Origin of the sequence: Ruegeria sp. 6PALISEP08 (genome assembly GCF_001238295.1) — a bacterium.
GTDB lineage: Bacteria > Pseudomonadota > Alphaproteobacteria > Rhodobacterales > Rhodobacteraceae > Ruegeria.
The window spans coordinates 1-44,568 of sequence record NZ_LGXZ01000020.1 but is presented as its reverse complement, the minus strand read 5'-3'; the positions used below and the strand labels follow the sequence as shown (position 1 = coordinate 44,568).

Here is a 44,568-nt window from a genome sequence, read left to right as displayed (position 1 = left end):
ATCAAAGAAACCGATCTCCCATCTCAGACCGTAGTTCACACACTAAATGACCGCTTCTGATCAAGACGGACATCCGATGAAATTGAGCCTATGACCGGCTAGCGGACAAAGCCGGCATTCAACCGTTTAGTTTTCACTAAGAGCTGTATTCCGGAAGTTTGGACAAGGCAGATTTCAATGCGTCGCCCCACCCTTCGGAAATAATGCGAAAGTACTGGTCGTCGGTTTCGAATCTGGACCGTGTACCACTTTCAAAGCTGTCTTCATCGTACAGAAGCAGGTCAAGCGGAGCTCCGACAGATAGGTTCGCCTTAATTGTGGAATCGAAACTTACAAGCAGGAGTTTTACGGTTTCCGGAAAACTCATTTCCGGATCATAGGCGCGTACCAGAATTGGGCGACCGTATTTCGTCTCTCCAATCTGAAAGAACGGGGTGTCGTCGCCAGCCTCGATAAAGTTGCCTTCTGGGTAAATCAGAAACAGGCGTGACGGGCCGCCCCTTATCTGCCCACCTAAAATGAGTGTCGCGTGAAAGGCACTGTCGGCTTGCTGACCGGACCGGGCATGCTCCTCGATGACGTCGTTCAGAGTAGCGGCGACCAATTGCGCAACCTGAAACATTGTCGGCGCTTCCAGTATGGACGGCGAGCGTTCTTCCGGCACTTTCGTCCGCTCTTCCAGAAGACTTATTGTGGACTGAGTAGTCGCCAGGTTTCCGGCCGCTAGGATGGTTATCGACCGGTCACCTTCGACTGTCCAGTTGAACATTTTGTTGAAGGTCGAAACATTGTCCACGCCTGCATTTGTGCGTGTATCGGACATGAAAACTAGTCCGCGATTCAGCCGCATGCCCACAGCATAGGTCATCAGATTCTCCGTTACTGCTGTGCGACCTGCAACTGCACTGTCAATTGCTCGCCCGCTGTCCCTATTCTGTTCCCTATTACTGGTGCAGATTGGGAATAGTCCAGACCGGTCGCGACACGTACATATCGATCATCAGGTGAAATACCGTTTGAAACGTCAAACCCGACCCACCCCAAACCATCCAAATGCACTTCGGCCCAGGCATGGGTCGCGTCCTGTAGTTCCGTTTCGTTCATCATAAGGTAACCGGATACATAGCGTGCCGGCACTCCGATCTGCCGCGCGCAGGTAATGAAAATATGCGCGTGGTCCTGACACACGCCACACCCTGCTGTGAGAGCGTCTTCTGCGCTCCACCCCGGGTGCGAACTTCCAACCTCATACGCGACCTGTGTTCGAATTCTTTCAGAAAGGGCATGCATCTGCTCAAGTGGTTTGCCTGTTGGCAACGCGCCTACCACATCGGCGACCCCTTTCTCCGGCATTGTCTGAGGTGTGCTTCTTTTGAATAGCCACAATGGTGTCGACCCTTCGTGACGCCCCAGTACGCCATGTGTGTCCTGCACCTCAACAACCCCTTCGGAGATCAACGAGATGCTTTGGGTATTAGGTTCGAAACTGATCAATTCCACCGTATTGCGGTGGTAGTCTTCAAATGTAAGTTCTTTGCGCCCGCCGGAGATCTCGGTACTCCAGCTTACTATGTTCTGATTGCGAAATGACTTTGGCGTTTTCCTCAGCTGCTGCAGCCCGAAGGGAACCGGCGCGTCGAAATCGTATCGTGTCTCGTGTCGAATGTGCAGTTTCATTGGCTACTCATAGAATCGGTAATCAATTTCGATCTGGCGGCTTAAGTTGCCGAGATCGGTCAGAAAATCCTGAATGTACTCATGGAGTCCGGCTTCAAAAACATCGGAAATTCGCAGATCCAGATATTTCTCGAAAAGGGTATTGGACGCCTCACATGAAGGCCCGGCAAAGCCATAGTCTTTCTTCAAATAAGACAGGTTTTCCTGAATCTTTCTGCAGCAAAAATGCAGGCTGCGTGGCATGCGTTGATCAAGGATCAAAAACTGCGCGATGTCAGATGGTCTTGTCTTTTGACCATGTGTCATCCGATACCCGCCACCCGCACCAACCGATCGCAGGATGCTCTCCCACTGGATATTGTCCAGCGACGAACCGACCGAGAAGGCGGTGGGCAGAAGGACGTAATACTTCACGTCCAGAATGCGCCCGGTGTTGTCGGCTCGCTCAACAAAAGTGCCAATACGCGTGAAATCAAAAATGTCATTGCGAAGCATAGTACCCAGAGTGGCACCTCGAACCAAGGCAGCCTGCTGGCGAATGAGCTCCAGCGTGCCCGGCAAATCCCGCTCGTTTACCCTTCGTTTCATGCCCTCGTCGATCTGCATCCACGTGGAGTTAACCGCGCTCCAGACATCGTGGGTCAGTGCGGTTCGGACAAGGCGCGCGTTGTCTCTTGCCAGCTTGATGACTGACCTGATTGAGGATGGGTTATCGGCATCGCGTAGCATCCAGTCTATTGCGTTGTCCTTTGCAACCTCATCATATTTGGCGAGGTATCCGTCCAGAACGCCGGCCGTTTTCAGAACAGAACCCCATTCCTCTGCCGAATTATTGGTCCGGGTCAGCGCCATTCTCTGACCCGTTTCCAGTAGCCTGGCGGCGTTTTCCGCTCGCTCCAAATATCTGGACATCCAGAACAACCCACCAGCAGTTTTCCCCAGCATGGTTAGTCCTCCAGAACCCAAGTGTCTTTGGTTCCGCCGCCCTGGCTTGAGTTCACAACCAACGACCCTTTCTTCAGCGCCACCCGCGTCAAACCACCGGGTGTGATATTGATGCCTTCGGAAGACACCAAAACAAATGGCCGCAGATCAACATGTCTGGGGGCGAGACCCGAGCGCGAGAAAATCGGAACCGTTGACAGTGACAATGTCGGCTGAGCGATATAATTCGCGGGCCTTAATTTGAGTTTAGCGCGGAAAGCCGAAATCTCTTTCTTGCTTGCGGTTGGGCCGATCAACATCCCGTAACCGCCGGATCCATGCACTTCTTTGACCACAAGGTCGGACAGGTTATCCAGCACAAAGGACAGAGATTCGGGATCGCTACAACGCCAAGTAGGAACGTTCTGAAGTAGTGGCTTTTCGCCTGTATAGAATTCAACGATTTCAGGCATGTAGGAGTAGATTGCCTTGTCATCAGCAATACCCGTTCCCGGCGCGTTAGCGATCGTAATGCCTCCTGCGCGGTAGACGTCCAGAATACCCGGCACGCCCAATGCGCTGTCGGGGTCGAAATTCAGCGGATCCAGAAAGTCGTCATCCACCCTGCGATAAAGTACGTCGATGGGCTTATAGCCTCTGGTGGTGCGCATGCAAACGCGCCCATCGACAACGCGTAGGTCGTGGCCTTCGACCAATTCCACAGCCATCTGATCTGCGAGGAACGCATGTTCGTAATAGGCCGAGTTATAGATGCCTGGGGTTAACACCGCGACGGTTGGTTCCCCGTCGGCGCAAGCCGGCGCGCAGGCAGCAAGAGATCGTCTCAGATTGCGGGGGTAGTCTGAAACATTACGAACATTCGTCGCGCTGAAGAGCTCGGGGAACATCTTTAGCATGGTTTCCCGGTTCTCCAGCATATAGCTGACCCCGGATGGCGTACGGGCGTTGTCCTCCAGAACGAAAAAGTCGTCCGGTCCGGTTCGCACCAGATCGACCCCGACTATGTGCGTATAGACCTGACCGGGAGGTGAGACACCAAGCATCTGCGGCAGGAAGGCCTCGTTTCCAGCAATCATCTCTGCCGGCACGCGCCCGGCCCGGACAATTTCTTGACGGTGGTAAATGTCATGTAGGAATGCGTTGATTGCCCGCACCCGCTGTTCGATACCGCGTTCCAGCCGCTGCCATTCCCGCGCTGAAATAACTCGTGGTACGATATCAAACGGTATCAGACGTTCCTCGGCCTCGGCTTTGCCGTATACGTTAAAAGTGATGCCCGTCAGCCTAAAGACTTCTTCGGCTTCGCGCTGTTTCGCCCTCAGTCGTGATGCGTCTTCCGCATTGAACCAGCGGCCGATCTCTTCGTATGGACCTCTAAGTGATCCATCGCCGTTGAACATTTCATCAAAATACTCACTCATGCTCTTAGTTTTACGCATAGATCAGATTTTTCAAGTCATTCAGGCTTGGTTGGATGCTGCCTAGGGAAGGAGCGTCTAATTTTCAGGCTTATTGACGATTGTGATGGTCTAAACAACGCGGTGCTATTCGTGTTTTCAGTTGATGTCACATTCATTGAGATGCACTGAGCATTACATGGCTTTTCGCTGCATCGGAACGTCCGCTTTGGTCTCAACGCGGACATCTGACTGTTTCTGTCAGATGTCCGTTCGCCAGCGCGAAGCGGACGGTCGAGCTTCAGCAAACAAGCCTGAACATATGACACGCGCCTCAGCAGAACCTGAACAAGTATCTCAATTACGCCTATGCTGAACTAAAGAGTAGATATTGCAAACATCGTTGGTATCCTGCTCCCGCAACAAAAAATACTATAATAAATCAATACGTTACACGCCGCCTAAGAGCGGTGTTTTGCGTTGTCGCGATGGCGATGGAAGCACTACGGAAGCAAACGGGGCGGGAAGCGTCCTGTGATGAACGCGCAACCCGAGGCGGGAGCACAAGTCCCCGAAAAGGCGCGATGAGCCCTAACCGGTCATTGCGGTATGAAAACTGGCTACTGTGGTTGCATTCGGCAGATCGTGGCCCATAACAGACATTCCATCCTTTTTCTGATGCAATACTAGGGGTTCTAAAGCTTTGTTCTGTATGGCAACTCTCGACCAAACGATGTTTCGACAAGTAAAAGCTTGGGAAAATATGGCCAGAATCCAATGCGCGCCGAACACCGGCAAAACCTTCGCTACTTTGACCTCAAGCTGAAGCCCAAAAGGACAGGTGCTGGCCTGCGGCCAGCGCACCCTGGCTCGCGTCAGCTATATGACAAGCACACGTGCCACGGCGCGGCCAACTTCCAATCAAACTGACGAGCTTTACACCTGGAAACTGACCCTTTTTGAACCGGGATTGACAGTTAAAGCACGATGCGACGATCGGTCATATTTCAGGTCTAATTAGGCATACGAGAGCGATGAGCCGCCGCTAGTTATACGAATAGGCTCCAATTTTCGAAGTACTGAGTTTATTACTCACCAACGCCTCAGCAAATGTGATACCTGCGGCCACCCCATCGATAACAGGTAAGCCAAACTCTTCGCTGAGCTGGGCCATTAGGTCAGCCATTCCTGCGCATCCAAGAACGATTGCTTCTGCATTGTCCTGTTCAATTGCCACACGGATTTCTGACCGGATTTTGTTCAGGGTGGCTGGGTCGCCCTCTTCAAGCTTAAGAACAGGAATTTCAGTCGCTCGAACGCCCCCGCACTTTTGGGCAAGCCCATAGCGCATCAGATTGTTTTCCAGCCCCGGCACCGAACGGGACAGAGTAGTGATAACGCTGAACTTGTTCGCAATCATACTGGCCGCGTGATACGCGGCCTCACCAATGCCAAGGACAGGAACGGATACAAGCGTGCGCACAGCGTCGAGCCCTGTATCGTCAAAACAGGCAATGACGATTGCGTCTACGTCCATGTGCTGTGCGACCTCCTTCAACAACCCTGGCACACAAGTTGCGACGTCCAGAAAGCCCTGAATACTGGCTGGGCCGTCAAGCGAACTGGCGGCCACAATCTCTGTGTCTGGACGGGCAACGGCGCGCGCCGCCGAAGCGACTTTGTCGGTCATGGAAGTGGTTGTATTGGGGTTGATAACAAGAATTTTCATGTCAACTCACACCTCGCCGCCAAGATAGGCGGCTTTGATCCGGTCATCGTGCAACAGTTCTTTTGAGTTGCCTTCGATGACAACATTCCCGGTCGCCATCGCGTAGGCGCGGTGCGAGATGCTGAGCGCCATGCGCGAGTTTTGTTCGACCAGCAGTACCGACACACCTTCGTCGCGGTTGATCGCCACGATAGAGCGGGCGATGTCCTGTACCAGCTTTGGCGCAATGCCAAGACTTGGCTCATCCAGCAACAAAAGCTTGGGCTTCGCCATTAACGCACGGCCAATCACCATCATCTGCTGCTCGCCACCAGACAGCGTGCCAGCCGCCTGAGAATAACGCTCCTTTAGGCGCGGAAAGCGGGTGAGGATACTGTCCAGTGTGACTTGTATTTCGGACTTATCGCTGCGGGTGAAGGCCCCCATCATCAGGTTGTCTTTAACAGACATGAATGGGAACACGCGCCGCCCCTCAGGCACCATCGCGATGCCGCGTTTGACGATTGCAGACGGGTCGGTGCCGTCGACACGTTCCCCGTCGAAGGTGACGGACCCTTTCACAGGCTTTGCCAGGCCCGTAATAGCGCGCAAGATGGACGACTTGCCCGCACCATTGGCCCCGATCAGGGCAACCGTTTCGCCTTGATTAACGTTGAGCGAGACACCTTTCAGCGCATAGACATGGTCATAGTAAAGTTCGACGTCTTTGAAATCCAACATGGCTGTCATGGCTTACATCCCGATTTCGTCGTCGGCGCTGCCCAGATAGGCCTCGATGACTTTTTCATTGTTCTGGATTTCGGATGGCGTGCCTTCGGCGATCTTTTCACCAAAATTTAACACGACGATCCGATCCGAGATGTTCATGACGGCGGGCATATCGTGTTCCACCAGCATCACCGTCACGCCACGTTCGTCGCGTACAGAGCGCACGAGATTGACCATGTTCATTGTCTCATCGTGGTTCATGCCTGCAAAGGGCTCATCCAACAGCAGCACCTTGGGGTCAGTGGCCAGACCAATAGCGATACCTAACGCGCGCAAGTTGCCTTGTGGTAGGTTACTGGCCAACTCATTCGCAATCTCAGACATGCCGAGGAACTCCAACAACTCATCCGCGTACTCTCCAAAGGCTGTCACATCTTCTTTGGCGGTTTTGGAACCCCAGAAATACCCGGCCAGAGACGCCTTGGCCCGCAGGTGCTGCGCGACCACAACGCTTTCTCGCACGGTCATGCTTTTGAAAATCGTCGTCTCTTGAAACGTGCGCACGATACCTTTGCGAGCCACGACATGCGGCTTCAGGTTGGAAATACGCTCTCCGCGATAGAGCACTTCACCTGATGTGGTCGGAGTGAAGGATGAAATCATCTTGAACAGCGTGGATTTCCCCGCACCGTTCGGGCCGATCACAGACAAGATTTCATTCTCTGACACATCAAAACTGATGTCATTGTTTGCGATTAGGCCACCGTACTTCTTGGTGACATTGTTGACCTGAATGAGGGCGCTCATTTGTTGTTCCCCTTACCGAAACGGATGCTGAGAAGCCCATTGGGTAGGAAGCGGATAACAGCGATCAGGATCATCGAGTAAACAAGCATCTGGTATTTGCCGAGTTCGAACAAAAGGTCCCACCCGAAGTACAATACAAGCGTTCCAAGAATTGGGCCAAAGACATAGCCAAGCCCCCCAAGGAAGCAATTCAGCATAAAGTTGACCGAGTCCGCGACAACAAAGGTGGAGGGGTAGACTGACTGCGCGATTGAGCCGAACATAGCCCCACCGATGCCGCCAAAGAAACTTGAGATCGCGAAGATCACAACGCGGATGTAGGCAATGTTCACCCCGATAGAACTGGCGAGCTCTTCGTTTTGCTGCATTGAACGGCAAAGGTGTCCGAGGCGCGAATTCACCAGCCTATAAAGCGCCGCATATGTCACGACCATCAGGATGCAGGCCGTCAGGTAGAAGGCCAGTTTGGTATTTTCCATGGCGCCGAAATCGGGGATCAATGGAATGCCGAAAATGGACACACCGGATGGCAAGGGGATATTCGAGATGCCTTTGGCACCGTTTGTGATGGGCAGAGCCAACGCTGTCAGCGTAACAACCTGGGTCAGTACCAGTGTAATCATCGCAAAATAGACGCCACGCAGACGTAAGATCGGCAAGCCAATTAGCACGGCGATCAACCCTGCGAACAACCCTGCAGCAGGTAATGATATCCAGAAGGACAACCCGGATTTGACAACTAGAATGGCTGAAACATAAGCACCAATCAGCGCGAACGCCCCTTGGCCGATGTTGATCCGCCCAATGTAAAATGTCAGCCAGACACCCGCACTAGCGATGGCCAAAAGCGCGACAGAAGTCAGGGTAAAGTAGAAATCCCAACGTCCCGTCGCGTTGATCAATAGCGGCACGCCAACAAAGATGGCCAAAAGGAAGACGCCGACGGCAACCAGTTGTTGTATTGAAAATCCCATCATCGTCCTAACCCCACGGCTTGCCCATCAGGCCTTGAGGCCGGATGGCGAGGAAGATCATCAGCGAGATGAAAATCAGTAGGTATGTGATGTCACCATATTGGGACAGAACTGCGAGACCGATGGCCTCCATAAATCCCAGGATGATACCACCCCAGATCGCGCCAGAGATCACTCCGGCACCGCCGATCATCACCATCATGAAGGCTTTGATTGATGTGGGCCCACCCATACCGAGGTTAACACCGGTGATGGTCACCAGAAGGCCCCCGACCAAACCGGCCAACATCGCGCCAAGCGCGAAGCCGATCATCGAGTAGCGGTCAACATTAACGCCCATCAACTGAGCAGCGGTTCGGTCTTGGGCTAGCGCCCGCAACGCACGACCGGTCTTCGTGTATTGCATCAGGCCGATAAACGCGACGATCGACAGGATCGCCAATATGCAGATCAGAATGCGGTCATAAGGCATAATCAGGCGGAAATCGTAGTTGAACACACCATCGACAATCTTAGGAACGCCGCGCTGTTTTTCCCCAAAGATGATCAGGATCAGCGCATCCAATAAGAATGCAATCCCTGCCGCTAAGAGCATCGTACTTTCTTCGCGGGCAGACCCCTTGATCACGGGCGCAAACAGGTATCGTTCAATCAGCGCCCCGAGGATTGCCAGTGTCACGCAGGACATAACAAGAGCCAAAACGAACGGTACGCCCCACTGACCGTAGAATGTGTAGGTGACGAAACCACCGATCACATACATCTGTCCGTGGGCAAAATTGAGGACGTTCATCAACGCAAAGATCAGGGTCAAACCAAGCGCGATCATCGCGTATTGAGACCCCAGATAAACGCCATTGGCCAGTATCTGTTCCATGTCGGTTTTCTTTCGTGGAAAAGTCTTGGGCCAATACGGCCCAAGAAAGTTCTGCTCAGGAGAGGTTAAAAACAGAAATGGACGCTTAGTCGACTTCAGCGACGAACAGCGTTTCGAACTTGCCGTCCTGATAGACGTTTACCACCAATGGCACTGCAACCTGGCGCTTTTGGCCGAAAGAAGACATACCGACATAGCGCAGCTTTGCATCGCCGTTCATGTATGGATTCGGGGCTTCAAACGTGTCCATCGTCGCTTGAAATGTATCCACATTGTCGATCGCTGACGGATCAGCTTTCAATGTTTCAAGGATATACTCCAAGGCATATACTTTGGTGTTCGACTCGTCGTTGTATTCGCCGAACATATCAGTGTAGCGCTGCACAAACTCTTTCATCATTGGTGACGCGAGCTCGGGCGTGGATGCACCACCAACCGAGATGAAGCCATTCGCGAGATCGCCGGCGCCCTCGGCCAGAACACCTGCATCCTGCGCAGTCTCGGTTGAAATCACACCTTCAAAACCCAGTTCCCGAGCGGAACGGATCAACTGTGGCGCGTTTGCAGGCGACACGCCGGACAACACCAACAGGTCAGGGCGCGTGCGCATGATTGGCGTTAGAACGGGTGTGAAGTCTGTCGTATCCACCTGATATGTGACGTTGGATGAAACAACTTCCATGCCAAGCGATGTGGCTGCTTCAACCCCACCGTCACGCTGGCTCAGAGGATCAGATTCGTTGGCCGCTATAAAAGCGACCGTCTTAACGCCTTTTTCTTCCATCAAATATTTGTAGATCGCAGGGCCAGATTGGTAGTTGGCAACCATACCCAAAACAGCATTGGAGGCTGGCGCCTGATAGAGCGACTTTGGAAACGCGTATGGGAAATACATGATCCCGTTGGCTTCAGCCACGGGGCGCACAGCTGCTGCGCCGTCGTCAACGTTCGGACCTACGACATAATGGATACCTTCCTGGGCCATTTTCTCCATGCCCGCAATTGCGCGTTTGGGATCTTTCTGGTCATCAAAGGAAACGATTTCAATGTCATAGGTTGTGTCGCCGATGGTGTAACCGCCGGTCTCATTGATCCAGGCGGCACGCGCTTCCATTGAGCGTTGGTTGGATATGCCCCAAGCAGCAGCGGGGCCGCTGGTCACGCCAACAAAGCCAATTTTTAGAACCGGGTTCTCTGCGAAGGCAGCTGTTGCCGCAAGCGCTGTCAGTGTTGCCGCCGTCAGGGCCGACTTCATGAGTGATCTTCGTTGCATATCTTAACTCCCGTTGAATTCAATTTTGACGCATTTCGCGCAATTCTTGGCCGGCAGTTTGATGGAATCCCCATGCTTGCCGCGGGGTCAGTTCACGATTGTTAACAATCTTTGTCAACACATTTGGCATTTTGGTCGACAAATTCTAATGCTTGGCCTTAGACTAATTGGAGATTATGCCTTTACAGCCAGCGAATCCGCAAAAGAAATCAACCCTGAAAGTAGTCTCGTGTCCTCCATTCCTCAGCAAAGCAGCGTAGGCAAAACGGACCCCAACCCGGGATCGAATGAGAATTTTATTGTTGAGCGCATCTACAAGGCGGTCATGGAGCAGCGTTTGGCACCAAACACCAAACTGAGTGAAGCACGTTTGTGCGAAACCTTTGGCGTTGGTCGAATGCGGGTTCGACGGGCGCTTCTATTACTCTCAAGTCAGGGGCTCATTGAGTTACAGTCAAATCGCGGCGCTTATGTTGCCTGTCCCGACAAGTCTGAGGCGAATGACGTATTTGCGGCTCGGATGCTGATTGAGCCGCCCCTTGTTCGGCAGTTGGCTCAAAGCTCTGGTGATATTGATCTGACGGTTCTCATTGATCACATCGCCCTTGAGGACGCGGCCCGTGAAAAGGACGAAAGAACCGAGATCATTCGGCTGTCTGGCGAATTCCATACAAAACTTGCCCAAGCAACGGGCAACAAGTTCATCTTCCGTATGATGCGCGAATTGGTCACGCGAACATCCCTCATCGTGGGCCTTTTTGGATCGTCGCAAAACGCGAGCTGCCCGGATGACGAGCACAGTAAGATCCTGCACGCGATCCAGTCACAGAATCCGGAACTGGCCGAGAAACTGCTCATATCTCACCTGAACCACATTCAAAGCGGCCTTGATATGGAATCGCGGCAGCAACCTCAGGACGATCTGGCAACTATTCTTGGTTCGGATTGATCAGAATATCAGCTTTTTTGAAATGAAGGACCGTGGGAAACAGTTCAAAATTGGTGGGTTGTCAGCTAAAAATTCAATAAATTGACCAACTCTCCATAAATTCCCAAGGCAGAGTTTTAGATGGCGCAGCAGTCCTTCATGCAGTTCGCAGCATCTTGTAAAATGGGGCTCGTTGCCGACGTCCGATCATTTCACTCAGACAATTGATGGGCACTTAGGGACCAAGGTCGGCAAAGTGCTGTATGCTGCCCAATGCACCGGCAGCAACCAGATCACTGGGAAATGACCGAATAGGGTTCTCAGCGGAAGTTGCAGAAGCAGTAGTTTACCGTTGCTGGCAAGCAAAGGGCATTATGCAGCTACCGTCTTGATTGGAACGGTCTCAGTTTCGTTTGGACGGGCGATGGTCGCCCCGACGAGTTGTCTCTCGAATCCGGCAGGGGTGCGGATGTCTTCGTGACCGAGATGTCGGGACAGGACATCGGCCAGCTAATGACGTACAATTACGGCATCCCGCAGCAGCTCTTCAACTTCACGATAGACACACATCACACGTCACACTACGCGATTGGAAAGATGTTCGCCGAAGCAAAACCGCAGCTTGGCATGGTGATCCCAGGCAGGATTGAGCGTTGGTACCAAACACTCAAGACCCGCATCCTATTGAAAATGACTATCTGCCCGGAGATCAAGAAGCATGCTCCACACTCAGAGCCAGATTTTACTCTAACTTGACCCAAGCCGCATTCCTTGAAGAGCTTTGCACGCATGCGGCCACAAACTTAACACCATTGAGCCCGTCATGGACCGTTGGATAGATAACCGACGCCTCAGGCGAAATCCCATTTCGGAAAGCTTGAATGGCCTCTGCTGCCTCTCCATAGACATTTGCGAACCCCTCAAGATACCCCTCGGGATGTCCGGGGGGAACTCGACTTAACCGGTTGGCAGCATCTCCAGCCCCTGCACCATTTCGGGTGATCAAACGCTTAGGCTCGTTGTAGGGTGTAAACCACAGGTAGTTAGGATCTTCCTGAGCCCACTCCAACCCACCTTTTTCACCATAGACCCGCAATCGGAGCGCGTTTTCATTGCCAGGAGCCACCTGAGAAGACCACAGCATACCACGCGCTCCGCCTTCGAAGCGAAGCAGGACGTGCGCATTGTCATCGACTTTGCGGCCCGGCACAAAGGCCTGCAAATCCGCCGCAAGGCTTTCCGCCTTCAACCCGGTCACAAAGCAGGCGATGTTGTACGCGTGGGTGCCGATGTCACCGGTTGATCCACCTGCGCCAGAGCGTTCAGGATCGGTCCGCCATTCAGCCTGTTTAAAGTCCTGCTGTTCGGTCAGCCAGTCCTGTGGGTATTCAACCTGAACGACGCGGATTTTTCCAATATCGCCGTTGGCAACCATTTCACGCGCCTGCCGAACCATCGGATAGCCTGTGTAGTTGTGGGTCAATATGAACAGCGCGTCTGCGTTTTCCGCTGCTTTGACCAGCTTTTTGGCGTCGGCAAGGGTCGAGGTGAGTGGCTTGTCACAAATAACGTGAATGCCACGCTTCAGGAACTCGCGTGCGGCGGCATAATGAACGTGATTTGGTGTGACAATTGAAACTGCCTCGATCCCAGATTTCAGCCGGGCTTCCCTTATCGCCATTTGCTTGAAGTCTTCATAAACCCGCTCGAGCCCCAATGCCTGCCCACTTTCAAGAGATTTCTCAGGCGTAGAAGACAAAGCACCGGCAACCAATTCAAACTTGTCGTCCAATCGCGTCGCAATTCGATGAACGCCACCTATAAAGGCGTCGTTTCCACCGCCAACCATGCCAAGGCGAATGCGACCTGAGGTTTCTTCACTGCGTCCTGTAACCATCACTCAATCCCCAGCATCTTACGGTTAGCCGCTTCGTCTGCGCCACTGTCAGCGAAGTCATCGAACGCCTTCTCGGTTACGCGGATAATGTGATCGGAAACAAACTGAGCGCCCTCACGCGCTCCATCCTCAGGGTGTTTGAGGCAACATTCCCATTCGACCACTGCCCAACCATCAAAGTCATTCGCGGCCATTTTTGAGAAGACGGCCCCGAAATCCACCTGGCCATCGCCAAGTGACCGGAACCGTCCAGCCCGATCAACCCAGCTTTGATACCCAGAATAAACACCCTGCCGCCCAGTTGGATTAAACTCGGCATCTTTCACATGGAACATCCGGATCCGATCCTTGTAGATGTCGATGTTGTCCAAGTAGTCGAGGCATTGCAGGACGTAATGCGACGGGTCGTACAACATGCAGGCCCGAGGGTGATTGCCTGTCCGCTCGAGAAACATTTCGTATGTCACGCCGTCGTGGAGGTCTTCTCCGGGGTGAATTTCATAGCAGACATCAACGCCGCATTCGTCCGCGTGATTCAGGATCGGCATCCAACGGCGCGCGAGCTCATCAAATGCTGTTTCAATCAATCCGGCAGGGCGCTGCGGCCAAGGATAAACGTAGGGCCAGGCCAACGCGCCTGAGAACGTCGCGTGAGCAGAAATACCCAAGTTTTTCGATGCTGATAGTGCCTTTTTTACCTGATCCACCGCCCATTCTTGTCGGGCCGTCGGGTTCCCTCGGACACTCTCGGCTGCGAAACCATCAAATGCAGTGTCATAGGCCGGGTGAACGGCCACAAGCTGACCTTGAAGATGCGTGGACAGTTCAGTGACTTCGACACCATTCTCGCTGGCTTTGCCTTTGAAGTCATCACAATAACCGATGCTGGACGCGGCCTGTTCTAGGTCGAACAACCGGCCATCCCAACTGGGAACCTGAACGCCTTTGTATCCGCAATCAGCCGCCCATTTGGTGATCGCATCCCATGAATTGAACGGTGCTTCGTCCCCTGCAAATTGTGCAAGAAACAGAGCCGGCCCTTTGATCGTCTTCATTAGATTTTCTCCCCAAAACCTGTGCCTTTATGGCGGTAAATTTTCCTTCAGATAGATGTCGATACGGATACGTTCCTGCGCCTTGTTGAATGGAACCTTATCAGAAGTCGCGCGCAGCAGACGGATGGCTGAACGAACAATGTGCCCCGAGTCTTGCGAGATTAGAGCGTCAAACGTTCCAAGCCTAAGCGCTTCACGACTAAGTGGAGTGAGCTCATGCGCTATGATCACCAGATCTTTGCTGAACGTGTTCTCTGAAAGAAACTGAATCAGACCAGCATTGCCTGCAGCTGACGAGTATATTCCAACCAGATCCGGGTAGGTTTCAAAAATCTCGGGCATCATCGTGTAGATCAGATCCGGATCATCCCGACCCTCTACGGACGCCACAACTTCGAGATGAGGAAAATCCTCAGCCACAACAAGATCAAAACCCTGGCGTCGTTCCAGATGATCGCGTGCCAAGCGAGATCCTGTCAGGACCAATACCTTGCCCTCGCGATGCACAAATCGTCCCATCAGCTGAGCAGCTGTCCGTCCTGCCGAAATATTATCGATGCCTACAAAGTGATCTCTATCAGAACTAGGCAAGTCAGACACCAGGGCAACAACCGGAACGCCCTTGTCCCTGACCCTCTTTACAGCGTCGCGGACAGAAGGCGTTTCAGGTCCGAAAACGGCCACTCCATCAACCTCTAAACTGTCGACAGTATCCAGGATGTTGACGATGTCTTGCGGCTCAAACGGAGCTACCTTCTCGATTGCAATGCGAGTCCGTTCGATAAACTGGTCACGTGATTGTTCTGCGATCTGACTGCTAATCGCCTCTACAAACTCGTTGTCGGTGTTTGGCAAAACAAACAGGAAATTGTAGACGCGGTTACGCGCGAGGTTGGCCGCGGCCGTGTCGCGCACATACCCCAGCTCATCAATCGCCTTTTGTACTTTCTGCACGGTTACGGCCCGCACGCCGGGGCGCCTGTTCAAGACCCGGTCAACAGTCGCCAGGCTGACACCCGCTACGCGCGCGATGTCATTGACGGTTGGCTTTTTCACCAATTCTAACTTTTGTTTTTGGTCTTCCACGTGTTCTTCAGCCCTCAATCTCCCGCGCTAAGCCTTCAAACAACAAAGCAACAGCCTCAGCGCCGGGATCGTTATGTCCAACTAGGTTTTCTTCGGGAACATAGGCCGCGCGGCCCGCCTTCGCACGACGAATTTTAGCCGTGTTGTCCGCGCCTTGGCGGGCAGCCTTTGCCGCATGGCTCAGGCCAGACGGGAGTGCAGCAAGTGCAGGCGCCAGGGCGTCAATCATTGTCCTGTCACCGACCTTGGCGCCCCCAACCTGGCTTACTCGATTCAGACCTTCGACCAAGGATTTCGGTGCAGAAGCTCCGCTCGCGCAGGCATCTCCAGCCGCGTTGAAAAAGATTGCGAGTATCACGCCGGAAGAACCGCCCATTGTCTGGCTCAATTCATTGCCCAGGGCGGGAAACAACTGTGTCAAATCAGCGAGCGGCATTCGGTCAAGACTGCCTTGCAACGCTCGTGCAGCAGTCGCCAATGTGCTCCCTGTGTCGCCATCACCAGATTTCGCGTCCAACTCGTTCAGGGTCTTCTCAGCGTTGATGAGCAGTTCAGACAACCGGACGATCGTTTCCCGTGTCACAGGATTGTTCGAAGGAATTGGATCAATCGGAGTCAACCCGTCAGGCAAAGGCGCTACTTTTATTGGATCGATGGAATTGACGCCGGGCCAAGCCGCCAGATCAACAGGCGCTTCAAGCGCCGACAAATCGTTCTGATTTACGGGCAGAACGGAAACAGAGAACCCGTGCATATCCAGCGATGTCATCATTGGTGCCGGGCCAATGATATGGCGGGCGATACCAGTCTCGAACAATGCATGTGTGAGGACAGCCATTTCTAGCGGAGTTGTGGACCCGAGGTTGTTGACCAAGGCCACACAATCCCCAGATTCCACGCGTTGCTTTAGCTTCTCTACCACTGTGGCCATGGCCGATACAGCGTTTGAAAATTCCACCTGCTGTACACCGGGCTCACCATGGATGCCCAAGCCGAGTTCCGCTTTGCCGGGTGCAATCCTGTCCTCTTTCGGAGAACCCGGAACGGTGCAGGTGTCCAGGCTCATACCGATGCTCACCACCTTGGCTATGGTGCTTCTTGCTGCATTGGTGACAGTGTCTAGGTCAGCACCTGTTTCAGCAAGCGCGCCAGCAATTTTGTGCACGAACAAAGTTCCTGCCACGCCGCGCGGTTGCGGAAGGTCGGGCAGGGCGATGTCATCGTCGACAACGACCATCTCTACCCTGCGGCCCAATGCACGGGCGCGTTCAGCTGCCAGCCCAAAGTTCAACCGATCGCCGGTGTAATTCTTGACAATAAGCAAGCACCCAGCCTCACCGGTAACCGCAAGAATGCCAGCCAGAACCGCCTCAACTGACGGGGACGCAAAAACTTCCCCGCATACGGCTGCTGTCAGCATACCGGCGCCAACAAAACCTGCATGTGCGGGTTCGTGACCAGACCCTCCGCCGGAAACCAAGGCGACTTTCGACTTGTCCCAATCCGACCTGTAAACAACCTTGATGTGTGGGTATCCGTCCAACCTGGTAAGTCGTCCTCCAGAGGACGCCAGAAGACCGTCTATTGCCTCTGTGACCAAGGTTTCTTTCGTGTTGAGGAACTGGGCCATGCTTTTGCTCCTTAATTCACTCGCGCGCCAGACGCGTCAAAATACAATGGATTGTGAGGGCGGATTTTTATAAGTTTTCCAGCGGGATAGTCCTGATGGATGCCAATCAGTGTCACAACCGGGTGGCCATTCAAGTCCAAGTGCAGTCGCGTTTGATCCCCCAGATGCTCAGCACGTACTACACGCGCATCACGGCCTTCGCCTTCAATGATGTTTTCCGGGCGAAGACCAATCTGCGGGCCCTTGTGATCGCCTCCGAACAACTCGGATGGCAGGATGTTTATCCGTGGCAGGCCCAACCGGCTGGCAACGTAAACACTGCCTGGGTTTTCATAGATATCCCGGGGTGTCCCGTACTGAACCAACCTTCCATTTTCCAGAACGCCGATATGCGTCGCCATTGTCATGGCTTCGACCTGATCATGGGTCACGTACAGTAAGGTTGACCCCAAATCCGCCTGAATTCTCTTCAGTTCCACGCGCAAATCTGCCCGAAGCTTGGCGTCCAAAGAACTGAGTGGTTCGTCCATTAGGAAAATCTGGGGGTCACGCACCAGCGCCCGTCCGATTGACACGCGCTGCATCTCGCCGCCAGAAAGTTCGGTAGCTTTGTTGTCCAGTTTTTGCGGGATCTGGAGGATTTCCGCGACTTCGTTAACCTTTCTCGCGATCTCATCCTCTGGCGTCTTCAGGATCGGCGACCGCAGAGGAAACGACAGGTTCTCCTGCACTGTCATATGGGGGTATAGCGAATATTGCTGGAAGACCATCGCCACATCGCGCTGGGCTGGCGTTTCCATTCCAACGTCTCGCCCGGCAATTCGCACCGTTCCCGAATCCAATTTATCGAGTCCGGAGATCAACCTCAGCGTCGTTGTTTTTCCGGCACCAGTCGGACCCAACAACACCACGAAGGCGCCGTTGGGGATCGTCATAGAAATATCGTCCACCGCTTTGACTTTACCGTATGACTTCGAAATATTCTCCAAAACGACTTCAGCCATTGTTTAGCACCTCGCCGTTCAGAGCGGACCGTAACGCTCGGCCCGTAGACATTTCAAATAAGGTCACTGCAGGTGAGCGAAACTCCAATCCCACTGTCTGGCCGGGATTGACGACTTCGCGTGCATCAATTCGGGCTTTCAGCTCTCCATTTGGACTTTGCAGCGTCACGATCTGTGTGGTTCCCAGGTATTCTGCGGCCAGGACCTTGGCCCGGTAAGCGCTGGTGTCCGATAGAAAAACATGCTCGGGGCGGACACCAAAGACCAAGTCTCCCTCTGCCCCTTCCATCAGTTTGGGCACGGCTTCGTCATGGCCATTCAGTCGGACCATTTCCGAGCCAGGTTCGACCTTCCCCTGAAACCGCAGGAAATTCATTGAAGGAGACCCGATAAAGTCAGCCACAAACATCGTAGCTGGTTTGTCGTAAATCTCCTGAGGCGTGCCGAATTGCTCGATCACGGCGTTGTTCATTACGACGATCTTGTCGCCCATTTGCATGGCTTCCAACTGGTCGTGTGTAACATAAACAGTGGTCGCGCCCATGCGATCATGAAGCGCGCGTAATTCTTCAGCCATGTGCTCACGAAACTCTGCATCCAAAGCACCAAGAGGTTCGTCCATCATGAACGCCTTGGGCTCGCGAACAATCGCGCGACCAAGCGCCACGCGCTGCCTGTCGCCGCCTGAAAGCCCGCCTACCGGGCTATCGAGTATGTCCGTTATTCCCAGAATCCCAGCGACTTCCTCCACTTTGGCTTTTACTGCAGCACGCGGCATACCCTGCGATATCAGTGGATAGCTGATATTTTTGCGCACGTTCATGTGTGGATACAGCGCGAACATCTGAAAAACGAAGGCAATGTCTCGCTCTGAGGGCGGTCGTTGGCTGATTTCTTCACCGTCTAGGTAAATCTCGCCAGATGTGGGAAGTTCCAAGCCCGCGATCATCCGCAGAGTTGTTGTCTTCCCGCAACCGGATGGCCCCAGCAGCATGAAAAACTCACCGTCCTCAATCGTGAACGAGCTTTCGCGGACAGCGGTGAAATCGCCGAACATCTTTTTTACGTTTTTGACTACGATCTGGGCCATTTCTACTCCGGGAAATGGCTGACGATGATGAACATGACGGTTCCGATCAGCGTGACGATGAAAGAATAGGTGAAGGCCCAAAGGACAAAGGGCTGCATCAACATGAAGACACCCAGTGCGATGAGGATGGTCGCGACCATCTCCCATGGGCCGCGGCGCAGCCGCATCAATCCGGTAAAAAACTCGCTCATTTGCGCACGGCTCCGAATGTGATCCCACGCAGCAGGTGTTTGCGCATCAGGATGGTGAAAATCATGACCGGGATCAGGAAGATCGTCGCGCCTGCTGCCACGGCAGGCCAATCCAGGCCGCCGATACCGATGATGGTTGGAATGAAGGGCGGCGCAGTTTGCGCATTCGCGGATGTCAGCAGCACCGCAAACGCGTACTCATTCCATGCGAAGATCAGGCAGAAGATAGCAGTTGAAGCTATGCCGGTGGCGGCTTGCGGCAGCACCACTTTGTAGAATGCCTGAAACCGTGTGTAGCCATCTATGAGAGCGGCTTCTTCGTACTCTCTCGGTATTTCGTCGATAAAACCCTTCAGCAACCAAACCGCCAGAGAGATATTCACGCCCGTATACAACAGGATCATTCCAAGATGCGTGTCGCTGAGACCAAGGTTTCTGAACATCAGGAAAATCGGGATTGCGACGGCAACCGGAGGCATCATCCTTGTACTGAGGATGAAGAACAGAAGGTCGTCCTTCAGCGGAACTTTAAACCTGCTGAACGCATAGGCAGCCAGCGTACCAAGAAAAATGCTCAAGAACGTCGAGCCAAATCCGATGATAACCGAGTTCATAAAGCGTTCACCGAACTTGGATGGCCCAACGATCACCATGTCGTATTGGCGCACGATCTCATCGGCCCAATTCTGCGGCGGGTTGGCTTCCAGAAATTCCTGCGTTTGCCGCGTGCGCGTGGTGAAAAGGTTGACATAGCCTTCAAGCGTTGGGTCAAAGACCATTTTGGGCGGATAACTGATCGCATCGGCTGGGGATTTGAAGCCAGTCAGCAAAATCCACACCAGTGGGATCATCGTGATCAGTGCATAGGCGATGACCAGAAAACCGGCGATCCACTTGGACCGGTTCGAAGGTTCGGTGACGGAAAAACTGCTCATCTCTGTTTCACCTTGTTCAGGGCTTTGACGTAGATCGACGCAAGGCCGAACACGGTGACGAAAAGGATGATCGCATAGGCCGAGGCATAGCCCGTACGCCACTTCTCAAACGCCTCTCGCTTGAGATTGATCGAAGTGAGTTCGGTAACAGAACCCGGCCCACCGCCGGTCAGCTGAACCACGAGGTCGAACATCTTGAAGTTCTCGATCCCTCGAAACAGCACCGCGAGCATCAGGAACGGCAGCACCATCGGGATGGTGATCGTGAAGAACTGCCGCAGCTTGCTGGCCCGGTCGATCTCGGCCGCTTCGTAGATATAGTCGGGAATACTGCGCAGTCCGGCCAGACAGATCAGCATCACAAAAGGCGTCCACATCCAGGTGTCAACGATCACGATCGCCCATGGGGCCAAAGTCACAGAGCCCAACATCTCAAAACTTGACGGGTCCTTGCCGCTGAACCACGACACGATGTAGTTAAACAGACCGATCTGCGGCTGGTAGAGGAACTTCCAGAAGTTCCCGACGACTGCCGGGGACAACATCATCGGCAGCACGATAATCGTGGTCCAAAGATCGTTGCCTTTGAATTTCTTGTTGATCAACCACGCCAGCGTGAAACCGATCAGCACCTGAAAAAAGATCGTCCAGAACAGGAAGTGCGCCGTCGCCTGCATATTCAACCAGGTGTCGGAGTCCGTCAGGATACGCTCGTAATTCCTGAACCCGACATCTTTGACTTCACGCGCGATCCGGTTGGCTTTGTAGTTGGTAAAGCTCAGTTTGATGGTCCAGATCAACGGAAAGATATTGATCGCCAGCAGCAGAAATATCGTCGGGGAGATGAATATCCAGGCGATCGCGCGGTCGGATAACCCCCGAATTTTTCGCGCAACTCGCACGGGCGTTGCCTGCGCAACGCGATCTACAGTCCTGTCAGACATCTCTTTGCCAGTTCTTGTTGGTTTTGGACTTACGGGTGAAGGTGAAGCGGGTTCGCACCCGCTCCCGCCCTACTTCCGGATTACAACTTTCCTTCGTCTTCGAAGGTTTCGGTCCAATCTTCGATCAGAAGATCAAGCGCTTCCTGAGCCGTGCCCTGGTCGGCTACGACGTAGTCGTGGATGCGTTTCTGCATTGCCAACAGCAGTTCTGCATAAGCAGGCTCCTGCCAGAAATCCTGCACCCCAGCCATTGCCTCCAGGAAATCACCGGCGAACGGTTGGCTATCCACAAAACCAGGATCTTCCAGCACTGAGTTATGCGCCGAATAGCCGCCTAGCTCCCACCATTTCGCCTGAACTTCTGGCTGCGCGAACCACTTAATGTACTCAAGTGCGGCGTCTTGTTTGTCAGAGTAACTGACAACAGAAATTCCTTGTCCGCCGAGTGTTGAGCCGGCCTGATTTTGTGGTGGATTCACGAAGAAGTCGATCTTGTCACCGCCGGTATTGGGATCGGCATAAAGACCAGGGAAGAACGCAAACCAGTTCATAGCCATTGCGACCTGACCTGACTTAAAGGCGTCCAGGCTCTCACCCATGTACGAATTGGTGTATCCCGGAGGTGTAGCTGTTTTGTAGAATTCCTTGTAGAACTCCAAAGCCTCAACTGCTTCCGGTGAGTTTACGGCGCCTTCCATGTCATATGAGCCAGGAGTGTTTTCGTATTTGAAACCCCAGGGGTAAAGCGCCCCGGTCACACCCATCGTGATCCCTTCCGAGCCGCGCTCGGTAAAAATGGCCGCTCCATACACGGTTTTTCCATCGATCTCACGACCCTGGAAGAATTGGGCGATCTGTAGCAACTCTTTCTGAGATTGAGGCTCGCGCAAGTCCTGCCCTGTGGCTTCTTTGTATGCTGCTTGGATTTCAGGGTTTTCGAACCAATCCTTACGATAGAACCAGCCATTGGCATCACCCATCGCGGGCAGCGCGTAGTAGTTTGGTGTGCCCTTGGGCCAGGTCGAATAGGCGTAAACGGTGGCTGGCGCAAAATCGTCCATGCTGATGCTTTCAGCATCGAAGAAGTCGTTCAGTTGGACATAGTGACCGTTTTCCGCGCCACCGCCGATCCATTGACTGTCACCAATCAGCAGGTCGCAGAGCTTACCACCGGAGTTCAGCTCATTCAGCATTCTGTCCGCAAAATTTGGCCAAGGAACAAATTCGAAATTCATCGTGTGGCCGGATTCTGCTTCGAATTCCTTTGATAGCTCGACAAGCGCGTTGGCCGGGTCCCATGCAGCCCAACATAGCGTCAGATCTTCAGCATTTGCCTTGGTAGAAAGAGTAGTAGCGGCAAGGACTATTGCGCTGGCCGAGGCCAGTTTTGAGTAAGTCATCCATTCCTCCCTTTTTTGCGCCGTCAACCGAGGATGTGCGAATCGCGGCATACCCCCAAGGCTATTTGAGGTACGCACCTCAAGTCCAGAAAAACTTGAGGTTCGTACCTCAAAACTCTAAAGGCACCCTCGAGCAGAGTCGCTTATGAATTGATTTTAAGAGGAATTTCAGAGATGCTGATGCGCATGTGTTCTCGGTTGCGGGATGTCAAATAGCCCTATCGATCGAAATGGCACAGCCAACTTTGGCGACATCAGACCATCAACTGGTCTCGGGAATTCGCTTCGGTGGCCACTTGCAGTTTATTCAGTCGATACACTTACGAATTGGAGATAGCGTCAAATAGCGCGAACCACGCTGGATCGTGCCTAACTCGTTTGGTCAGGTGCAGACGTATGAAAAATCTTTCTATCGTTCGAATGAACCGCTACCCAATTAAAGGCTTGGATTCCGAGCCTATGCAAACCGTGACGCTGCAAGCAGGAGAGGGCATTCCCGGTGATCGCCTCTTCGGATTTGCCCGTTACAACTCCGGTTTCGACATGCAGAACCCTAAGCCACTTCCGAAAGACCGTTTTGTCGTTTTGATGAACGAGGCTGCACTGGCAGGCATTCAGACCCGTTTTGATATTGAGACCCAAGATCTTGAGGTCAATGCGAACGGCAAGACGCGATGTTTTAATATGCAAGTTCCTGAGGGTCGGATGGATGCGGCAAGGTTCCTGAGCTCGGAGATAGGCTTAAGAGATCCCGAACCGCCAAAGTTCGTCTCTTCCGCTCCTCATCGGTTTACGGATGTGTCTGTCGTGTCGCCGAAAATGATGAACGCGATATCTGTTTTGAATCTGGCCTCTGTGGAAAAGTTGGGCAGACAACTGAACACAGATATCCACCCAGCGCGGTTCCGAGCGAATATCGAGATAGACGGGCTACCTTCGTTTTCTGAGCTGGATGCCGTTGGATCGATTCTAAGGTTCGGCGATGTTGAGTTAAAGATACTCTCACGTACGAAAAGGTGCGCAGCAACTGAAGTGAACCCGAAAACGGCCGAGCGGGACTTGAAGATACCCTACCTTATTCAAAAGTTGATGGGTCATATGGATATGGGCGTCTATGTCGAGGTAACCAATGGCGGAACGCTAACGGTCGGGCAAACTGGGGAAATACTCACGTGACCTTTGAGCCGCCAGCACTGCAGTAAACTAATCAGGTTTCATTCTGTTGATGCGCAGCGCGTGAACTGCACCGAAGCGCATCTGGCACATTACCGATCTGAGCTGTGCACTCAACGCTCAGTTATTTAGGACAGTCCAGACACCAGTTGTTTCAATCCAAGGGCTGCGCCGGCAAAGATTGCAGCAGATGTTACAGGCGCGCTGTAAGCCAGAAGTGAGAAGGCAGATATGCCTTGGTCTAGTGTGGGGTTTTGGTCGTGTGACGGGCAGTGGCCAACGGAAGTAGTAGATGCCGTGTCTGGACAGTGAGAGATACGCATGCAGCTTCATTTTGTGTCACACCTGTGTGTCACACCGCTCTAATGCTTGCTATCTAGTTGTATTGTTAGGTTTTGGTGGAGCCTAGGGCCACCATACCCTCATTGAAAACGCTGCGTTTTCCGCCAGCTGGGACATCTCGCCCCCACATAAAACCCCACATATTACTGAATTCTCCTGACTTCAACTGCTGTCAATTGGGCTAATGAAACCAATTTGGCAGTCCAAAACCTTGATGTCGCGCGGTGCTATCACCTTCATCCAGACAACTTGGCCAACGTGCGTTCAACATTGAGGAATGGAAATTGAGAATTGAGTGGGAGCATCCTAGGTGGTTTGCATGTCTTTTAACTAAGGAATTGAGCGTTGAGCATGTGATGCCAGATGGCCTTGGAGGCATCCTCACGTCTTGATTTCTTTGTGAGAATGCAACAGCCGATTTGGTTTTTCACTTGAAGGAGCGGAACACCTCGCTCTCGAACTCCGTAACCCACGGGTCAATCCCAAGACAGTGACAAGAACGCAAAGTTAAGCTATTATGTCAGTATTATTGACGTATAAATGACGAGATTGACGGTTCTATGCCCCATGACGAGCAACAAGCTAAACGCGGCCCGGATGGCAAGTTCCTGCCCGGGCACAAACCGCCAAAGTCAACCGGCCGACCGCGGGGCGCAAATGGCATTAAAGCACGCGCAGCACGGCTTGCGGGCGAACGGCTTGAAGAGATGCTCGGGCGCGCCACTGATGTAATTTCCGACGAGCTTGATAACGGCAATCCAACCGTAGCCCAATGGCTCGTTGATCGGGTTCGGCCTCCTACACGCTCTGACTTCGTTCAATTGGCTGACAGGAACAAATTGAGCTCAATTGAAGATATCCTCGTCGCTTCAGAGCGGACCACAACTGCAGCATCGCGGGGCGAAATCAGCTTGCAACAGGCAAGGCTTCTTCAGGATGTTCTGGGTCGTCACGCCCAGCTCAAAGGGCTTGAAGAATTGTCCGCACTCCGTGCGGAGGTCGAGGAAATGCGACGTACGGATAGAACGACCGCCGCAATTGATAAGTCACTGCTACCAAAATGGGGCCGCCTGAGCCAGGAACAAAAATGAAGAGAGGGTCATGGACAGACAACGGAGGAATGGCTGGAACTCGCCTGCCCATTTCTGATAGCACCGCCATCAAGGCTGCACTAAAAGCCGCAATCGAAGCGGCTGATAGGTTAGAGATATCAATTCGGCATTCTGAAAAGATAGGTGCTCTGCCTCCAAACCTAATGTCTGGTCAGCGTGAACTCTACGAGGCAAGACGACTACTGGCTTCGGGTATCGCGCACCTAGGAGAAAAGCGTTATTAGCAACACTTGTACGAACTGAAGCAAGAAGACGCATTTCCCGCTTCAGTAAAATTTTCAGCGAAGGAGACGTTCAAGCAAGTTGCAGCGAATGTCTGCTTCGAGCCCAAACCAGCAGATTGCTGCACCTGCTTCGAATGTCAGCTTCCGGATTGTTGCCCAGGGTGAAGAGACAGGCTATCTCGAAGGTGCAGCGGGCTTCATCAAAGTCCGCCCGACAAAGTTGCAGCGCTATTGAAGTGCGTTAGTCAATGCAGAGACCAGCGCGTTCGGATCTTCCTCCATGCGGGGGAGGAGTACTGTTCTCACGGCGTCATTCAATGCCCTATCCGCTTGGGCAGCGGCTGGGTCATCGTGATCAACGAAGACTTCGAATGCTTCAGTGGCGGTTAAGACTGCGCCTGGCACATGCGCCACGCCCTGCAGCAATGCGCTAATGCCCAAATGTTCCACTTGGTTGCTATTGGTAGGGGGGCCGACGAATGCGGGATTGAACCCGTCAACTCCCCAAACCTGGCTCGCGGTAAGGCCTTCGCCGGTTGCGTATTGATGGATGTGCGGCACGCTAAAGTGGCCGATGTAGCCGTGGCTCCACAGGGGGCGGTGCGTTAAGGGATTGTGTCTGCTTGTGCCTGATAACAGAGCTTGCCAGATCAACAGAGTGGCCTGCCCCTCCGTCTGGGCATGGCGTTCGCGCTCTGCCCGCGCACTCTCTGGCAGCGTTTCGACATAGTTACGCGAAAGCGGCAGTAGCGCCAATGCGCCTTCCAATGCATTAGGCCTGCGCTCAAGAAAAGCCGCGTAAGCATCAGATAGAAGTGCGACGTGAATTGCTCCGGCATCCGATGCCATTGCTTCGGTGAGTGTGTATACAGTCCAGCCCGCCTCACGAAGCGCTGGCGTGCTCACATCCCAAAGCGTCGGCGGCAAGGCTTGACCGCGATCCGCGCTGAATGCCGACAATACCTCTATGGCATCGGCATACGCGCTCAGTGTAGCCGCGTCGACCTTGTCTGCTTCCAGCCGAGCCAGGTGGTCATTGACACCAAGATCGCTTAGCTGACCGGTCGGGTGAAGGCCGACCGCCAGAAGGCGTTGCTCCAACTCTGATGCGTTCAGGAGCGCCGGTTCAGGCGGTGCTGTCCCCGCCGAATCCCTGAGTGTTTCAATCCTTAACAGAGGGCGAGATACAAGCCACGTCATACCCGCCACGATAAGAAGCGCAGCCGCTAGACAAAGAAACGCTGACCGCTTCATGAAGTCTCCGACCTGCACCACGTTTTTGCAAAAGACGGCACGCGTCTTGTCCTATTCCTGCGCCAGATAATCTTCAAAACCCTTCACCGCGCCGTCAATGATCGTACAGTTTCCTGCTGCGCGTATTGTTGGGTCGTCCCAATACACATTCCAGAAAACGACGATACTTTGATCGTTCAAAATGCCCGGAAACACGGAAATCGCGGCGTTTGGCAGGTCAGCATATTCGGGTACCTCCCACAAATAGTCGTGGCACAGTTGGAGCGCGTCAGTCGTTTGACGATCAAATGCGTGGGCAGACGATACAAAGCCAATCGCCAAAATCGTTGCTGTGATCAGGGCCTTCATTGGACTCTCCATTTGCTTAAGCGGTCTTCAATTCTCGACACTATGCAAGCTGCCGTCCGGCATCAAATACGGTAGCCTTAGATCCGAGACGCACGAGCCATCGATGCCTGCCCCGGGGTTTTCCAGAAACGCTTCGCCAATATCGCGGGCGCATTGGCTGAACACAAGAGCCCCGTGCCCGGTTTCCGGGAACAGGAACAATTGACTGTTGGGCAAAGTATCTGCCGCTAGCCTACCCCAGGAAGATGCAGTCTGTGTGTCAATCTCGCCAGACAGGACCAATACCGCGATGTCGGAAAATACGGGTTCAAGGTAGTTGTCTCGAGATACCGGTGTGAACTCGCTGCAATCTGCAAATAGGCTCGGTATTTCAGCTAGAGCCGCCGTCATCAAAGGACCGTAGCCCAACTCTGCTACTAAAGCGCCAAACCCCGCCGCTGAGTTGAAACCGTCCACAAAATCTTCCTGACATGCGTAAAGCAAGAGCTCGAACTCACCCTCCATAATGGTTTGCAAAGCTGCGTTATCTGTTGCGATCAAGCTGAAAACGCGTTTGACATCTTCGGGGCCGAGCAAAGCGATCAATGAGGCCAACCGTCCTGCTGTCGCTTCATTGAAATGGGCGCGGACTAGGTCCAGCAACGCTCCAGCACGCGGCGTTTCAAACCGGAGGTTTAGATAGTCTTGCGCAAACGCCAAGCGATCCGCCCGATCAGGCAACCCGGCCAGAGCATCTTCAAGAGCATCGTCAAAGAACTCTCCCAAGGAAGCCGGTTCTAGATCACTGTCGCGATCCGCTTCAAGTTGCTCCAAAGCCGAGGACGCAGTGTCGGAAGCAATTTCCATTTGCGACATGGCGTTAGTTGCAGCTTGCGCCAGAACCTTTTGATCGGCGCTCAGGTCCAACGAACCCGCCAACAACGCTTCTGCGGAGGGCTGGGGTGGAAGGTCACCGTTGATGATTTGCGTGATGAGGTCGACCGTTCCGTCCTCAAGCTCACTGACCAGTGCGGGTGCGTAAGTTGTGAAGCCGCGGATCGTTGGGTCGGACCAATCGTTTCTGCCGGAAAAAATGCTGAAAAGCACTTGCCCGGAAATCTCGATCCCCGCAGCCTCCAATGGACGTGCCTCTAACTCTTCAAGGAGGTCAAAATACCGCTGCGTTATATCGGGATACGCCTCCGCACAGATAAGATCGTCTTCACAAGGTGCGAACGTATTGAAGATGGCCTCGGTGTGTGGGGCGAACAGAGTGTCATAAAGCGCGATTTGGGGTGGCGCGACACTGTCCAAAACGACCGAACGCACGCCTTCGGGCACAGAGCGCATGACTTCTAGCGCGAGCTTAGTGCCATATGAAACGCCATAAATATTGTACTCAGGGTAACCAAGAGCCGACATTACGGCTCGCACATCTAAAGCATTTTGGGTTGTGTTGAACTGCGGAAGATCGAAGCCTCGTTCGGTCAATTCAGAAATGCAGTCGCGAACAAGCGTCGCCTCCAGTTGAGGTAGGTCAGCACCGCCCAACTGATCGACGATTGGCTCCAGATTTTCCGCCAGAGTCCCGAAGCAATCCATATCCGGGGCGCTTGCATCGACGCCGCGTTGATCGAACGCCACGACGTCCCTTCGCCCCCGCAGATGGTCAAAAAAGAGGCTGAGCGAGCGCACAGATTCAACTGAACCGCCTCCCGGTCCCCCGTGAAGATAGACAACCGGGTCTGCCAGGGGTGCCAGCGAATGAGCCTTGAAAACGATGAAGCTGAGGTCCAGGGTCTTGCTTTCAGCATCTCTGTGATCCTCAGGTACTGCCACAATACCGCAGATTACAGTTTCTCCGTCAATCTCATCGGGGACGACGGGGCGCGTGCATGGCGTGACTTCGACCGGATAGCGCGTATCTGCTCCACCCGCGAATTGAGCTTCCAAAGCCGTCGGATCAGAAGGTTCTCCAAGCAAAGCAGATAGGACGGCAAGTATTTGTTCGGGAGTCATGGTTACACCGCATAAAGCTGTTGATTTTTCTATAACCCTAGATCAGTGGACCGCATTTGCGAACCGATTGAAAGTTGTCATTCCGTAGCTTCAAATCCAAACACTACGGATTGAGAGGTTTTGTCAGAGCATCTTCGCAAAGGGCACCACCTGTAGAATCCGGACATCGAAAACTAAACAACCAACGACAGCTTTGTCCGCAACTCGGACAGTAGGCCAAAGAAAACGAATGACTGCAAACGCCCAAAGCCGACGCTCATGCACCTCGCAGCGAATGGCTGCTCTGAGCCCAATGCGGTCATTGAATACTCAAGAAATCGGGACAACTGAGGAATATTATACCGCAAGAAACATGGCAATTTCCCACGACCTTCGGCGGTCAAAATTTGGTGCCAACAGATGGCTATGGTCTTTGGCGCTCATGGGCGTTCTATGGGCTCAAGACTTTGAAGACGGCTTGTTTGTCCAGAAATCAAGCAACATCTTCGCTATCTCGGTCTGGTGGTGGGCATAGACCACCACGTCGAGCTTTTCCTGGCCCAATTGGTTGCGTAGGGAGATTAGCTCGCCGCTTTCAATTTCCTTGTGCACCATGCTGAACGGCAGCCAACCAACACCGAGACCGTTCAGGATCATTTCCTTTGCTCCACTTGAAAAGGCCGTCTGGCAAACGGGGTTTTTGCTAAAATCGGCGGTTCCGAACGGGAGTTTGCTCTTGTTCAATGCTTCGCCGAAGTAGCTATTTTCGGGATAGACGACGGCCGGCATATCCAAAGGCACGTCAACGTTTCCACGCACTGCATACCGCAATCCGCCACCGATGACCGGAATGAGGTAGTCGTGACCCCAAGTTCCGCGACGAATGCCTGCTCCGAACGGCATTGGGGCGACGGTTTGCGCCTCATAGCATAGCAGTATGTTGGTATCGCCGCGCAAGAACAGTGTGACACAATCGTTCAGATTGGCAGTTCTGAGACGAAAACGGAGCCCCTTGAACGTGGCACGTGCACGCAGTGCCATATCAGGGAAGGTGGAGACGACCGATGCGTGTGTCGCGGCGATAGTCACGATCGAAACGGTTGGACAATGTTGCGCAATTTTTGTGCGCAGGTCATTTAGCCTTGCGATCAAAGAGCGTATTTCGGCTTCGTTCGAGGCCAGTGCCGGACTGATCTCGACCCGGTTCGATTTGCGATCGAGAACTTCAATCCCTAGCCACTCCTCAAAACTGCGAATACGCCTTGAGAATGCTGGTTGTGTTATGTTTCTGCGGGCCGCGGCCCGCGTCATGTTCCGCTCTTCTAGAAGGGCCAGAACATCATCAAACCACAGCATATTCATCCGCACCTCCCTTGCACCCAAAGAAAATGTATTAGCAGCCTGCAAAAAATGCACTGTTTTTCCTCTTTTCCTTTTGAAAGTGTTTGTCTGTAGGCAAAAGCAGGGAGAGTGTGGTGGCTGAGACAATTCAGATGACCGGTGGTGACGCGATGGTCGCGCCGGAGTTGGTTTTGAGCTTGTGCAAGGAGCTATCGCTGACGCTGGCGAAATTTCCCCGGGTATCGCTTGGCCATCTTCCTACGCCTTTGGAGCCGATGGATCGCCTGAGCAAGGTTTTAGGTGGTCCGCGTTTATGGGTCAAACGAGATGATTGCACCGGCCTTTCGTCGGGTGGGAACAAGACCCGTAAGCTGGAATTTCTGATGGCTGACGCAGTCCAGAAAGGCGCGGATACAATCATCACGCAGGGGGCGACGCAATCCAATCACGCGCGTCAAACAGCAGCGGCGGCCGCAAAACTTGGCATCTCGTGCCACATCCTGCTTGAGGATCGCACGGGTTCCAATGACCCGAACTATATTCTGAATGGAAATGTCCTGTTGGATCGACTGCATGGCGCCAGTGTGTCCAAGCGTCCCGGTGGGGCGGATATGAACGCCGAGATGGAAGCCTGCGCCGCGCAGATGAAGACAGAAGGGCAAAAACCCTACATCATCCCGGGCGGTGGATCGAACCCAATCGGGGCCTTGGGCTACGTAAATTGCGCGCGCGAGTTATGCGAACAGGCCGCCAATGCCGGATTGAAAATTGACGCGCTGGTACATGCGACCGGCAGCTCGGGTACGCAAGCTGGATTGGTCGCCGGGCTTGCCGCCCTAGAAAGTGACATTCACCTTTTGGGCATCGGTGTGCGTGCCCCGCAAGACAAACAGGAAAGTATGGTTCATGATCTGGCAGTGCGAACTGTCGAGTATATGGAGACGGGTACGCCCATTGCGCGCGAAAAAGTGCGCGCAAATTGCGACTACGTTGGTGCAGGATATGGTCTTCCCACTGAAGGGATGATTGACGCGCTTAAGTTACTGGCCCGCACCGAAGGGCTTCTGTTCGACCCGGTCTATTCGGGTAAAGGGTTGGATGGTCTCATCGACCAAATCCGCAAGGGCTATTTCGACGGCATGGACAATGTCGTCTTTCTGCATACGGGCGGAAGTGCAGCCCTGTTTGGGTATCCCGAAACTCTTGAACTTCCCGGCTACGTGGCCTGAAACCTACAACAAACCAACAAGGAGATATCAAATGAAACTAAAAAAATACTTGATCAGCGCGGCTTTGGTTTCAGCTCTCGGTGCGCCACTCGCCGCTGAAGAGGTTAAGATCGGCGTTCCTACTTGGACTGGAGCACAGGCCATTGCCCATGTCTTGGGTGAGATCGTGACCAACCGCATTGGCGGCACGGTGGAGTATGTACCCGGTAACAATGCCACGATTTTTCAAGCGATGGATCAGGGGAAGGGTGATATCGATGTTCACCCAGATGTATGGTTGCCAAATCAGGAAGCGTTCACCAAGCAATATGTTGATGGTGCCGGCACAGTGACGTTGTCATCGAACCCCTATCAGGGCAATCAGGGTTTCTGCGTCTCCAAGGACTTTGCCGCAGAGATGAATATCACCGACATCGCGGATCTCGGACGCCCCGATGTGGCGGCAGCGATGGACAGCGATGGCAATGGTAAGGGTGAGATGTGGATCGGTGCACCCGGCTGGGCCTCAGCCAATGTGAACGAGGTGAAGGTGCGCGACTATGGCCTGTTGGACTTTATAGATCCGATCCGGGCTGAAGAAGCGGTAAAGACCGCGCGCATTAAGGACAGCATCGCCAAAAACGAAGGATACGCCTTCTACTGCTATGAGCCGCATGCTGTCTGGTACATGTTCGACGTGGTGATGCTAACCGAACCGACTTATGACCCTGAAAAATACGTCATGGTGCAGCCTTCCGACGATCCTGATTGGTATAACAAGTCGATGGTTGCCAGCAAGGACGCCCTGAAGGAAGTGCAGATCGCCTGGTCAAACTCGCTTGGGGATCGCTCGCCGGCGATTACGGAGTTCTTCGCAAACTTCTCCCTTACCGCCGATGACGTGAGTTCGCTGGCCTTCGAGATCAGTGCCAATGGGCGCGATGCTGAGGAAGTTGCGGCCGAATGGGTTAACGCAAATTCCGAGCGCGTGGATTCAATGCTGGGTCTCTGAGTCAGAAAAAAACAACGGGCAGCGCCTAGCGGTGCCGCCCCATTTGAATGCACGCGCGGGTAGGCGGATGAGCGACGAGACTGTAATCGAAATTTCCAACATCTGGAAAATCTTCGGGGCAAAACCTGAAACTGCTCTGGAAGCCATTCGTGCGCGAGGCCTGAGCAAGGCTGAAGTGCTTGCTGAGTTCAATGCCGTGGTGGGCGTGGCCGATGTCAGCCTCAGCGTCAAACGCGGTGAGATCTTCTGTATCATGGGGCTCTCAGGAAGCGGCAAATCCACACTCGTGCGCCACTTCAATCGTCTGCTCGAACCAACGGCCGGCAAGATCGAGATCGAGGGCACGGACGTCATGGCGCTCGGCACAAAGGAACTTCAGGTTTTCCGCAACCGGAAAATCGGGATGGTGTTCCAGAATTTTGCGCTGATGCCCCACCGTTCGGTCCTTGATAACGTGGCAATGCCCCTGGAAATCCGCCAGGTGGCCAAGAACGAGCGTATGCGGCAGGCGGCCGCGATTCTCGACATTGTCGAATTGGGGGCGTGGGGCGCGAAATTCGCTCACGAACTCTCTGGCGGTATGCAGCAACGTGTAGGGCTTGCCCGTGCGCTCGCGGCCAACCCCGATGTTCTATTAATGGATGAACCATTCTCCGCACTTGATCCCCTAATACGGCGGCAGTTGCAGGATGAGTTCATCCGGCTGTCTAAAATCCTCAAAAAGACCACGATCTTCATCACCCATGACCTGGATGAGGCCGTCCGCATCGGAGACCGAATTGCGATCATGCGTGACGGCAAGATGGTGCAGATCGGCTCGGCTGAGGACATTGTCATGCATCCCGCAGATGACTACGTTTCTGACTTCGTGGCCGGGATATCGCGCCTGAAAGTGGTGCATGCTCATGCGGCGATGCAGTCCTTGGACAGCTACCTCGCCACGCACGGCCCACTGCCGGCTGACATTGATCGGGTAGACCACAATGAGACACTTTCCGCTTTAATTACGCGAGCCATCGACGATGAACGGCCGGTTCTGGTGTCCGATGGCGGCGAGGACAGAGGTGTCATCACACGCGCAGATTTGTTGCGCACCGTGATTGAAGGGACGGAAATGTCATGAACGAAGATCTTGGTGTGAACCCCCTTGAAGATACAGAAAGCGAAGCTGCACAGGCCTATGCCGAGGAGCGCCGGGAGAATATCCGCACCTTTGTACGTACGAGCCCCGACTACTACATCCGCAACTTCGACAAGATCGGGGCGTCCGCGCGCTTTACGGCAACCTTCAACGCAATGGCCGGGCTTTTTGGTCCGATCTGGTTCGGCGCACGCGGGCTTTGGTCATGGGCGTTGGCCTTTCTTGTCGTCGAGGCAATCGGCTTTGTGCAGATCGCGCGGGGCCTATTCGGAGATCTGGGAGCGGACGCGCTGGCCCGTGTGACCTCGATCGAAGGTACGCTCGATTTGCGCTACCGGCAGCTCGCGGCAGCGCAGGAGAGCGGCTCGGATCGAGCCGCGGCCATCCAGCGCCAGATCGAAGGACTGGAGGCCAATATTGAAGGCTTCCGCGCCGAGGCAGAGATGCTCGCCGCGCAAGGCCCGTCGATTGCACTCACCGGTGTTGTCATCTTGCTTGTGGCTAAGCTCATACAGGCCGTAGCCGCCAACTGGGCACTGGAGGCCCGGTTTTCTGACTGGCTCTCAGATCGCACAATTCGCTCTGGCATGCCGGTCAGTCAGATTGTCTTCAGCGCGGGTTTCATGGTCTTGCTGGTCGCGACCGCAATGATTCACTACAGCTTCCCGGGCCGTTTTTCATTTCTTAGCGAATTTCCGACGGATAATTCAATCCGCCTGGCCAGTATTGACACCGTAGAGGGTTTTATCGCCTGGTGCGTCGCCAACAGTGTGGCCTTCTTTGACGGGCTGACCGCGGCAATTCGCTGGTTGCTGGATGCCATGGAGGTTGCGTTGGTTCAGACCCCTTGGATAGTGGTGGCCGCGCTGATCGTTCTGTTGACCTGGCTCACGGCTGGGTTGCGTATGGCAATTTGGTCTGGTGCCTTTCTGGCCTACATGGGACTTCTCGGCTTCTGGGAAAAAGCTATGACCACTTTGGCGCTTCTCGGCACCGCGGCGCTACTTTCCATCGTGATTGGCATTCCTCTGGGCATGTTCTCTGCGCGCCGACCGCGCTTCTACGCTGTCATCCAGCCGATTATGGATTTCATGCAGACCATGCCTGCATTTGTCTTCATGGTGCCTGTGATTGCCTTTTTCGGGGTTGGCAAGCCAGCGGCAGTTATTGTCACTATGATCTTCGGTGGGACACCCGTGGTACGCCTTACCGTTTTGGGTCTGCGTGGTGTTCCTGAAAGCGTGCGCGAAGCCGCGATCAGTTTTGGCGCCAACAAATGGTACCTTCTCACCAAGGTCGATCTGCCGCTCGCCAGCCCCTCTATTCGCGCCGGTATCAACCAGACAATCATGCTGTCACTGGCTATGGTCGTGGTGGCCTCGCTTATTGGCGCGAAGGGACTGGGCGAAGACGTCCTCGAGGCGCTGCAATACGCCAATGTGGGCCAGGGTATCCTCGCAGGCTTTGCCATTCTCTTCTGCGCGATGATTCTTGACCGGATCGTTCAAGGTCAGCGAAAGTGACTCCCCTTGTACTTGTTCATGGTTTCATGGGTGGTAGCGCACAATGGGATGGGTGTCGCGATACCCTGCACCAGCATGCTGATGTGATTGCAATCGACCTGCCCGGGTTCGGAGTAAATGCCCATCTGCCACCAATTGACAGTATTGGCGGATATGCGGATTGGGTCGTCCGGCACCTCCGTGGCCTTGGAGTGGAGGAGTATCATCTGCTCGGTCACTCCATGGGTGGCATGATCGCTCAGGAAATTGCCGTTCGCGAAGGTGAAAGGATTGACCGTCTTGTGCTTTACGCAACTGGCGCGGCCGGTGTCTTGCCGGGGCGGTTCGAGACAATTGAGCACAGTAAAAAGCGCGCTGCGGAAAGCGGCCCGGCGGCCACCGCACGTCGGATCGCAGCGACTTGGTTTCTGGATTGCGAAGCTGCGCCAGGATATGAACACTGCGCCGGGATCGCCACTCAAGCTAAGCTGGCCGCCATAAATGCTGGGCTTGAAGCGATGCAATCCTGGTCAGGAGAGCAGAACCTTAGCCGAATCCGGCGGGAAACACTTGTGCTTTGGGGCGATCGAGATCGGACCTATCCGTGGAGCCAAATTCAAATGCTATGGGAGGCGATCCCCAATACATCGTTAGGAGTTGTTCCGGGCTGCGCTCACGCGCTACATGCCGAGAAACCTGACTTATTCCTACGTTTAATCTCCGACTTTTTGGACCGCTGAGCAATGCAAACAACTTGGACTTTTGCTGGGCGGCAGCCGATGTCAGCTTTGTCCGCGCAGCAGACATCGGGCTGAAATCACTGAACGTCTGCACCGAGCCCAAAGACGACATAGATACAGATTTTGAGAGCTGCGTTCTTCGCTCAGGGCGAAAACCTGACTTTAGCAGCAATCGCAAAAACTTGCGTTGACTTTGACTGGTTTTGGGTTCCGAGTGAAATTAGAAACAGCTTACAGGACTATGGGAAGCTCAAGCGTAATGCTCGCTCCTCTTTCGACTTGGTTGATTTCGATCATTCCTCCGTGGCGCTCTGCCACTGCAGAGACGATGGACAACCCCAATCCGCTGCCACCGGAATGTTCCAATTGAGAAAATCGATTGAATGCCGCTTCGCTTTGGTTTGGCGAAAGGCCAGCACCATCATCGGTCACAGTTAGGTTGACGTATTTGCCGTCACACCGCAGCGCCACTGAAATTTGGCTCAACATTGTGCCACCGTGTTTGCCTGCGTTGTCCAACAGGTTCTTTATAGCCTCAATCAGAAAGACCCGATCACCGATTACCGGGACTGCCGTCTCAGGTATCGTGACATCGAACTCGATACCCTTTGCTAGGATTTGAACTCCCATCTCCGCGCAGGCCTCTTCCACGACCGAGCGGAAGTCAATTTTTTCCATTTGGTCTTGGTGCGTCGGCTGCCTGAGCCTTTCAAGTGATAACAGCTGTTCCGCCACAGTCGCTGAGTTTTTTGCAGCCGCCACAAGCTCTGAGATACGTTTTTCTCGGTCGTCATCCGTTTTCGCGTCCTGCAGAGCTTCGGCCATCGACTGAACAGCCGCCGCCGGGTTTCGCAGCTGATGTGCTGCTTCGGAAATAAACACTTGATGGGCGTTGATGCTTTTTTCCACCTGACCAAAAAGCCGGTTCAGGGTTCTAACAACACCCTGAACTTCGATCGGGACAGGGCGCTTAATCTCACTCAGGTCATCTGGTGAACGCAGGTCAATTGCGTCCTGCAAATCCAGCAAAGGTCTCAGCCCACGAGCGACGCCGAACCACACCACAATGGCGAGGGTGGCCAGCAGAATTCCCATTAGAATTCCTGCGCGGATTGACAATTCATTCGCGAAAGCGTTGCGATCCGCCATACGTTGCCAGACTGTAACCGTCGCATCTCCGATTAGATTTTCAATGGTCACGCGTTCCGTCATCTTAAGAACGCGCACTGGTTCTTGGCGGTAGAGCGCTTCGAAAAACTGCGGCTTGTACACGTCTTGATCAGACGGGTTGGTGGCGGCCGGAGGGTAGGCATAGCCTGTCACATAGATGCCGCCGGGGCCCGTTACGTGGTAAAAAATCTCTCCACCTGATGCGTCACGGATCATGCTGCGTGTCGTTGGTGACAGCGCATCACCTCCCGAAATCGCAACATCTCGCGATATTGCGAGACCAGCAGATAACAGGCTGTCATCGAACAATTCCTGAGCCGTTTTCTGCGCAATCATAAAACGCCAAAGACCAAGCAGAGCAGCAATTAGCACCAAAGGGGTTAGGATAAGAATGAAAAGTCTTAACCTGAGCGAGCTGTGATTGATCACTTCTGCACCTCAAGCAGATACCCCAGACCACGGGCTGTCTTAATCCTAATACCGAGATCTTGAAGACGTTTTCTCAGCCGCGATACATGAGGCTCGACGGCTGAGGCCTCGACATCGGCACCCACGCCGTAGACGTAATCCGTTAGTTGGCTTTTGGGAACAATTCTGCCCCTGCGTTCCAACAGGCACTCAAGCACCGCTATTTCCCGCCGCGGAATATCCATAACCTTGCCCTGTACACTTACCTGACGGGCAGCGCGGTCGAAATCCAGGGCGCCGATGCTCTCTTTTGCTCCGTAGTCGAGTTCCTTGCGTCGAGAAAGCGCCCGGATACGTGCTTCCAACTCGTCCATTTCGAATGGCTTAACCAGATAGTCATCGGCGCCCATGTCCAACCCCGAAACCCGGTCGCTTGTTTCGGCACGTGCCGTAAGCAAGATCACCGGTACGCCGTCACCACGATTGCGAAGAGATTTCAGGATCTCCAGTCCCGACTGTCCAGGCAAATTGATGTCCAGAACAACTAAGTCTGCGCCCTCTTGCGCAAGATACAAGTCAGCCTCATCGCCATCCAAAAGCACTTCTGCTGCATGACCCCGGTCACGTAGGCGATAGGCAATAGCTTTGGCGAGGGTCTCGTTGTCTTCGACGATGACGATCCGCATCGGGTCTCCTGCAAGTTTCGCGCAAGGTTGGCACTCCATGATTGCCAGATGGGAGGGGGAATCAACCCCACAGTTCTATTTGCGATCACGGTAGCGCGGAGGGCGTTGACGTGGTTGTCTGGTCAACAGGGAGGAACCAATGACCATTTCCAACTTCACCCGCCGCGCCGTCGTGGGGCTGATCGCCGCCGCCGGTATCGCCGCACCTGCCGCAGCCGAGGTTGATTTCTCGGGTAAGACTGTGGAATGGGTCATCCCGTTCTCGGAAACCGGCGGGTCTGCCAAATGGGCCAACTTCTTTGCACCGCTTCTGTCCGAAGCGCTGCCGGGTCAACCGACCGTAGTGGTGAAATTCATGCCGGGCGCTGGTTCGACCAAGGGCGCAAACTGGTTCCAGGAGCAGAGCCATGACGACGGTACGCTGCTGTTTGGCACCTCCGGTTCAACTCAATTCCCATATCTGCTGAGCGATCCGCGGGTACGCTATGAATACAACGACTGGATTCCAGTTATGGCGTCGGGAACCGGTGGTGTTGCCTATCTGAACGCCGAAGATGGAGCAAAGTTTGATGGCTCCGCGAACGCTCTGAAAGACACCAACTTCATTTATGGTTCGCAGGGCGCGACACGCCTCGACCTTGTGCCGCTGCTGGCCTGGCAAATGCTGGGTATGAATGTTGAGCCTGTCTTTGGTATTAAAGGCCGTGGCGATGGTCGTCTGATGTTCGAGCGCGGCGAAGCAAACATCGATTATCAGACCTCGTCCGGCTATCTGGGTGGATCGGCGCCTCTGGTTGAATCCGGTCAGGCTGTGCCGATGATGACCTGGGGCGCTCTGGATGCGGACGGCAATATCGTCCGTGATCCGACCTTCCCGGACATTCCGACATTCAAGGAAGTATGTGAAGCCACCGATGGTTGTGAAACCAGCGGTGAGGCATGGGATGCGTGGAAAGCGTTCTTTGTAGCCGGGTTCCCGGTTCAGAAGCTGGCCTTCCTGCCGGGTGATACACCTCAGGAAGTGGTCGACGCATACACAGTTGCGTTCCAGGCTGTGACCGAGCGCGGCGACTTTGCCGACATCTCCTCGAAGCGCGTGGGCAAATACCCAGTGTTCGTAGGTGACGGCTCTAAAGCGGCACTGCAAACCGCGACAAACGTGGACGACAACGCCAAAGCCTACGTTCTGAACTGGCTCAAAGAAGCCTATGGTGTCGAGCTGAACTAAGCCCAAACACCACCGCGCGTGCCCCAATGTCGGGCGCGCGCTTTTCCAAACACAAGACAATTTATGAAAGGCGGCCGCTATGGAGGTTTTCGCCACAGCTGTTCCTGCGCTCAGTGACGCGTGGGGTCTGATCCTGCAACCTATCGTTCTGGGGTACCTTGTTCTTGGTGTCGTTATGGGACTGGCCGTAGGTGTTTTCCCGGGGCTTGGCGGTATTGCTGGTCTGTCCCTGTTGCTGCCTTTCATGTTCGGCATGGACCCGATCCTTGGATTGGCGTTGATGATCGGAATGGTTGCCGTTGTTCCGACCTCTGACACCTTCGCATCAGTTCTTATGGGCATCCCCGGTAGCTCTGCCTCGCAGGCTACGGTGCTGGACGGCTTCCCGATGGCGAAAAAGGGCGAGGCCGCGCGGGCATTGTCAGCGGCCTTTGCTTCATCGCTGTTTGGCGGTTTGGTCGGCGCAACTTTTCTGACCATGTTCATCTTGGTCGCGCGGCCCATCGTTCTGGCATTCGGTCTGCCCGAGATGCTGATGATCACCATTCTTGGCTTGTCGATGGTCGCCATTCTAGCCGGACGTATCCCGCTTAAGGGTGTCGCCGCCGCTGGGCTGGGCCTGATGGTCGGCACCATTGGCGAGGCGGACGCAGGCGGTTCGCTGCGTATGGCGACTTATGACATTCCTTACCTGACCGATGGTCTGAAGTTGGTCATCGTTGGCTTGGGTATCTTTGCGGTGCCCGAAATCGTCTCGCTGTTGCGACAAGACCGATCCATTGCCAAGGGCGCTTCGCTAGGGGCTGGATGGCTTGATGGCGTCAAAGACTGGGCTGCGAACATCTGGTTGTCGGTCCGCTGTTCGATCATTGGCGTGGTTGTCGGTGTTATTCCCGGCCTTGGTGGCTCGGTTGTTGACTGGATCGCTTATGGCCATTCGGTTCAATCAACCAAAGACAAAAGCAACTTCGGCAAAGGCGAAGTGCGTGGCGTCATCGGGCCGGAAAGCTCGAACAACGCCAAGGAGGGCGGGGGGCTCGTCCCAACGCTGCTGTTTGGTATCCCCGGCTCGGGTTCCATGGCGATCTTTATCGGCGCTGTTGCACTGTTGGGATCCGGCGATATCGAGGTCGGTCCTAGCATGCTCAAGGATAATCTCGACATCACCTATTCAATTGTCTGGTTGCTGGCTCTCGCCAACGTGGTGGGGACTATCCTGTGTATTGCTGCCTCGGGTGGGATCGCCAAGCTGACGACAATCCGCTTCACCTATCTGGCGCCGTTTCTGTTCATGCTGATCAGCTTTGCGGCTTTCCAGTCCGGCCAAAACTTCGAAGACCTGCTGGCCCTGTTCGTCATCGGCCTGATCGGCATCTTCCTGCGTCGTTTCGACTGGTCGCGTCCGGCCTTTCTGATCGGGTTCGTTTTGTCGAACCCGGTTGAAAAGTTCACCAACCAGGCGTTTCAGATCGCCTCTTTCCGCTTCCGCAAAAGCTTTGGCGAAGGCATGGAGTACGTCTTCAGCCCAATCGTTATCGTACTGATCGTGGTCACCGTGGTTTCGGTCATTCTAGGCATTCGTCAAGCCAAGATGATCATGGCCGAAGGTGAGGTCAAATCCGGCAGCAAGCGCGCGCCGCTGATCTTTTTGCTGGTGATCATGGCCTATCTGATCGTGGCTTTGGTCAATGCCAACATGATCCCTGACTACAACATGACCGACAAGATCATCCCGCTGGTGATCGGCAGCGTGTCGCTGTTCTGCTGCGTCATTCTGTTGATCCAGATGATGCGGCGACCCGAGGGGGATGCAATCTTTGCCGACAAGGAAATTGCCGGCGAGGATGCAAGCGCGCCACATGGACTTTGGTCAACGCTCGCGTGGTTCGCAAGTCTGATCGCGGCCACCTGGGTTGTGGGGTTCATCCTCGCCCTGATCGGGTTCCTGATCGCCTTTCTCCGTATTCGCGCCGGGTCCAGCTGGCAGATGACTCTGATCCTGACCGCCTGCGGCATCGGGTTCATGTGCCTGATGGCGGGCGCTCTGAACCGAGATTTCCCGCCGGGTCTGCTGCAAGACATGGTGAACCTGCCATGGCCACTCAAGTAGGCGCTCCACGGATGCCCGGCCTGCCAATCTGGCGGGTCGGGCAGCGCTGAATTCAGAAATTTCAACGGTTTGTAAAGGAGGGTTCGCAATGACCCAGACAGCAATCCCATATGTTTTCATGCGCGGCGGCACTTCCCGAGGTCCTTATTTTCGACGCTCTGATCTGCCTGAAGATAGGGACAAGCTGGCTGATGTGCTGGTTGCTGCCCTCGGGGCCGGACAAGCGCTTAACATCGACGGGATCGGTGGTGGTAACGCAGTGACGACCAAAGTGGCGATGCTTTCGGTCAGCGAGGACGACTGGGCAGATATCGACTATTTCTTCGCGCAGGTTTCTGTTGATGAGAAGCTGGTCGATTTTAAACCCACTTGCGGAAACATCCTCTCAGGAGTTGGTCCAGCTGCGATTGAAATGGGATTGCTTCAGCCCAACGGCGATGAGACCGAAATCCGCATTCGCGCCGTCAATACAGGCGCTCGTGTCGTTGCCAAAGTGCAGACCCCGGGCGGTGAGTTGGTCTACGAGGGCGATGCGGAAATCGCGGGGGTTCCCGGTCATTCTGCACCCGTGCAACTGAGCTTTATGGGCGTTGTGGGCTCGGCAACAGGTTCATTTCTACCCACAGGAAATTTGCGCGATGCAGTGCAGGGGATCGAGCTGACTTGCATGGACGTCGCTATGCCGATGGCCATAGCCCGGGCTTCAGATTTCGGACTGACAGGATATGAAAGCGCTGAAGAGCTGAATGCCAACCGGGCTTTCTTTGACCGGATGGAGGCAGTACGGATCGAAGCCGGGGAACTGATGGGTATGGGGGACGTATCGAAATCGGTGACTCCCAAATTCGGCCTGATGGCACCCGCCAGAGAGGGTGGAACACTTGCGGTTCGGTATTTCATGCCATGGAAAACTCACCCGACAATGGCCGTTACGGGTGCGCAATGCATAGCATCTTGCGCTTTGACGCCAGGAACCGTCGCAGACGAGTTGCTTGATCGCCCGGATTTAAGCCCGGCTGAAGTTGTTTTGGAGCACGCCTCGGGCAAGATCGACGTTCTGGTGGACTTCTCGAACGACCAGGAGTTCAACGTGAATTCCGCAGGTCTGGTGCGAACCGCGCGCAAACTGGCAGATGGGCATGTTTATGTACCGGAATCTGTGTGGAACGATAGTTGAAAAGGCTGATCTCAAAAGGTATACTGTGGTATACATAGTGAGGATGTCCCGATGGACGACTATTCTGAATGCCTTGATATCGCGCTTCAGGAACTCAGGCTGGCGCAGTCGGCTTTGCGGAGGGACATTGCGGAATACCCGACACCGATTGCGGGGTGTGACGAGCAATTCAACCATTTGCTGGATCAACGCGAACGGGTTCGCAATGCGCTAGAAGCACTCGACACACGTCATTTTGTGCCTACGCCAAGAAAACTTAGCACCGAGTAGGGTATAGAAAGTCGATGAAAATACACATTCTGGATGACTGGTTTGACACACTGCAGGGCCTGCCCTGTTTTGAAAATCTATCTGGCCATGACGTGAAGGTCTGGACAGATCATGTCGATGATACCAGCGAATTGGCTGAACGCTTGCAGGAGGCTGTGGCGCTGGTGTTGTTTCGCGAACGCACCAAGATCACCCGCGATTTGGTTGAAAAGCTCCCAAACCTGAAGTTGATAAGTCAGCGCAGCGTATACCCGCATGTCGACGTGCAGGCATGCTCGGATAACGGAGTACTGCTGTGCTCGAACATGCACGGCGGGACGCCTTCATATGCCGCAGCTGAACTGACATGGGCGCTGATCATGGCGGGGATGCGCGATTTGCCTGCGCAGATGGCCTCGGTCAAAACCGGGCATTGGCAGGCCGGAGTTGGCAAGACCTTGAGGGGGAGGAAACTGGGGCTGTACGGATATGGCCGTATCGCCCGCGCTGTCGCTGGCTACGCCGAGGCGTTCGGGATGAATGTGGTCTGGTGGTCCTCGGACGAAGGTCGGGCGAGAGCGCATGCAGATGGCGTTCAGGTCGCCGCAAACCGCGAAGCGTTCTTTGCTCAAAGTGATGTTGTCTCAGTCCATGTTCGCCTGAAGCCAAACACACACGGCATCATCACCGCGTCAGATTTCGCGCAGATGCAACCTGGAGCACTGTTTGTGAATACATCACGTGCAGGCCTTATCGCAAAGGGTGCATTGCTTGAGGGGCTAAATGCCGGTCGCCCGGGCAAGGCCGCAATTGATGTCTTCGATACTGAGCCGCTCACCGACCCGAATGACCCTTTGCTATCGCACCCAAACCTGATTGCGACACCACATATAGGTTTTGTGACCGAGGACGAATTCGACCTGCAATTCTCAGACATTTTCGATCAGGTGAACGCTTATGCTGAAGGCGCTCCCATTCACATGATTAACCCCGAGGTTTTGACCAGCGCAGGATAAGGTTGGCTGCTATCGGCGCACCAATGATCACCAGCACAATCCTTGTTAGGTGGTGCGTAATCACAAAGCCCAGGTCCGCGCCCGAAACGATAGCCAGCACTGTCATCTCGGCCTGTCCGCCGGGGGCAAAGGCCAAGAAAGCCTCGACCGGCTGGCCGAGCCCCAACGTGGTGACAACGGCGGTGAAAGCGGCGGCCAAGATGGCAAGGACGATGACATAGGCGAAGCCCGCTGCAACCACCCGGCGGAGTTCGACCCAAGTGACGCCCACGAATTTCACACCGATCCCGCAGCCAATAAAGAATTGCGCTGCAAGTATGGCGGTCATTTAACGCAAATAATCCAAAGTCTGGTATCCGAAGGAGCGGCCGTTCGCGCCTAAACTTCCGAACCCATTTTGAGATGACGAACGGCTGCTGCCGTCCGTCAAACCGTCAGATGTCGATCTTCTCCGAGATGCTCAACGCGTCGTCGAGTTCGACCCCAAGGTACCTGACCGTGCTGTCAACCTTGGTGTGTCCAAGCAGGAGCTGGACGGCCCGAAGGTTGCCAGTCTTCCGATAGATCAGCGCAGCTTTTGTCCGCCGAAGAGAATGCGTTCCG

General features: G+C 54.1%; 42 protein-coding genes and 2 pseudogenes. 15 read left to right on the top strand and 29 right to left on the bottom strand.

Translation table 11 applies throughout. The features are described 5' to 3' along the window. Positions 1-136: 136 nt before the first annotated feature. The 10 genes from ALB80_RS20615 to ALB80_RS20570 all read right to left on the bottom strand — a co-directional run bounded on the left by ALB80_RS20615 (position 137) and on the right by ALB80_RS20570 (position 10,387). Positions 137-868 carry a proteasome-type protease gene (locus ALB80_RS20615; protein WP_050605983.1) on the bottom strand — a complete coding sequence of 244 codons (732 nt, stop codon included), beginning with the start codon at positions 866-868 and terminating at the stop codon, positions 137-139. Positions 869-879: 11 nt separating this feature from the next. Further along, a complete protein-coding gene (locus tag ALB80_RS20610) occupies positions 880-1,677 on the bottom strand; it encodes a transglutaminase family protein (protein ID WP_050605982.1) in 798 nt (265 codons plus the stop codon). Positions 1,678-1,680: 3 nt separating this feature from the next. Then, positions 1,681-2,622, bottom strand: a complete 942-nt coding sequence (locus ALB80_RS20605; RefSeq protein ID WP_050605981.1) for an alpha-E domain-containing protein — start codon at positions 2,620-2,622, stop codon at positions 1,681-1,683. A 2-nt stretch (positions 2,623-2,624) separates the two neighbouring features. Then, positions 2,625-4,043, bottom strand: a complete 1,419-nt coding sequence (locus ALB80_RS20600; RefSeq protein ID WP_050605980.1) for a circularly permuted type 2 ATP-grasp protein — start codon at positions 4,041-4,043, stop codon at positions 2,625-2,627. Positions 4,044-5,064: 1,021 nt separating this feature from the next. Beyond that, positions 5,065-5,748 carry an aspartate/glutamate racemase family protein gene (locus ALB80_RS20595; protein WP_050605979.1) on the bottom strand — a complete coding sequence of 228 codons (684 nt, stop codon included), beginning with the start codon at positions 5,746-5,748 and terminating at the stop codon, positions 5,065-5,067. A 6-nt stretch (positions 5,749-5,754) separates the two neighbouring features. Then, entirely contained in the window at positions 5,755-6,477 is a 723-nt protein-coding gene (locus ALB80_RS20590; RefSeq protein ID WP_050605978.1) for an ABC transporter ATP-binding protein, read from the bottom strand. A gap of 3 nt (positions 6,478-6,480) precedes the next feature. Continuing rightward, the gene (locus tag ALB80_RS20585) at positions 6,481-7,263 is read right to left on the bottom strand and encodes an ABC transporter ATP-binding protein (protein ID WP_050605977.1); all 783 of its coding nucleotides are present in this window, start codon (positions 7,261-7,263) and stop codon (positions 6,481-6,483) included. Next, positions 7,260-8,240 carry a branched-chain amino acid ABC transporter permease gene (locus tag ALB80_RS20580; RefSeq protein ID WP_172677929.1) on the bottom strand — a complete coding sequence of 327 codons (981 nt, stop codon included), beginning with the start codon at positions 8,238-8,240 and terminating at the stop codon, positions 7,260-7,262. The genes ALB80_RS20585 and ALB80_RS20580 overlap by 4 nt, the downstream gene beginning before the upstream one ends. A 4-nt stretch (positions 8,241-8,244) precedes the next feature. After that, positions 8,245-9,114, bottom strand: a complete 870-nt coding sequence (locus ALB80_RS20575; RefSeq protein WP_050605976.1) for a branched-chain amino acid ABC transporter permease — start codon at positions 9,112-9,114, stop codon at positions 8,245-8,247. A gap of 85 nt (positions 9,115-9,199) precedes the next feature. Continuing rightward, positions 9,200-10,387: an ABC transporter substrate-binding protein gene (locus tag ALB80_RS20570; protein WP_050605975.1), complete on the bottom strand. Its 1,188-nt coding sequence runs from the start codon at positions 10,385-10,387 to the stop codon at positions 9,200-9,202. 25 nt (positions 10,388-10,412) lie between these two features. On the opposite strand from ALB80_RS20570, the gene ALB80_RS20565 reads away from it, so the two are divergent. Continuing rightward, positions 10,413-11,336 (top strand): GntR family transcriptional regulator, encoded by a 924-nt coding sequence (locus tag ALB80_RS20565; protein WP_253276938.1) that lies wholly within the window; start codon positions 10,413-10,415, stop codon positions 11,334-11,336. A 456-nt stretch (positions 11,337-11,792) separates the two neighbouring features. Next, entirely contained in the window at positions 11,793-12,071 is a 279-nt protein-coding gene (locus ALB80_RS20560) for a hypothetical protein (protein ID WP_157054295.1), read from the top strand. Here the strand turns inward: ALB80_RS20560 and ALB80_RS20555 are convergent. The 10 genes from ALB80_RS20555 to ALB80_RS20510 form a co-directional block, all read right to left on the bottom strand. Then, positions 12,058-13,212: a Gfo/Idh/MocA family protein gene (locus ALB80_RS20555; RefSeq protein WP_083445405.1), complete on the bottom strand. Its 1,155-nt coding sequence runs from the start codon at positions 13,210-13,212 to the stop codon at positions 12,058-12,060. The two genes, ALB80_RS20560 and ALB80_RS20555, sit on opposite strands and share 14 nt — an antisense overlap. Further along, entirely contained in the window at positions 13,212-14,267 is a 1,056-nt protein-coding gene (locus ALB80_RS20550; RefSeq protein ID WP_050605971.1) for a sugar phosphate isomerase/epimerase, read from the bottom strand. The genes ALB80_RS20555 and ALB80_RS20550 overlap by 1 nt, the downstream gene beginning before the upstream one ends. 27 nt (positions 14,268-14,294) lie before the next feature. Beyond that, positions 14,295-15,323: a LacI family DNA-binding transcriptional regulator gene (locus ALB80_RS20545; RefSeq protein ID WP_050605987.1), complete on the bottom strand. Its 1,029-nt coding sequence runs from the start codon at positions 15,321-15,323 to the stop codon at positions 14,295-14,297. Positions 15,324-15,360: 37 nt separating this feature from the next. Continuing rightward, positions 15,361-16,983 (bottom strand): dihydroxyacetone kinase subunit DhaK, encoded by a 1,623-nt coding sequence (locus ALB80_RS20540; protein WP_050605970.1) that lies wholly within the window; start codon positions 16,981-16,983, stop codon positions 15,361-15,363. An 11-nt stretch (positions 16,984-16,994) separates the two neighbouring features. Next, positions 16,995-17,987, bottom strand: coding sequence for an ABC transporter ATP-binding protein (locus ALB80_RS20535; protein ID WP_050605969.1), 993 nt, complete (start codon positions 17,985-17,987; stop codon positions 16,995-16,997). Next, positions 17,980-19,077, bottom strand: a complete 1,098-nt coding sequence (locus tag ALB80_RS20530) for an ABC transporter ATP-binding protein (protein ID WP_050605968.1) — start codon at positions 19,075-19,077, stop codon at positions 17,980-17,982. Before ALB80_RS20530 ends, ALB80_RS20535 begins: the two co-directional genes overlap by 8 nt. A gap of 2 nt (positions 19,078-19,079) precedes the next feature. Further along, complete coding sequence (locus ALB80_RS20525; RefSeq protein ID WP_050605967.1) at positions 19,080-19,268, bottom strand: hypothetical protein; 189 nt, start codon at positions 19,266-19,268, stop codon at positions 19,080-19,082. After that, positions 19,265-20,203, bottom strand: a complete 939-nt coding sequence (locus tag ALB80_RS20520; RefSeq protein ID WP_050605966.1) for a carbohydrate ABC transporter permease — start codon at positions 20,201-20,203, stop codon at positions 19,265-19,267. Before ALB80_RS20520 ends, ALB80_RS20525 begins: the two co-directional genes overlap by 4 nt. After that, positions 20,200-21,147, bottom strand: a complete 948-nt coding sequence (locus ALB80_RS20515) for a carbohydrate ABC transporter permease (RefSeq protein WP_050605965.1) — start codon at positions 21,145-21,147, stop codon at positions 20,200-20,202. The genes ALB80_RS20520 and ALB80_RS20515 overlap by 4 nt, the downstream gene beginning before the upstream one ends. Before the next feature lie 80 nt (positions 21,148-21,227). After that, on the bottom strand, positions 21,228-22,547 hold the full coding sequence (locus ALB80_RS20510; protein ID WP_050605964.1) for an ABC transporter substrate-binding protein: 1,320 nt from the start codon (positions 22,545-22,547) through the stop codon (positions 21,228-21,230). Positions 22,548-22,943: 396 nt separating this feature from the next. Here ALB80_RS20510 and ALB80_RS20505 point away from each other — a divergent pair, with 396 nt between their 5' ends. After that, positions 22,944-23,723, top strand: coding sequence for an MOSC domain-containing protein (locus ALB80_RS20505; protein WP_253276937.1), 780 nt, complete (start codon positions 22,944-22,946; stop codon positions 23,721-23,723). Positions 23,724-23,848: 125 nt separating this feature from the next. Here ALB80_RS20505 and ALB80_RS22775 read toward each other — a convergent pair. Beyond that, positions 23,849-23,968: pseudogene (locus ALB80_RS22775) on the bottom strand (YeeE/YedE family protein); the annotation flags it as partial. Positions 23,969-24,622: 654 nt separating this feature from the next. Between ALB80_RS22775 and ALB80_RS20500 the strand changes: the two are divergent. Together ALB80_RS20500 and ALB80_RS22310 are read left to right on the top strand one after the other, a co-directional pair. After that, complete coding sequence (locus ALB80_RS20500) at positions 24,623-25,153, top strand: hypothetical protein (RefSeq protein ID WP_050605963.1); 531 nt, start codon at positions 24,623-24,625, stop codon at positions 25,151-25,153. A 333-nt stretch (positions 25,154-25,486) separates the two neighbouring features. Next, positions 25,487-25,633, top strand: coding sequence for a hypothetical protein (locus tag ALB80_RS22310; RefSeq protein ID WP_157054294.1), 147 nt, complete (start codon positions 25,487-25,489; stop codon positions 25,631-25,633). Here ALB80_RS22310 and ALB80_RS20495 read toward each other — a convergent pair. The 4 genes from ALB80_RS20495 to ALB80_RS20480 form a co-directional block, all read right to left on the bottom strand. Continuing rightward, positions 25,627-26,652, bottom strand: a complete 1,026-nt coding sequence (locus ALB80_RS20495) for a hypothetical protein (RefSeq protein WP_157054293.1) — start codon at positions 26,650-26,652, stop codon at positions 25,627-25,629. The genes ALB80_RS22310 and ALB80_RS20495 overlap by 7 nt on opposite strands. Positions 26,653-26,703: 51 nt before the next feature. Next, positions 26,704-27,000, bottom strand: coding sequence for a hypothetical protein (locus ALB80_RS20490; protein WP_050605961.1), 297 nt, complete (start codon positions 26,998-27,000; stop codon positions 26,704-26,706). 27 nt (positions 27,001-27,027) lie between these two features. Then, complete coding sequence (locus ALB80_RS20485) at positions 27,028-28,998, bottom strand: alpha/beta hydrolase (protein WP_083445401.1); 1,971 nt, start codon at positions 28,996-28,998, stop codon at positions 27,028-27,030. Positions 28,999-29,436: 438 nt separating this feature from the next. Beyond that, positions 29,437-30,393 carry a LysR family transcriptional regulator gene (locus ALB80_RS20480; RefSeq protein WP_253276936.1) on the bottom strand — a complete coding sequence of 319 codons (957 nt, stop codon included), beginning with the start codon at positions 30,391-30,393 and terminating at the stop codon, positions 29,437-29,439. 95 nt (positions 30,394-30,488) lie between these two features. On the opposite strand from ALB80_RS20480, the gene ALB80_RS20475 reads away from it, so the two are divergent. The 5 genes from ALB80_RS20475 (at position 30,489) to ALB80_RS20455 (ending at position 35,921) form a co-directional block, all read left to right on the top strand. Continuing rightward, positions 30,489-31,547 (top strand): D-cysteine desulfhydrase, encoded by a 1,059-nt coding sequence (locus tag ALB80_RS20475; RefSeq protein ID WP_050605985.1) that lies wholly within the window; start codon positions 30,489-30,491, stop codon positions 31,545-31,547. A gap of 31 nt (positions 31,548-31,578) precedes the next feature. Next, complete coding sequence (locus ALB80_RS20470) at positions 31,579-32,538, top strand: glycine betaine ABC transporter substrate-binding protein (RefSeq protein ID WP_050605958.1); 960 nt, start codon at positions 31,579-31,581, stop codon at positions 32,536-32,538. Positions 32,539-32,605: 67 nt separating this feature from the next. Beyond that, positions 32,606-33,661 carry a glycine betaine/L-proline ABC transporter ATP-binding protein gene (locus ALB80_RS20465; RefSeq protein ID WP_050605957.1) on the top strand — a complete coding sequence of 352 codons (1,056 nt, stop codon included), beginning with the start codon at positions 32,606-32,608 and terminating at the stop codon, positions 33,659-33,661. Next, on the top strand, positions 33,658-35,202 hold the full coding sequence (locus ALB80_RS20460) for an ABC transporter permease subunit (protein ID WP_050605956.1): 1,545 nt from the start codon (positions 33,658-33,660) through the stop codon (positions 35,200-35,202). Before ALB80_RS20465 ends, ALB80_RS20460 begins: the two co-directional genes overlap by 4 nt. After that, positions 35,199-35,921: an alpha/beta fold hydrolase gene (locus ALB80_RS20455; RefSeq protein ID WP_050605955.1), complete on the top strand. Its 723-nt coding sequence runs from the start codon at positions 35,199-35,201 to the stop codon at positions 35,919-35,921. The genes ALB80_RS20460 and ALB80_RS20455 overlap by 4 nt, the downstream gene beginning before the upstream one ends. A 231-nt stretch (positions 35,922-36,152) precedes the next feature. Here ALB80_RS20455 and ALB80_RS20450 read toward each other — a convergent pair whose 3' ends face one another. Beyond that, a complete protein-coding gene (locus tag ALB80_RS20450) occupies positions 36,153-37,463 on the bottom strand; it encodes a sensor histidine kinase (protein WP_253276939.1) in 1,311 nt (436 codons plus the stop codon). 53 nt (positions 37,464-37,516) lie between these two features. Beyond that, on the bottom strand, positions 37,517-38,185 hold the full coding sequence (locus ALB80_RS20445) for a response regulator transcription factor (RefSeq protein WP_050605954.1): 669 nt from the start codon (positions 38,183-38,185) through the stop codon (positions 37,517-37,519). Between the two features lie 139 nt (positions 38,186-38,324). Here ALB80_RS20445 and ALB80_RS20440 point away from each other — a divergent pair, with 139 nt between their 5' ends. From ALB80_RS20440 to ALB80_RS20420, 5 genes are all read left to right on the top strand, one after another. Then, positions 38,325-39,413, top strand: coding sequence for a tricarboxylate transporter (locus tag ALB80_RS20440; RefSeq protein ID WP_050605953.1), 1,089 nt, complete (start codon positions 38,325-38,327; stop codon positions 39,411-39,413). 79 nt (positions 39,414-39,492) lie between these two features. Further along, on the top strand, positions 39,493-41,523 hold the full coding sequence (locus ALB80_RS20435; RefSeq protein ID WP_050605952.1) for a tripartite tricarboxylate transporter permease: 2,031 nt from the start codon (positions 39,493-39,495) through the stop codon (positions 41,521-41,523). 88 nt (positions 41,524-41,611) lie between these two features. Beyond that, positions 41,612-42,700 carry a 4-oxalomesaconate tautomerase gene (locus tag ALB80_RS20430; protein WP_050605951.1) on the top strand — a complete coding sequence of 363 codons (1,089 nt, stop codon included), beginning with the start codon at positions 41,612-41,614 and terminating at the stop codon, positions 42,698-42,700. A gap of 51 nt (positions 42,701-42,751) precedes the next feature. Further along, positions 42,752-42,970 carry a hypothetical protein gene (locus tag ALB80_RS20425; RefSeq protein ID WP_050605950.1) on the top strand — a complete coding sequence of 73 codons (219 nt, stop codon included), beginning with the start codon at positions 42,752-42,754 and terminating at the stop codon, positions 42,968-42,970. 14 nt (positions 42,971-42,984) lie between these two features. Beyond that, a complete protein-coding gene (locus ALB80_RS20420; protein ID WP_050605949.1) occupies positions 42,985-43,965 on the top strand; it encodes a D-2-hydroxyacid dehydrogenase family protein in 981 nt (326 codons plus the stop codon). Here the strand turns inward: ALB80_RS20420 and ALB80_RS20415 are convergent. Together ALB80_RS20415 and ALB80_RS20410 are read right to left on the bottom strand one after the other, a co-directional pair. Further along, positions 43,934-44,287, bottom strand: a pseudogene (locus ALB80_RS20415) (AbrB family transcriptional regulator); the annotation flags it as partial. The gene ALB80_RS20420 and the pseudogene ALB80_RS20415 overlap by 32 nt on opposite strands. A gap of 112 nt (positions 44,288-44,399) precedes the next feature. Next, on the bottom strand, positions 44,400-44,568 hold a 169-nt coding region (locus tag ALB80_RS20410; protein ID WP_157054292.1), incomplete at its 5' end, for a tyrosine-type recombinase/integrase.

Coding starts and splice junctions, on each gene's coding strand:
- ALB80_RS20615 (WP_050605983.1), bottom strand. CDS start 868: ATGACCTATGCTGTGGGCATGCGGCTGAATCGCGGACTAGTTTTCATG.
- ALB80_RS20610 (WP_050605982.1), bottom strand. CDS start 1,677: ATGAAACTGCACATTCGACACGAGACACGATACGATTTCGACGCGCCG.
- ALB80_RS20605 (WP_050605981.1), bottom strand. CDS start 2,622: ATGCTGGGGAAAACTGCTGGTGGGTTGTTCTGGATGTCCAGATATTTG.
- ALB80_RS20600 (WP_050605980.1), bottom strand. CDS start 4,043: ATGAGTGAGTATTTTGATGAAATGTTCAACGGCGATGGATCACTTAGA.
- ALB80_RS20595 (WP_050605979.1), bottom strand. CDS start 5,748: ATGAAAATTCTTGTTATCAACCCCAATACAACCACTTCCATGACCGAC.
- ALB80_RS20590 (WP_050605978.1), bottom strand. CDS start 6,477: ATGACAGCCATGTTGGATTTCAAAGACGTCGAACTTTACTATGACCAT.
- ALB80_RS20585 (WP_050605977.1), bottom strand. CDS start 7,263: ATGAGCGCCCTCATTCAGGTCAACAATGTCACCAAGAAGTACGGTGGC.
- ALB80_RS20580 (WP_172677929.1), bottom strand. CDS start 8,240: ATGATGGGATTTTCAATACAACAACTGGTTGCCGTCGGCGTCTTCCTT.
- ALB80_RS20575 (WP_050605976.1), bottom strand. CDS start 9,114: ATGGAACAGATACTGGCCAATGGCGTTTATCTGGGGTCTCAATACGCG.
- ALB80_RS20570 (WP_050605975.1), bottom strand. CDS start 10,387: ATGCAACGAAGATCACTCATGAAGTCGGCCCTGACGGCGGCAACACTG.
- ALB80_RS20555 (WP_083445405.1), bottom strand. CDS start 13,212: ATGGTTACAGGACGCAGTGAAGAAACCTCAGGTCGCATTCGCCTTGGC.
- ALB80_RS20550 (WP_050605971.1), bottom strand. CDS start 14,267: ATGAAGACGATCAAAGGGCCGGCTCTGTTTCTTGCACAATTTGCAGGG.
- ALB80_RS20540 (WP_050605970.1), bottom strand. CDS start 16,983: ATGGCCCAGTTCCTCAACACGAAAGAAACCTTGGTCACAGAGGCAATA.
- ALB80_RS20535 (WP_050605969.1), bottom strand. CDS start 17,987: ATGGCTGAAGTCGTTTTGGAGAATATTTCGAAGTCATACGGTAAAGTC.
- ALB80_RS20530 (WP_050605968.1), bottom strand. CDS start 19,077: ATGGCCCAGATCGTAGTCAAAAACGTAAAAAAGATGTTCGGCGATTTC.
- ALB80_RS20525 (WP_050605967.1), bottom strand. CDS start 19,268: ATGAGCGAGTTTTTTACCGGATTGATGCGGCTGCGCCGCGGCCCATGG.
- ALB80_RS20520 (WP_050605966.1), bottom strand. CDS start 20,203: ATGAGCAGTTTTTCCGTCACCGAACCTTCGAACCGGTCCAAGTGGATC.
- ALB80_RS20515 (WP_050605965.1), bottom strand. CDS start 21,147: ATGTCTGACAGGACTGTAGATCGCGTTGCGCAGGCAACGCCCGTGCGA.
- ALB80_RS20510 (WP_050605964.1), bottom strand. CDS start 22,547: ATGACTTACTCAAAACTGGCCTCGGCCAGCGCAATAGTCCTTGCCGCT.
- ALB80_RS20505 (WP_253276937.1), top strand. CDS start 22,944: ATGAAAAATCTTTCTATCGTTCGAATGAACCGCTACCCAATTAAAGGC.
- ALB80_RS20500 (WP_050605963.1), top strand. CDS start 24,623: ATGCCCCATGACGAGCAACAAGCTAAACGCGGCCCGGATGGCAAGTTC.
- ALB80_RS22310 (WP_157054294.1), top strand. CDS start 25,487: ATGTCTGCTTCGAGCCCAAACCAGCAGATTGCTGCACCTGCTTCGAAT.
- ALB80_RS20495 (WP_157054293.1), bottom strand. CDS start 26,652: ATGAAGCGGTCAGCGTTTCTTTGTCTAGCGGCTGCGCTTCTTATCGTG.
- ALB80_RS20490 (WP_050605961.1), bottom strand. CDS start 27,000: ATGAAGGCCCTGATCACAGCAACGATTTTGGCGATTGGCTTTGTATCG.
- ALB80_RS20485 (WP_083445401.1), bottom strand. CDS start 28,998: ATGACTCCCGAACAAATACTTGCCGTCCTATCTGCTTTGCTTGGAGAA.
- ALB80_RS20475 (WP_050605985.1), top strand. CDS start 30,489: ATGGTCGCGCCGGAGTTGGTTTTGAGCTTGTGCAAGGAGCTATCGCTG.
- ALB80_RS20470 (WP_050605958.1), top strand. CDS start 31,579: ATGAAACTAAAAAAATACTTGATCAGCGCGGCTTTGGTTTCAGCTCTC.
- ALB80_RS20465 (WP_050605957.1), top strand. CDS start 32,606: ATGAGCGACGAGACTGTAATCGAAATTTCCAACATCTGGAAAATCTTC.
- ALB80_RS20460 (WP_050605956.1), top strand. CDS start 33,658: ATGAACGAAGATCTTGGTGTGAACCCCCTTGAAGATACAGAAAGCGAA.
- ALB80_RS20445 (WP_050605954.1), bottom strand. CDS start 38,185: ATGCGGATCGTCATCGTCGAAGACAACGAGACCCTCGCCAAAGCTATT.
- ALB80_RS20440 (WP_050605953.1), top strand. CDS start 38,325: ATGACCATTTCCAACTTCACCCGCCGCGCCGTCGTGGGGCTGATCGCC.
- ALB80_RS20435 (WP_050605952.1), top strand. CDS start 39,493: ATGGAGGTTTTCGCCACAGCTGTTCCTGCGCTCAGTGACGCGTGGGGT.
- ALB80_RS20430 (WP_050605951.1), top strand. CDS start 41,612: ATGACCCAGACAGCAATCCCATATGTTTTCATGCGCGGCGGCACTTCC.
- ALB80_RS20425 (WP_050605950.1), top strand. CDS start 42,752: ATGGACGACTATTCTGAATGCCTTGATATCGCGCTTCAGGAACTCAGG.
- ALB80_RS20420 (WP_050605949.1), top strand. CDS start 42,985: ATGAAAATACACATTCTGGATGACTGGTTTGACACACTGCAGGGCCTG.